Here is a 57671-nt window from a genome sequence, read left to right as displayed (position 1 = left end):
AGCTACCACCCCACACGTTGCAGCACTGATTTTACATTCTGAGCAGTGCCCCCTACAGCACTGCCTTCAAATCTATGTATTCCCCCAGCAAAGGGAATTGCACCTTTTTTTAAATCAGTGCTGCAACCAGCCAAACCTAGCGGAGGAGCAAAGTGATTCTAAAGAGAGTCTTTAAAACCGTCTTCTCCCATTAAGTGTATACCGATGAAAAGAAGATGGTTTTAACAACGACCGCAAGAACACTTTGCACCGAAGCTACCACCCCCACACGTTGCAGCACTTGATTTTGAATTTGAGCAGTGCACTTACAACACTGCCTTCAACTTTATGGCTTCCCCCAGTAAAGGGGATTGCACCTGTTTTAAAATCAGTGCTGCAACCAGCCAAACCTAGCGAAGGAGCAAAGTGATTCTGAAGAGAGTCTTTAAAACCGTCTTCTCCCATTATGTCTATACCGATGAAAAGAAGCCGGTTTTAACAACGACCGCAAGAACACTTTGCACCGAAGCTACCACCTCCACACGTTGCAGCACTGATATCACTCTCAGAGCAATGCACTTGACTCCCATCCTGTCAAGTACTTTATTTTGATACCCAATTCTAGTTTATTACTATTATCCCACTGCGATTAACTTGAATTATACTTTTGGTAATTCAGGATTCTTGGTGAAGGGATGGTAGGTCAAATGAAATTGGATTTGCGTACAAAGCTTAGCCAAGAGGTGCTCATTGGCGACGGTGCTATGGGGACATATTTATATCACTTAGGTTTTCCAGTAGGGATTTCGTTTGAGGAATTCAATTTGATACAGCCTGATGTAATTCGAGAAGTGCATCAGCAATATATACAAGCAGGTGCGAATTTGCTTGAGACCAATACTTTTTCAGCAAATTATTTTAAACTTTCTAAGTTTGGTTTAGAAGATAAGGTAAATGAAATCAATCGTGCAGCCGTGAGACTCGCAAGACAGGCAGCAGTAAACGCCAATCAGGATATTTATATTGCAGGTGCAGTTGGTTCGATTCGAGGGGGCAAACGGATTGATTTAACCGCTAAAGAGTTAGGGCTCTATTATGAGCAACAAATGAGTGCATTATTGTCAGAGCAAGTCGATGCCTTATTATTAGAAACATTTTATGATCTCGATGAAATTCGGATTGCTTTAAAAAAGGCACGCCTCCTAACTGATATTCCAGTCATATGTCAGTTTGCGGTTGATCAGGTAGGGCGTACTCTTGATGGCTATAGTATCGATGAGGCTTACGAAATATTAACGCAAGAAGGCGCAGACGTATTAGGTTTTAACTGCCATTCTGGTCCAAAAGGCATTATGTCTGTTTTGGAGCGTTTGCAGGAACCACCTCAAGTCCCTTATTCTATTTATCCAAATGCAGGCTTGGCGGAGTATATCGACGGTGAATACGTATATGGAGCAACACCACAATATTTTGGTCATACTGCGCTTGAATTTGTAGAGCATGGTGTGCGTTTAATTGGGGGTTGCTGTGGGACTACGCCAGAGCATATTGCCCAAATAGCTCAAAAGCTTGATGGATATGAGCCTATCCCTTTATCCCAAATTCAAGAGAAATTTAAGCTGCAAAAAGAAAAGGAAAAAGAAAGACAAAAAGAAGATGAACTAGCCGAAGCTGTAGCAACGAGTTTTGAGATTAAAAATGAAGCTTCATCAGACTGTGCTTGTGGCAGTCATGCACCAGATCATGGACATCATGATCATCGTACATTAGTGGATTTAGTAAAGGAGCGACACACGATCATTGTCGAGTTAGATCCGCCACGTGACCTCAATATAGGTAAGTTTATGGCTGGAGCAAGCGCATTAAAAGCTGCAGGCGTTGATGCTATTACATTAGCGGACAATTCTTTGGCGGTGACTCGTATGAGTAATATGGCGTTAGGTCATTTGGTTCAAGCTCAGACTGGAATAAGACCCATTGTGCATATTGCTTGTCGTGATCGCAATTTAATTGGAACTCAATCTCATATGATGGGGTTTAATGCACTTGGTATTCATCATGTGCTTGCGGTGACTGGTGATCCCGCACGGTTTGGTGATCTTCCTGGGGCTAGCTCAGTGTACGATATGACCTCTTTTGAAATGATTCGGATGATTAAGCAGCTAAATGAGGGTGTTGGATTTTCAGGTAATCCTCTCAAACAAAATGCTAAATTTGTAGTAGGTACAGCTTTTAATCCCAATGTCAAGCATTTGGATAAGGCGGTACAGCGTTTAGAGAAGAAAATTGCTGCTGGCGCTGATTACGTAATGACACAACCTGTTTATGATGTAAAGCTAATCGAACAAATTAAAATTGCAACAGATCATTTGAATATTCCTGTGTTTATAGGTATTATGCCGCTAGCAAGTGGCAAAAATGCTGAATATCTGCATAATGAGGTTCCAGGCATCCAACTATCAGATCAAATTCGTCATCGTATGAGTGGTTTACAAGGAGAGGTTGGGCGACAAGTTGGGATCGATATTGCAAAGGAATTATTAGATGTAGCTATACAGCATTTTAAAGGAATATATTTAATCACACCGTTTATGTTCTATGAAATGAACGTAGTGCTTACAAAATATATTGACGAAAAAGTGCGAAGATCAGTAACAGACAAGAGACTAAAAGTGTAAATTGGGTCACAGGTACATGCTGAAGCTTAAAATTGAGGGTGAAAAAAGGGGACAATACTTGTCTCCTTTTCGATAATCAATTACAATAGGGTAACGGATGTGATGCATTTTGACTCACAGTATGACTGGATTTGGTGGAGCTACCAAAAGATATGGTGGGTTCATCATTCAATTTGAAATAAAGTCTGTCAATCATAGGTATGGAGAAGTTGTAATCCGAATGCCTAGAGAATGGACGTGTTATGAGGACGGACTTCGTCGTCTAGTACTAAGTCATGTCAAGCGTGGTCGAATCGATGTCTTTATTAATAAAGAACATGAAGGCCATTCGTCCCCACTTAGACTTAATACACCTGTTTTAGAAGCGTATATTAAAGCTGCTTCTGAAATTGGTATGAAGTATGGCACTGATGCCACTATGACTACTGCAGATTTGCTGTCATTGCCTGATGTTATGACTGTAGACTCTAGTGCACAAGGTATGGAATTATCCGAAGCATTGGAACACACCTTGCAGGAAGGGCTTAGTGAGGCAATACAGGGTCTTGTTGCCATGCGTGAGCAGGAGGGGACTCATCTTGCTCAAGATATTGCTAATCATCTTACTAGACTCGAAGAAATACACGCTGAACTCATTACATTAGCGCCAGAGGTCGTGAAGGATTACCGCAGTCGGCTAGAAGGTCGTCTGTCAGAATTAATGGAAGGTGCTCTTGATGAGCAAAGGTTTGCAATGGAGGTTGCAATTTTTGCTGATCGATCTAATGTAGATGAAGAGCTAATTCGACTCAAAAGTCATTTTGAGCAATGCCGCGGGCTGCTCCAATCCTGTGAACCTGTTGGACGCAAGCTTGATTTTCTGATTCAGGAAATGAATCGGGAGACCAATACGATAGGATCAAAAGCGAATCATCTAGCTCTGGTCAATCGTGTCGTCGAAATGAAAGCGGAACTTGAGAAAATCCGCGAGCAGGCGGCGAATATTGAGTAATATGCTATTTAGGATTCGGTAAAATTAGGGGGAGCAACCTGAACATGGCAATTAAACTTATAAACATTGGCTTTGGAAATATTGTATCTGCGAATCGCATTATTTCTATTGTGAGCCCAGAATCAGCACCAATTAAACGAATTATTCAGGAAGCGAGAGATCGTCATATGCTCATTGATGCGACATATGGCAGACGTACGCGTGCGGTTATTATTACAGATAGTGATCATGTGATTTTATCTGCAGTGCAGCCTGAGACGGTAGCGCACCGTTTATCAGCTAAAGATGATGACAACGATGAATAAAATGGAGAGTATCATGTCAAAAGGGTTATTAATTGTATTATCAGGTCCATCAGGTGTAGGTAAAGGAACAGTGTGCAGCAAATTAAGGGAACGTTTGCCTGAGCTCGTATATTCTGTTTCCGCTACTACGCGTGGCCCTCGGTTCGGTGAGGAGCATGGGGTTAATTATTTCTTTAAAACAAGAGAGCAATTTCTTGATATGATCGAAAACGATCAGCTTTTAGAATACGCTGAATATGTCAATAATTTTTATGGTACCCCGCGTGATTTTGTTGAGCAAACAATTAATGCAGGCAAAGATATCATTCTAGAAATTGAAGTTCAGGGTGCGCTAAAAGTGAAGGAAAAATTCCCACAAGGAATTTTTGTGTTTTTGTTGCCTCCTTCGCTTGATGAGCTTAAAGATCGTATCGAAGGTCGTGGCACAGAAAATAAAGCAACCATTGATCATCGAATGATGGTTGCTGCTGATGAGATTAGCTTAATTGAACATTATGATTATGCTGTTGTTAATGATGAAATTGATTTGGCTTGTGAGCGAATTCAATCCATTATTGTTGCAGAACATTGTAAGGTTAGAAAAAGTCAATAAAAAGATCAAAAATAACATTACATATTAGTCTCATTAATAATAGGACCATATATGTTCATCGTTATTAAGAATGCAAAGAAGAGGTGTATCATATGTTGTATCCATCAATCGACAAGATGCTTGGTAAGGTAGGAAGTAAATATTCTTTGGTTGTTGCTGCTTCACGCAGAGCTAGACAATTGAAGGAAGGCGAAAAAAGCGATCTTCAAAATCCGAAGTCAAATAAGCAAGTTGGCTGTGCTTTAGAAGAAATTTATGGGGACTACGTTAAAATCAAAAGAGATGATCATGGCGATCTATTGATTAACGAAGAAGAATAGTAAAATAATTGATAGCTCACAACAACCTCTTTTGTGATTGAACATTGGGGGTTGTTATTTTTTTAATCCATCTATCCTGCTGTAGAAAGCGAGGGATTATTATGTTAAGTGGTAAAAAGATATTGTTAGGCGTTACTGGTGGAATTGCCGCCTTCAAAGCCGCAGCGCTTTGTAGTCAGCTTGTTAAAAAAGGTGTTGAGGTTCAGGTCATTATGACGAAGTCGGCAACTGAATTTATTACACCGCTGACAATGCAAGCATTATCTAAAAATCCAGTTTATAGTGATACATTTGATGAAAAAAATCCGAGAACGATAGCACATATAAATTTAGCGGATTGGGCTGATTTAGTGCTTATTGCCCCTGCTACTGCAAATATTATTGGTAAAATGACAGCAGGGCTTGCGGATGATATGTTATCTACCACACTGCTTGCGACAGAGGCACCGATTATGCTCGCACCTGCAATGAATGTACATATGTATGCTCACCCTGCAGTGATGCGAAACATGTCAGAGCTAGTAGCTCGTGGCGTGATGATGATTGAACCCGGTGAGGGCTTGTTAGCCTGTGGTTATACTGGCAAGGGGAGATTAGAAGAGCCAGAAACGATTGTACAAGTGGTGGAGCGATATTTTAGCAATGAACAAAAGCAACACCAACTACTTGATGGCAAAAGGATTGTTATTACAGCTGGAGGAACTATTGAAAGATTGGATCCTGTTCGCTTTATTTCCAATGATTCATCTGGCAAAATGGGTTTTGCTTTAGCGAGAGTAGCGCGCCAGTTAGGCGCAGAGGTGACGTTAGTTGTAGCCAATACACAAGTAGCCCCACCTTCAGGCATAAAGGTCATTTCAGTAGAATCTGCACAGGAGATGTATGAGGCAGTGCTTGGATTATGGTCAACGACAGACATAGTGATTAAGGCCGCAGCGGTTGCAGATTATCGACCTAAAGTCATTAATCCTACCAAAATAAAAAAACAAGGGCAAACGATGACGCTTGAGCTTGTTAAAAATATTGATATTTTAGAAACGTTAGGTTCACAAAAGACATCACAATTTTTAATTGGTTTTGCAGCAGAAACTAATGATCTAGAACATTATGCTATGGATAAGCTCAGACGCAAAAATTGTGATTTAATAATTGCAAATGACGTTAGCGTGTCAGGGGCTGGGTTTGGTACGGACACCAACATTGTTCATATTTATGATGCACAAGGGTTAGTTACAGCCTTGCCATTGTTGTCTAAGGATGAGGTTGCAATGCAAATTTTAGAGCTTACTGCGCAGCGTTTAGATGGAGCTAATCAATGAGTGCGACAAGTTTAACAACATATACAACTTATAATGTAGTCAAGGTGATCGTGGATGTTCCTAGCCGAGCAACGAATAGACCCTTTGACTATTTAGTTCCAGCAGAGATGTTGGCATGGATACAGGTTGGGAGCCGAGTGGCAATACCCTTTGGACCGCGTACGGTTCAAGGGTTTGTCATTTCTATACATGAGCAGACAGAATTAAATTATGCCAAAATGAAATATGTTCAAGAGCTACTAGATGTAATGCCTCCATTGTCTACCGATCTTGTTGAGCTCGCCGTTTGGATGAGTCGTTATTATGCCTGTTCGATTATTTCTGCACTAAATGTTATGATTCCAGCAAGTCTAAAAGGGAAAGCTGAAAAATACATTCAACTTAACCCAGATTATGAGGATGATGAAAGTGACAATGGTTTATTTGCGACAATAGAGCTTTTTACAGACAACGAAAAAAGACTACTACAAGATATAAAGCAACAAGGCTCTGTTGTCATGTCACAGTTATTTTCACGATATCCAGATGAAGCGGTATTTATTAAGTCCATGCTTGAAAAAGGTGTTTTGTCACAAACCCAAGTCATTAAGGATAAAATACGTATTAAAAAGGTGAAGACAGTTGTAGCTACTGTGTCGGGGGAAGATGCCGAGCAAGCTTTACAATCTTTTAATGCTAAAGCACAACGACAAAAGGAAGTGCTTCAGTTTTTGCTAGAGACTGGAGTCACGTTACCGATGCAAGAAGTATTAACAACATTAAAGGTAACTACGGCAACTGTGAAAAAACTGGCAGAAAAAGGTTTTGTTGAGATTGAAGAGAAGGAAGTCTTTCGTGATCCATACAAGGGGAGACATTTTAAGCATACGGTACCACCAGAGCGTACTTCGGAGCAACAGGTTGTGTATGAGGCATTAACAGGTGCACTTGACTCGACCTCACATGCTGTTTATTTGTTACATGGGGTAACTGGAAGTGGCAAAACAGAAGTGTACCTACAGACCATTCAGCGTTGCATTGAGCTTGGACGTGAAGCGATTGTGCTTGTACCCGAAATTTCATTAACCCCTCAAATGGTAGAGCGCTTTAAAGGACGTTTTGGTAATTTAGTGGCGGTATTACACAGTCGATTATCTAATGGAGAACGTTATGATGAATGGCGCAAAATTCGGGAGGGGCGTGTCAAAGTAGCAGTAGGTGCGCGGTCCGCGGTGTTTGCTCCATTTTCTAATTTAGGACTCATTGTTATGGATGAGGAGCATGAAACTTCATACAAACAAGAAGAGACACCGAAGTACCATGCTAGAGATGTAGCTGTACGAAGAGCAATGCAGCATCAAGCTGTTGTTATTTTAGGGTCTGCGACTCCTTCACTTGAAAGCTATTTTGCCGCTCGATCTAGATCCAATCCTGACTTTTCTCCTTATTTGCTAGAAATGCAGCAACGTGCATCTGGCAGTTCTTTACCGAGTGTGCAAATTATTGATATGCGTAATGAATTAAAGGATGGTAATCGCTCGATGTTCAGTCGTAGTTTACATCAAGGTATTGCTGCCAGATTAGAACGTGGAGAACAGACTGTATTGTTTCTGAATCGGCGTGGACATTCTACTTTTGTAATGTGTCGTAGCTGTGGTTATGTCGCAGGTTGTCCTGAATGTGATATTTCATTAACCTACCATCAAAAAGCAAATAATGTACGTTGTCATTATTGTGGTCATGCGGAACCTGCACCAGCCATTTGTCCAGAGTGTGGCAGTGAGCATATAAGATACTTTGGTACAGGAACACAACGTGTAGAAGAGGAATTAGGTAAGCTGTTTCCGGGGATTAGTATTATTCGCATGGATGTGGACACAACCTCTGAAAAGGGGTCACATGAGAAGTTACTTACTGCTTTTCGAGAAAAAAAGGCACAGGTGTTATTAGGCACTCAAATGGTGGCAAAAGGGCTCGATTTTCCAGATGTGACATTAGTGGGTGTAATTGCGGCAGATACTGCTCTTCATTTTCCTGACTTTCGTTCCGCAGAGAAAACATTTCAGCTATTAACACAGGTTGCAGGAAGGGCGGGACGACATCAATTGCCAGGCGAGGTTATTATACAAACCTATGTGCCTGAGCATTATTCGGTCATCCATGCAAGTCGTCATGATTATTTATCATTTGTACGAGAAGAACTTACACATCGTAGAGCGCTGTATTATCCGCCATATAGTCGTCTTGTTTTAATTACGTTGTCACATGAGCAGTTGCCTATATTATTGCGTAAGTCTGAAAATTTAGTACTAGAGCTTAAAGGTCAAGCGCAAAAATTAGGCTGGTACGGTAGTATGGATAAATTCAGCTCAGAGGCGTTGGAAATTCTTGGTCCTGTTGCTTCGCCTGTACCACGTATAAAAAACCGTTATCGGTTTCAGTGTGTGGTTAAATTTAGAGGTGATTTGAATGTGACTGAACTGATTGAATTGACGGTTGCAAAGCTATTAGAGGAATCAAAGGATAATTTATTTCAAATTAGTATAGATGTAGATCCACAAATGCTTATGTAGTGAGTTGGAAATAAAATGATGATAGTTAAAGGATAAAGGATAAAGGATGGTGTACCGTATGGCATTACGTATTATTGTTATAGAACCAGATGAGGTATTGCATCAGGTCGCAAAAGAGGTTAAAAAAATAACACCCAATATTGGGAAACTGCTCACAGATATGGCTGAGACGATGTATGATGCAGAGGGTGTTGGACTGGCTGCGCCACAAATCGGCATTTTAAAACGAGTGATAGTCATTGATGTTGGGGATGAGCATGGGTTAATTGAGCTTATTAATCCTGAAATTGTAGCTAGTGAAGGCGAACAGTTTGGACCAGAGGGTTGCCTGAGTATTCCTAACTACAGAGGGGATGTTAGGCGCGCCCAAACCGTTACTGTTAAAGGACTAGACCGTAACGGAAAGGAAGTTACGTATACGGGAAGCGATTTGTTAGCGAGAGCGTTCCAACATGAAATTGACCATTTAAATGGAGTATTATATACAGATCTTGCTGAAAGAGTATATGAAATAACGGCTGAAGGTGAAGAGAAAAAGTAAGGAAAGAGGTGGGTTAATATGAATATTGTGTTTATGGGTACGCCTGCCTTTGCAGTGCCATCCTTAGAATTGCTGCTTGAAAACGGGTATAACGTGGTGGGTGTCGTCACACAGCCCGACCGTCCAAAGGGACGTAAAAAGGTCTTGATGCCAACGCCTGTAAAGGAAGCTGCATTGCGTCATGGCCTACCAGTCATGCAACCAGAAAAGCTTCGTCAAGCAGAAGCAGTAGCGGAGCTGGCAGCGTGGAAGCCGGATTTGATTGTTACGGCGGCCTTTGGACAAATTTTGCCTAAAGCTGTGCTTGATCTTCCTGTTTATGGCTGCTTAAATGTGCACGGTTCTTTATTGCCTAAATATCGTGGTGGCGCTCCAATTCAGCGTTCTATTATTAATGGAGAGTCTGAAACAGGCGTTACGTTAATGTATATGGCAGAAGGATTAGATACAGGTGATATGATCGCTACCGCTAGCATTCCAATTACAGATGAAGATAACTCAGGCACGATTTTTGAAAAACTAAGCCATGTTGGAGCTAAGCTACTCATTGAACAACTTCCAGATGTTATTGCTGGTAAAGCATCACGCACCCCGCAAAATGATGAGGAGTCCACATATGCCAAAAATTTATCCAGAGAAGATGAAAAAATAAATTGGGCATCTAGCTCAACAAGTATTTTTAACCAGATTAGAGGGCTTTCTCCATTCTCGGGTGGTTTTACGATGTGGAATAATGAAGTGTTTAAGGTATGGGAAGTCCAAAATCCTAAGCATGTCGCTAGCTCTAATACTGACTTGAGTTATGAACCTGGAACTGTAATCGGGCTTACAAAAGAGGGCATTGAGGTTAGCACTGGCGATGGTTCGGTTTTTTTAACAAAAGTACAGCCAGCCGGTAAAAAAGCAATGGATGCGACCCAATTTATGCTTGGTGGTGTCATGAAGAAAGGGACGGTATTGTTATGAGTAAGGCAACCCGTCTAAGATTTCCTTTAACTGCTCGTGGCGTTGCGCTTCAGGTGCTTACTAGCGTAGAGCAGGAAGGGGCGTATAGCAACCTGCAACTAAATGAAGCATTACAACGTGCTGAATTATCGGGTGCAGATAGTGGTCTAGCCACGGAGTTAGTATACGGCACAATTTCACGAAGAAATACGATTGACTATTTTTTGAATCAATATGTGCAAAAGGGAGTTGGCAAGCTTGAGACTTGGGTGCGGAATTTACTCAGACTTAGCTTCTACCAAATCTATTATTTAGATCGTATCCCCGACCATGCCGCTGTAAGTGAAGCGGTAAAAATCGCTAAAAGATTAGGACACCAAGGAATTTCAGGGATGGTAAACGGTGTATTACGTAACATTTTGCGTAATGCAGATAAGCTGGTTGTGCCGGCCAATCTCCCTACAGTGTCGCAAATTGCATTAGAGCATTCTCATCCAGAATGGCTAGTTGAAAAGTGGGTGAATTGGCTAGGAGATGAAAAGACCGCAGACATTTGTCAGGCCAACAATGTTCCCCCTGCAAATAGTGTCAGAGTGAATACGACAGTTATTACAAGGGACAAGCTCATTGCGGAAATGAAGGATGCTGGATTAGATGTTATACCTTCAAAGCTTGCACAAGATGGGATTGTAGTACGTAGTGGCGGAAATATGGCGTTAACCTCATGGTATAAGAATGGATTGTTATCCGTTCAGGATGAAAGCTCCATGCTAGTAGCCGAGGCACTAGACGTTAAACCAAATATGAAGGTGTTAGATTGTTGTGCTGCTCCAGGAGGTAAAACCTGCCATATTGCAGAGAGGCTTGAGGGAACGGGACAAGTGATAGCCAATGACGTCCATCCACATAAAGCAAAATTAATAGAGGATCAGGCGAAACGGCTTGGTTTAAAGCAAGTAAAGTGCCAGATTAGTGATGCGATGGAATTAAATAATCAATTTGCTAAGGAATCCTTTGATCGTATCCTCCTAGATGCTCCGTGCTCTGGCTTAGGTGTCATCCGTCGTAAGCCAGATTTAAAATGGGTAAAAACAGAGGAGGATATTGCCAATATTGCTCAGTTGCAAGGAGAGCTACTCCATGCCGTTTCTGAGTTGTTAAAGCCTGGTGGCATATTGGTATATAGTACCTGCACAATGGAGCCAAGTGAAAATAATGAGGTTGTGAGTACATTTTTAAGTCAGAATCTCAATTTCTCATTAGAAATGGAGCCATTTTTGTCACAGCTTCCAGTCGTGCATCAGGAATATCAAAATCCAGCTAAACAAGGATTTCAAATATTTCCAGATGATTATCATTCAGATGGATTTTATATTTCACGATTACGCAAAAAGGCTTAAAAATGTATATAAAATACAAGCCTAGAGGGCAATCGCTAACGAAATGATTAGGCTTTATGATTTCATTTTCATTAGCGATTGCCCTTTAGAATGTGCAGTAAAACTTGAACTCTATGAAAACATGAAGTAATATCAATACTGCAATAAAGTTTTAGTGCTATTATGTTTTATGGTAAAATGGAAAGAATGAATGTGATAGCACATACGATATATTATAGAACAGGTGTGTGAAGATGAAACCTTTTATATACGACTACACGATGGAAGAGTTACAAGAATGGGCAGTAAGCCAAGGGGAGCCAGCATTTCGTGGCGGTCAAATCTTTGATTGGCTCTATGTAAAGCGGGTAGATTCCTTTGAGCAAATGAGTAACCTTTCCAAAGCATTACGGCAAAAGCTTGATGATAGCTTTTCTTTTGTGCTTTTAAAAGAAATTGCTAAATATGAGTCTTCAGATGGAACAGTGAAGTTTTTATTTGGACTTCATGATGATCATGGGATTGAGACGGTTGTAATGAAGCACAACTATGGCAACAGTATTTGTGTAACAACACAAGTTGGTTGTCGTGTTGGCTGTACTTTTTGTGCTTCCACCCTTGGTGGCCTCAAGCGTAATCTTACCGCAGGTGAGATTGTCGCGCAGGTTGTACAGGCTCAGCGGATTTTAGATGAGCGTGGCGAAAGAGTAAGTAGCATCGTCATTATGGGTACAGGTGAACCGTTTGAAAATTATGATGCAACGATGAACTTTTTGCGGATTATGATTCATGAAAAGGGCTTAAATATTGGACAACGTCATATTACCGTTTCAACAAGTGGGATTGTTCCAAGCATTTATAAATTTGCAGATGAGGGAACTCAAATTAATTTAGCGATTTCAATCCATGCTCCAAATGATGCTTTGCGTTCGAAGCTAATGCCAGTTAACCGTCGTTATCCTTTTAACGATGTGATTGAATCTTTAAATTACTATATTGCTAAAACAGGAAGAAGAATTACATTTGAGTATGCATTAATTAATGGTGTAAATGATAGACCTGAGCATGCAAAGGAACTCGCTGAGGTGATTAAAGGAATGAGCATGTCCAGTCACGTAAACCTCATTCCTGTTAACCATGTTCCAGAACGCAAATATGTTAGAACTTCGAGAAATGATATTTTTAATTTCCAACGTGTGTTGACGGATGCTGGTATTAATGTAACGATCCGTCGTGAGCAAGGGCATGACATTGCAGCAGCCTGTGGTCAATTGCGGGCGAAGCATATGGAGTCTGGTACGAGGTGATAATAGTTGATTAGAACAGTTCATGTAAGTGATGTAGGCTTAGTGCGTTCTGTGAATGAGGATACGGCGTGGACCCAGCAATTAGGGCATGGGCTTACGCTTGGTATTGTTGCCGATGGTATGGGCGGTCATCAAGCTGGTGATGTCGCAAGTAAGCTTGCTGTAGAGACGATCGTTACTGATTTAAGTGAAATAAGTAATGATGTATCATTACAAGAATGCGAGATTGCACTTAAGGAAGCTATTATTCATGCCAATGAAGTTGTTTACCGTAGAGCACAGCAGCATGAAGAATATCGTAATATGGGGACAACCGTCGTAGCTGCACTTTTAAAAGGTCAGGCTGGGATTATTGGTCATATTGGGGATAGTAGAGCATATTTATATCGTCAAGAGAAATTAGAGCAATTAACAGAAGATCACTCACTTGTTAATGTGTTATTAAAAAATAAACAAATTAGCGCCGCAGAAGCAAGTGTACATCCACGTCGTAACGTATTAACTAGAGCACTTGGAACTGATGAAGAAGTGATGGTTGATATGGATCATATCACTTTAGAGCTAGGAGATACCCTTGTCATTTGTAGTGATGGTCTTAGCAACTTCGTTACAACAGCGCAAATGATAGATACACTTGGCAATACATTGCTTTCGCTACAAAGCCGAGCAGATACCTTGCTTCAGCTAGCTTTGGAAGCAGGTGGCGAAGACAATATTACGGTTGTCTTAATTGAGCTTGGTGGAGATACCGAAGATACCGGGTCAAGTACAAAGGAGTTGAAAGCATGATTGGACATGAATTAGGCGGTCGTTATCATATTCTTGAACAAGTTGGTGGCGGTGGAATGGCGCTTGTATACAAAGCACATGACATTCTTCTAAACCGTAATGTAGCCATTAAGGTGCTTAGACAACAATTTGTAAATGATGAGGAATTTATTAGACGTTTCCGTAGGGAAGCACAATCCGCAGCCTCCTTGTCACATTCTAACATCGTTAGTGTATATGATGTAGGACAAGAAGATGAGATCCATTATATCGTAATGGAGTATATTGAGGGACAAAATCTTAATGAGATTATTAAGGAAAGAGCACCGATGCAGGTGGAAGAAGCGGTACGTATCGCTTCACAAATTGCAGATGCATTAGACCATGCACATCATAATGACATTATTCATCGTGATATTAAACCTCATAATATTTTAATTGGAAGAAACGGTCGTGTGAAGGTAACGGATTTTGGGATTGCACGTGCAGTCACCTCATCCACAATTACGCAGACAGGTTCAGTCGTTGGTTCAGTGCATTATTTCTCACCTGAGCATGCAAAGGGCGTTGCTACGGGAGAAAAGTCAGATCTCTACTCACTTGGAATTGTATTATACCAAATGCTAACAGGACGACTTCCATTTTTAGGGGAAAGTCCAATTAGTGTTGCCTTAAAACATTTACAAGAGCAATTTGAAGAACCACGTGTGGTTAATCCATTAATCCCACAAAGTGTTGAAAATATCATTTTAAAATCGATGCGTAAAAACCCTGGTGAACGTTACAATTCTGCTCGTGAAATGTTGCGTGATTTGGAAACCTGCTTGTTGCCTGAGCGGCGGATTGAACCTAAATTGTTTTTTGAACATGAAAGTGATGAGGACAGCACTAGAGTTGTGCCAGCAATCAAATCACAAAGCTCAGTATATACTGGACCACCATCAAAGTTGTCACGAGATGTACCAAATGGTGAAGAGGTTGAAAGTAAAAAGGATAAAAAGGCTAATAAAAACAAAGCAATTTTATGGGTCAGCTTAACAGCCATTTTATTAGTGGCTATCATTTCTGTGGCTTGGTACGTCAATAAAGTATTAACTGTTGCTGAAGTTCCTATTCCTAACGTAGTCAACCTAGAAGAAAAGGCTGCGATCTTAAAGCTGTCTGAAAGTGGACTTAAGGTAGGAGAAATTGTTAGGGAATATAAAGATGGTTTTGATGAGGGCATCGTGTATGAGCAAGGTAAGCCAGAGGGCACGCTAGTGAAGGAAGGCTCTACCATTGATTTGTGGGTGAGTACTGTCAAGCCTACCTCTAAAATGACGTCAGTGGTTGGTGAAACCTATGATGATGCTGTGTCTAAGCTTGTTAGTCTTGGAATTGATAAAGCAAACATTAGTAAAACAGATCAACCAAGTGATGACGTAGAGGAAGGCAAAGTGATTGAGCAGACGCCTTCGGCAGATAGTGAATTTGATCCCCAATCAGTTAAGGTTGTTCTTATTGTTAGTAAGGGCAAAGAAAATGTTAATATGATTAATCTGATCGGGATGACGCAGGAAAAGGCAGAAGCAGAACTTAAGGAATTGAACCTAAAACTGTCTAAGGATGGAATTAAATATGAACCCAGCTTTGATAAAAAAGAAGGGCAGGTCATAGATCAATGGCCATTCAAAGCGGGAGACCCTGTTACGCCAGGCTCAGAAGTTATCTTGACCGTCAGTTCTGGTTATCCACCTTCAGCATTTGAATATAAGTTTAGCTTCCCTGTAGCTCCTGCTACAGAGGGGAAAAAGAGTAAAATTAAAATTACGTTTGACGATGCCCGTGGTGAAAAGCAGGATTGGGGAACAAAAACAATTTCTAGCATAGAGACTTTATCAGTCGATATGATTTTAGCGCCAAATAAAAATGGGGTTGTCACTGTAACACGTGATGGACAATACTTGGATTCTTATCCTGTATCGTACATTGATGCTAAACAAGGGACTGTACCTATTCCACAAATACCTGGGACAGAGGTACCACCTGATAGTGGTGGCGACTCGCCAAGCAACAATGAAGAGCCGCCGGCAAATACAAATGGTTGACAAACTATGAAATTTGAAAGTGAGGCTGAATTATGCCTGAGGGCCTGATTGTTAAGGCGCTGAGTGGATATTATTATGTGAAGCCTGACGCTGCGGCAGAGGACGATACAGTCCAATGCCGTGGGCGAGGCATCTTAAAGAAGCAAGGTGTGACTCCGTTGGTGGGAGATCATGTTATCTTTACGCATACTGAGAATGGAGAAGGCATTTTAGAGCAAATACAGCCTAGAACTACGGCCTTAATCCGTCCGCCTGTTGCTAACGCAGAGCTAGCAGTTTTGTTGTTTTCAGTTAAAGAACCTGATTTAAATTTACAACTCTTGGATAAATTTTTGGTTCATATTGAACATGCAGGATTGAAGGTGCTCATTTGTTTAACAAAAGAGGATTTGCTTCAGGAAGAAAATGATGAGAAGGACGCACTCACCACTCAAGTAGAGCAGATGTATAAGGAGATTGGTTACGATGTCATTGTGACCAGCTCTGTATCTGGACTCGGAACAGAGGATATTAAATCAAAATTACAAAATAAAATTAGTGTTTTTTCAGGTCAATCTGGGGTCGGGAAGTCCTCCTTGCTAAATGCTATGGTTCCTGAGTTAGCACTAGAAACTGGAATAATAAGTATGAAGCTAGGACGTGGTAAGCATACCACTCGTCATGTTGAATTAATTTCACTTGGCAATGGAGGATATGTTGCGGACACGCCTGGATTTAGTCAGCTTGACTTTTTGGAGTTAGGTGTAGAAGAGTTGTCGAGCTGCTTCCCTGAATTTGTTGCTTACGAAGAGCAATGTAAATTTAGAGGCTGTAGCCACCTTCATGAGCCTGGCTGTAAAGTGAGACAAGCTTTAGAAGAAAATAAAATTATGCAAAGTCGTTATGAGCATTATGTTCAATTCCATGAGGAAATGAAAGAAAAAAAACGGAGGTATTAACTTCATGAATAACATTTATATTGCACCCTCAATTTTATCTGCTGATTTTTCGAAACTAGGTATGGAAGTAAGTGATGTACAGCAAGGTGGGGCGGATTGGTTACATATTGACGTGATGGACGGGCATTTTGTGCCTAATTTAACGTTTGGTCCATTAGTTGTGGATGCAATTGCACCTCATACAAATATCCCGCTTGATGTACACTTAATGATCGAAAATCCAGATATGTACATTCCGTTTTTTGCAAAGGCTGGCGCACATGTCATTACTGTTCATGCCGAAGCTTGCCCACATTTACATCGCACGATTCATCACATTAAAGAGCTTAATGTCAAGGCAGGTGTGGCGATTAATCCAGCTACGCCAGTTTCGGCAATTAGTGAGATTTTAGATCAGGTTGATTTAGTGCTAGTGATGACTGTAAACCCAGGCTTTGGAGGCCAATCCTTTATTCCTGCAACATTACGCAAAATTGAGCAGTTACAGCAATATAAAGCAGAGCATCCTGAGCATCAGTTCCACATCGAGGTAGACGGTGGTATTACTGCTCAGACGGCACCTTTAGTGGTTAAGGCAGGTGCTGATGTATTAGTAGCAGGAAGCGCCGTATTTGGCCGTGAGGACCGTCAGCAAGCGATGGCTGAAATTCGCAATAGTGTGACAAGCTTATAATTTAGAATAAACAAATAACTAAATTCTAATGTCATAGGTGTTACATCCTACGCATACAATGGGTTACATGAGAGGTTCTCATGTAGCCTTTTTTTTATAATTTACTTTTGTTGTACAAATACACAAGGTGAAGTTTAGCAACATATGATGAAAGTGAAGGCATGAGAATGACAGGGAGGGTATATCATGAAATTTTACACATTCAAGCTGCCTAAGTTTCTTGGAGGTTTTGTCAGAGCAGTCCTTAATACGTTTCATAAAAATTAAACAGTGGGATACTGGGCATAATCTGGACACCAAAAAAGCACCTCAAATTATTCAAGGTGCTTTTTGTCTATATGCTTATTTCATTACACGCGAGTCACTTTACCGGATTTCAAAGCCCGAGTGCTGACGTATACGCGTTTTGGTTTACCGTCTACCAAGATCCGGACTTTTTGTACATTGACACCCCAAGAACGACGATTACGGTTGTTAGCATGGGAGACATGGTTACCAGTACCTGGAGTTTTTCCAGTCACATAACATTTGCGAGACATTCATTACACCTCCTGTTCAATACACCTATCTTGAAAATAACAGTTAACTAAGTTAAATGTGCCCAGTTATTGTTCAAAACAATACTATAATATAATATCATAGTAAAAAATCTGTCGTCAACCAATGATTTTACTTTATTTCTATCTCTGTCACCTTCTTTTATTTATTTCTTATTACTCTTATAGTACAATATGGTGTAGTCCATAATAATTTCATAAGGAGGAATGTGAGGCGTGACGGTACAAATGAATACGGAACATGGAAGTATCCATATTTCGGAGGACGTCATTGCAAGGATCGCCGGATCGGCCGCCATGGAGTGTTATGGACTGGTAGGAATGGCAAGCCGAAGTCAAGTGAAGGATGGAATTGCCGAAATACTCGGGCGTGATAATTTAACCCGAGGTGTGGAAGTGAACCTCGATAATACTGGGTTACTTATATCTCTTTATATTATAGTAAGTTATGGTACGAAAATACTTGAGGTTGCACACAACATACAAAAAAAAGTGAAATATGAATTTCATGAAATTACCGGACTTAATGTTGAAAAAATCAATGTTATTGTTCAAGGTGTACGTGTATCAAGCTAGGAAGGGGAATCCTCATTGAGTAAGCGTTCTCTAAATGGAGCAGATTTTAATGAAATGGTATTAGCTGGTGCAGCAAGACTAGCCCAGCAAGCAGAGCATGTAAATGCTTTAAATGTTTTCCCAGTCCCTGATGGGGATACTGGAACAAATATGAATTTAACGATGACTGCAGGCGTAACCGAATTGAAAAGTAACGGAACAGGTGGTGTAGGTAGCTTAGCTTCTACATTATCCAAAGGGTTGCTAATGGGAGCTAGAGGAAACTCAGGCGTTATTTTGTCTCAACTATTTCGGGGATTCAGTAGATATGCTGCCTCTTATGAAGAGCTGAATACAGTTCAGTTTGCTGCTGCCCTTCAAAGTGGAGTCGACACAGCTTATAAAGCCGTTGTCAAACCTGTGGAAGGTACAATTTTGACCGTTGCTAAAGAGGCAGCTAAACATGCAGTTTATTTGGCAAGAAGAACAACTGATATTGAGGAATTAATGTTGGCTGTGCTGTCAAAGGCAAAAGAAGCATTGGCAAATACACCAGAGCTATTACCTGTATTAAAGCAAGTTGGAGTAGTTGACTCAGGTGGACAAGGTCTTGTTTATATTTATGAGGGTTTTGCAGAAGTACTCACCAATGGTTCGGTTGTGTCAACTCCTCGTGCTACAGTTGTAGAACCTAAACAACCCGTTGTTCAGGTTACTAAGCCGAAGGTAGAAGTACCAATATCTGCCCAAGCTAAGCTCGATACACAGGATATTGAGTTTTTATATGACATGGAATTTTTTATTAATCGTGGCTTAGGATCACCTGTAGAAAAAAACTTTAACGAAGAAGCATTCCGCCAAGCATTAGCAGTAAATGGAGATTCTATTATTGTTATTGCAGATGATGAAATTGTGAAGGTGCATGTTCATTCAAAGCAACCAGGTGAAGTATTAAACTTGGCGCTTCGTTATGGTGAAATTACGCAAATTCATATTTTAAATATGCGTGAACAGCATCGCGATTTATTAACAGCAGGGATGGATGGTGCGCCAATGCCTGAATTATTTGCTGATATTCCTGCACAAGTGGCACAAGTATCGGAATCAGCAGAGCTACCCGCACATGAATTGGCTCCTTACGGGTTAATTGCAGTTTCTTCTGGACAAGGAATCGCTAATATTTTTGAAAGTCTTGGTGTAGATGTTGTTTTGTCAGGTGGACAAACGATGAATCCAAGTACAGAGGATTTTGTAAAGGCGATTCATTCGATATCTGCAGAACACATTTTTATTTTACCTAATAATTCCAATATTATTCTTGCTGCACAGCAAGCTAGAGATTTGCTTGAGGGAGAACGTCATGTTACGGTCATTCCAAGTAAAAGCATTCCACAGGGCATGGCGGCAGCATTTGCTTATCAAGAGGATGAAAGTGTGCAAAACAATACTGAGGTGATGCTTGAGGCTGTTGGTCGTGTTAAAACAGGACAAGTTACCACCGCAGTTCGTGATACAGTATTTGATGATTTACAAATCAAAGAAGGTCATTATATCGGCATTGCAGATTCAAAAATTGTATCCACTGATGCTGAGTTATTAACTACAAGCCAAGCCTTGTTAGCTTCAATGCTCCAAGGTGGCGATGAAATTTTAACAATTTTAAGTGGCCAAGATGCGCAAAATAACATCACAGAATCATTGATAAATTGGGTGAGTGAAAATTATCCAGATGTTGAAGTGGAGATCCATGAAGGTGGACAACCGATTTACTTTTATTTATTTTCTGTTGAATCCTAAACTCCCCCTTACTTAGGGATTGATGAACACAAAGAGGAGGTGCTGTATGATGATGCCAATCATAATGGCAGATAGCACTGCTGACATTCCAGAAGCACTTGTAAAGGAATATGGAATTCATATTGTGCCCATGAGTTTAGTGTTTGGTGAGGAGTCTTATGTAGAAGGAATTGATATTACGGTTTCTCAGTTTTATGCAAAACTAGCAGAATCGAAAGTACTCCCTTCCACTTCACAAACCTCCCCCTCACAATATGTGGAGGTATACCGCAAGTTATTAAGTGAAAATAATAATGCGCCAATTATATCTATTCATCTCTCATCAGGGATGAGTGGGACCTATCAAGCTGCACGCCTAGCTCATAGCATGCTGGAAGAAGAGCTTGGACATGAGGTTGATATCACTGTCATTGATTCATTGTGTGCAACCTATGGCTTTGGACTTCAAGTAGTTCATGCAGCACGTCTTGCGAAGCAAGGCTTACCTGTAGCGCAGATTGAAGAGGAAGTAATAAAGCTTGGCAAGCAACGTCGTCTGTACTTTCTTGTGGACACATTAGAGTATTTACAGAAGGGTGGACGAATTGGCAAGGCGGCGGCAGTATTAGGTACGTTGCTTAATATAAAGCCAATCCTTTCAGTGGATCAGGAAGGTGTCATTTACGCTGTAGACAAAGCAAGAGGTTCAAAGCGTGCAACTGCACGTGCTATTGAGTTGTTTATTAAAGATTTTGGTGATCAGCGTGATATTAATATCGCAGTATGTGATGCTGTGAATCCAGAAGGTGCACAGCAATTTCTTGAAGCAATGGCACAGCACTTTACACTTCATGAGGTCGTCCGCACAAATATTGGGGCCGTAGTTGGTTCACATGTTGGTGCAGGTACTCTAGCTGTATTTGTGTGGCCAGCATAAAGTGAGGGATTGATATGGACATCATGACAATTCCGGTACGACAAGTTCGTGGCGTGAGCGCTCTGAAAGAGTCAGAGCTTCACGCCTTTGGCATTTCTACAGTTAGTGATTTACTAGAGTATTTTCCATTCCGTTATGAGGATTATCGTCTGCGCTCGTTAAGCGAAGTGAAGCATGGTGATAAAATAACCGTTCAGGCCAAAGTTAGTGGTATTCCGGTGCTTCAGCGTTATGGAGGAAAATCTAGATTAACCTGTAAAATGATCACTGAAGAATGGATGCTGACGGCGACATGGTTTAACCGGCATTTTCTGAAAGATGAACTAACTGTTGGACGAGAAGTAATTTTAACTGGTAAATGGGATCAAAGACGAAGTCAATTGACCGTTTCTGAATCAGAGTTCGTGGATAAAGGGAGTAATCGAAGTGGGACCGTACAACCTGTATATTCAATTAGTGGCAAGCTGACACAAAACTGGATAAGGAAAACCATCAAGCAAGCTTTAATGCAATACGGAGAACTAATTCCAGAAATATTGCCGCCAGCACTTTTAACTAAAAATAATTTAATGGCTAGACGTAAAGCAATCCAAGAAATTCATGTCCCCACAGACGTTATGCTTGGACAAGCTGCAAGACATCGCTTAGTGTATGAAGAGTTGTTTATGTTTCAGTTAAAGCTACAGGCATATCGGGCCATGAATCATGAACGCAAGGATGGTGTCTTACATCAGGTAGACAACGCAACGATTCGAGAATTTGTAAGAAGCTTACCTTTTGAACTCACAGATGCTCAAAAGAAGGTTGAGTTGGAAATATTACATGATATGCGTTCCACTTTTTGCATGAATCGATTATTGCAAGGAGATGTTGGTTCGGGTAAGACCGTAATTGCTGCTATTGCTTTATTTGCTGCTGTTAAATCAGGACATCAAGGTGCATTTATGGTTCCAACTGAAATTCTAGCTGAACAACATGTGAGATCGTTAACAAAGCTATTTGAGCCATTTGGTATTTCCGTCGCCTTATTGACAGGTGGAGTAACAGGGAAACGCCGTAAGGAAGTATTAGCTTCCCTACAGATGGGTTTAACAGATATTGTAGTAGGTACACATGCCTTAATTCAAGAAGAGGTTTTCTTTCGTTCTCTTAGCTTAGTTGTTACGGATGAACAACACCGATTTGGTGTAAACCAACGGAGTATTTTGCGCCGTAAAGGCTTTAATCCAGATGTATTAACGATGACGGCAACCCCAATCCCACGTACACTTGCAATTACTGCTTTTGGGGATATGGATGTGTCAACCTTATCAGAACGTCCAAAAGGGAGAATACCTATTTCTACCTATTGGGTGAAGCACGATTTAATGGAGCGAGTACTTGGATTTATTTCCCGGGAAGTGAAGCAAGGTAGACAAGCTTATGTTATCACTCCGCTAATTGAGGAATCTGAAAAGCTAGATGTGCAAAATGCAATTGATATCTATGTCTCTATGAGTCAAGCTTTCCCAGACTTTAAAGTAGGACTACTGCATGGAAGAATGACCTCGTCTGAAAAAGATGAGGTGATGCTTCAGTTTTATAATAATGAGGTGCATATTTTAGTTTCTACTACAGTGGTTGAAGTTGGGGTAGATGTACCTAATGCTACCTTAATGGTCATCATGGATGCGGATCGTTTTGGCTTGTCACAGCTTCATCAGCTTCGTGGTCGGGTGGGACGTGGTGAACATGCCTCGTTTTGTGTACTCATTGCGGATCCGAAGTCCGAAATTGGCCGTGAGCGTATGACTGTCATGACAGAAACCGATGATGGGTTTGAGGTGGCTCGAAGGGATCTTGAGCTACGCGGTCCAGGTGATTTTTTTGGGACTAAGCAAAGTGGGATGCCTGATTTTAAACTTGCAGATATGGTTAGCGATTTTGAAGTCTTAGAACACGCAAGAGATGATGCGGCGCAGTTAGTGCGGGATGAGGCGTTTTGGACCTCACCGACCTATTCACCACTTCATCAATATTTACAACGACAGCAGATTTTGGATGGCGAGTTATTGGATTAATGCATTTTGTTTTTGATGAATATGTTATGGAATTATGGAACAGCTTCATTTTGTTGTCACGATGGACAGACCTCATATCATATAGATAAACAAGGGCTTAAATTGTGAGTGGAGGTGTACTTTAGTTTTGGGAAATTATCATCAATACGGAATTAGTCCGCAACTTGTTGAAAGAGTAAAGACCAAAATGAAAAACCCTGCTGTAAAGGAAAGAATTAAAAAGCTTGTTGACGGTTTATCAAAAAGTGATTTGCAGGATCGGGCCAAAGTAAGAAGGTTAGTTAAATCAGCTACATCGATTTTGAATGAGCGGCTAGGTAGTGCGCAGGAAGAACAAATTGTCCAATTTGTTATCGATCAAAAAATTGACCCTAAAAATACATTTCATCTGATTAAATTGTGGGGAATGTTTCGTTAACTGGACAATAACAAATAATTGCCGTAGCAATCTTTACTGTGCTTACGACGTTCTTTAGGCTGAGCCCTTAGGAACGTCGTAATTTTTATCAAAAAGGAGTTTTAACAATGATCGTACTTAAATCTAAGGAAGAAATAGAACAAATGAAATTAGCGAGCCAAATTGTAGCAGATTGCCATCGAGAGATCGCTAAAATGATCAAACCGGGCGTAACTACACTTGAAATTAATGATATGGTAACAGAACATATTACGAAACTTGGTGGCAAGCAATTTACAAAAGGTTATCATGGTTTTCCAGCAGAAACCTGTGCATCAGTTAACGATGTGGTAGCACATGGCTTTCCATCGCCCACACCGTTACGAAGTGGAGATATTGTTAAAATGGACTTAGTTGTCGAGGCAAACGGATGGTTTGGTGACTCAGCGTGGTGTTATGCTGTAGGCGAAATTAGCACTGAAGCGGCTCGTTTGATGCAAGTAACTAAGGAATGCTTATATCTTGGAATTGAACAAGCTGTGCCAGGTAATCGACTAGGTGATATTACGTCCGTCATTCAAAGACACGCTGAGTCACATGGATATGCGGTTGTGCGTGATTTGTTGGCTCACGGGATTGGTAGAAGTCTACATGAAGAGCCTAATTTTGAACATGTAGGCAGGGCTGGCAAGGGATTGCTTTTGAAGGAAGGGATGGTTTTAACGATTGAGCCGATGATTAATGAAGGTACATATCGAATTAAAATCGACAAGGATGGATGGACAGCGAGAACGGCAGATGGTAAATTATCTGCACAATACGAACATACAGTAGCAATTACTGCGGATGGCCCCTTAGTTCTAACGGCACAATCTTAATTGGGAAGAGAACTTCCATTTCTTTTTTGATATAATAGATGAAATAAGTGTGAAGAGGATGGAGGATTGGGGATGATTTTGCACAAGGGTGAAGTTTTATTTCATCAGGGAGATGAATCAAAATACTTATATCATGTAAACAGTGGCTTGTTTAAAGTAACAAGACTACATGAGAATGGAAATATCGTTTTGTTTAACATTTTATATCCAGGAGAAACAGTCCCACATCATTCTCTAATCTCGCCTAAAGAAATACATGGTACTGCGATTGCACTCGTGACAAGCGAGGTTGAAGTTATTAAGGCGGCAGATTGGTATCGTGAGCTTGAGGAGGACCCTCGTAGGCCTCTGGAGGTTGCAAGGCTGCTTCAGGAGAAGGTACGGTTTATGCAGGAGCGTCTAGATCATCTTACTGTAGGTTCCCCTGCTGAGCGCCTAGAGCTGTTATCCAAATGGTTAGCTCGCCATGTAAACGGGATACCATTAACCGATTATATGACACAGGAAGAGATTGGTCAGCTTATTGGAGTTAGACGTGAAACGGTAAACAGATTGCTGCGCTCCCATCCGCTATAATCCAAATTTTACTTTAGTGGTGTATCATGATTTGAATTATGGTATAATAATATATAAAGAAATGAAACCAATAAAGAAAGGATCAGGATACCATGTGTCCCCGAAGGACGAATCCCCAAAGGACGATTTGGAAACGTTGTGATCTCTCTTATACTTAGCTTCTCTCGTAGGTATGTCGGTATAGGCCAACAAAACTACGAAAGAAGAGTGTAATTATGCGAAGGACGAAGTCCTTTGGAACCTTCTTAGTATTTTGTTGGCGAAGGGTCAACAAAACTACGATAAGAGGGATTCCAAATGAGGAAACTAGTAAAGTCGCAATTTGACAGTTCGCAATTTGTCATGATGTTGTTCGGATGTTTTTTATTAGCTTTTACGTATTACCATATTAATTTTCAGAATGGCTTATCAGAAGGCAGCTTTGTAGGTATTGCATTATTAGGCAAATATTTATTTGACCTGCCACCTGCATTAACAATGTTAGTGCTTGATATTCCGATTTTTATTTTGGCTGTTTTTCTGAAGGGCAGAAAGTTTATCGTCAACTCCTTGTTGGCATCCCTGTTATTCACAATGTTTTATGAGTTGTGTGAAAGATTTTCTCCTTTTACGTTAAACCTCCAGCATAATCTACCTTTAGTTGCGCTACTATCAGGACTTTTATCTGGTATTGGTGTAGGTGTTGTGCTTAGATCGGGTTCTGCCACTGGTGGCGATGAGATTATGGCACTGATTATTAGTCAGTGGTCTGGAATTAAAATTGGAAGTGTGTTTATGCTGATGGATGCACTTGTGCTAACAATATCATTAATTTATCTTCCATTTGCGCAAACCATGTATACGATTATGGCAGTTATTATTTCAGGTCAAGTGATTACGTGGGTTGTAAATTTTGGAGCAACAAAGCAAAGACATATTCCTTATCATATGAAAAAGAAAACGGCTCGGGCTTAATTCGCCTGAATCGTTTTCTTTTTTTACGTGTATATTTGTAGCTGGAAAAAATGTGACTAAGCGTTTTTTGATTTAGAAGCTTATTTAAACCTGTCTCTCCTCAAACAACGTTAAGTACTCCCCATAGCCTTCCTTCTCCATATCCGCTTTTGGCACAAACCTTAATGCAGCAGAATTAATACAATAACGAAGCCCTGTTGGACCTGGTCCATCATCAAACACATGCCCTAGGTGGGAATCACCTTCTTTACTACGGACTTCAGTTCTAATCATAAAATGACTTGAGTCCATTTTTTCTTTAATATGATATTGACGTATTGGGCGAGTGAAGCTTGGCCAACCACAGCCAGCATCATATTTATCTAGCGAACAAAACAAGGGCTCGCCAGAAACGATATCCACATATATACCATCTTCAGTATGATCCCAGAATTCACCTGTAAATGGACGTTCTGTCGCATTGTTTTGTGTGACCTCATATTGAATTGGGGTTAGTCTTTGCCGTAATTGTTCCTCATCTTGAACCCCTGTCCAATGATGTTCAATGAAATCCTCGCGACCAGACCCTTTACGATAACGCTTATAGTGGGAAGGATTTTTATGATGATAATTTTGATGATACTCTTCCGCTGGATAAAACTCACTTGCCGGAATAATTTCGGTTACTATCGGCGCATCAAACTTACCGCTTTGAGCTAATTCTAATTTTGATAACTCTGCTTGCTTACGTTGCTCCTCATTGTGGTAAAATATCGCAGTTCGATATGATGATCCTCTGTCATGAAATTGTCCACCTTCATCAGTAGGATCGATTTGCTGCCAAAATAATTCAAGCAGCTTTGTATATGGAAAAATGGCAGGGTCAAATTTAATTTGAACTGCCTCGTAATGCCCTGTTGTATTTGAGCATACTTCCTCATAGGTAGGGTTTTTGGTATGACCCCCTGTATAGCCTGACACAATACCATGAATACCTGGAAGCTCCTCAAAAGGTGATACCATACACCAAAAGCATCCTCCAGCAAAGGTAGCTAATGCAGGTTGTGTTAAAGGTTGACTCATTACAATTCCCCTCCTTTTTTGTTCAATTATTATATCAAATTTAAAGTAAAAGCCCAACTTAATTAAGAGCTTGACAATTATGAGGTTGGAGGCTACGGTGCAGAGAGTGGCTTCAACCGCTGTTAAGTCCCCATTTCTTTTTTAACATGTATGAAATAGATAGAAATGGGGCCTTAAAGGCGGTCGCTGTCGCTTTTCCACCATCTCTCTGCCCCTTCGCTAAGTTTGCTTATTGTCAAGCTATTAATAAGGTTGAATCTTTATTTCAGTAGGTAAGCTTATTGTGTTGTTATTTTGTTTTTTTTATGATACAGCCACAAAATTAAACTAATGATGACCATATATATAAGCATAATGCTAATTGCTGCGATGGGGGAGCTTAACAGCTTGTCTCCAACATAGGAATAGACGATGATGCCAGGTAATTTACCAATGATGGTGGCAGCAATATAAGCGGTAAATGGAATAGCTGTGGCACCAGCATAAATATTAATCGCATTTTGCGGGATGATTGGGAGTAGCTTGCAGATTAAAATGGACTTAAAGGGTTGCTCATGAATCCATGTCGTAATCCCTTTAAATAGCTTGGTCGTTGCTAACCATTTTTTAGCTGTGGTTCGAAATATATAAGCTGCACCAAAATAAAATAATATGCCTGCCACAGTTGATCCAATCAGCGTGATCAGCATTCCTAGTTGAACCCCAGCAGCATAGCTAATTGCCGCTATAATGATTTTATACGGAAGGATCGGTAATACAGCAAACACAATGGATATAATAAATAGCTGATAAATTGGTGGATCATTTGTAACCCATAATGTTAGCTCCTCGCGATAAATAAGTGCAGTAATCAAAAGAGCGGTATAGATTGCAATGGAAGCCCAAATTTTCATAATTCCTCCTGCTTCATATGGCTTTAGTAAGTTTAAGTCTTGCTAAGGGCTACTCTTATTGCATTTTTCTGAATGAAATAGGACAATCTAACGAGGTTAATTTAAATCATAATAGTATTGTTATTGCTCATGAATAAGGCTTTGTCGAAACTGTTTTGGAGACATCCCAAAGCGTTTGCGAAATACTTTATGAAAGTAATTATAGCTTGGGAAGCCAGAGCTTTCTGCAACGTGTTCAAGAGAAGATGGGCTAAACATAATACGCTCACGTGCCATATTTAACCGAATTTCTAACGTATATTGAATGATGCTTGTTCCAAATGCTTCTTTAAAAAGATGAACAGCGTGACTCACACTGATTCCCACATGTGCTGCGGCTTCTTCTAGTTTAAAAGGAGTTGTTGCATTTTCCTCGATATAGTTTTTAATGCGACTAGCAATATATGTTTTGTAGTTTGGGATTGGATATTCGGTATAGTGTCGATCAATATCCATACATAAAATTTTAAAATAATATTCAATGATTTGTGGATTATTATTTGGAATTCTTCGTAGCTCCGTCATAATTTGTCGGAAAGCCCCAATAATGCCCTCCGAGAGAGGAACCTTAATTTTATGTGGACGTTCACGTTCTTGCCACCACTGCTCGAGCCAAGCACCACCTGCAAAAATATGATAATCACCACTATACACTGCTTCAGTCTCACGTCCTTGCTGTTCATTTGAGATTTTCAGCTCATAGGGATCATTTGGTGCAAATAATAATAAATCACCTGGCTCTAGCAATTCGAGCTTATGATTGAGACGACTTCGGCATTTCCCTAATGATTGCAATCGAATTAAATAGTGGCCAAGTCCATTTATATTTATTGTATGAAAGGGTTTATGATGGATAGAATACCCTGCCGTTAAAATTTGCAAATCAGTAGCTCCCATAAATATATGCCCTCCTAAGCAGTTTCAAAAATAGTTATCAGATTGTTCATGTTTTAATCATATTATTCATTTTACTATAGCAAGAAATCAAATACTATGTAATTGAGCGGCTCAATCTATTTACTAACATAAGGTTGGAGTGATAAACATGACAAAGGTAGGAATACAGCTTTTTACTTTACGCGATGAATTAGACAAGGATTTTGAAGGTACATTAAGAAAAGTAGCAGAGCTTGGATACCAAGGTGTAGAGTTTGCTGGATTTTATGGTCGAACTAGTGAGCAAGTAGCCGCCATTTTAAAAGAAACGGGCCTTGTGGCAATCGGGTCACACACGCCTATTCAATTATTACGCGATGAATTGGACGAGGTTATTGAATTTAATATTGCAATCGGTAGTAAGTATATTATTTTGCCATATATCGCAGAAGAGGATCGACATCGTTGGTCTGAAATTGCAGAGGATATGAAAAAGATTGCACAACGCTGTGAACAAAGGGGACTCGTATTTCTTTATCATAATCATGACTTTGAATTGTTACAGCATATTGAAGAACAACCCGTGTTAGATTGGTTATATGAACAGATTCCTGCTAGAGAGCTTAAAGTGGAATTAGATACATGTTGGGTGCACCATGCGGGATATGATCCTTTAGCTTATATTGATCGCTATAATTCCAGAATTTTGTTATGGCATCTTAAGGATATGATTAAAAATGAAGATGGCTCGCCGCAAACCGTCGAGTTAGGTCAAGGTGAAGTAGACAATAAAGCAATTGCAGATGCAATGCTGAAGGTCAAAGTAGAGTGGGCAATTGTAGAACAAGACTATTGTGCCAATGATCCGATAGAAAGTGTTAAAACAAGTATGGAATGGGTAAAAAACTACGCAAAGCAAGGGGGCAACTTAGATGTCTAGAAAGTTAAAGGTAGCTGTAATTGGTTGTGGAGGAATTGCAAACGGCAAGCATTTGCCAAGCTTGAGTGTACAGCCAGAGGTTGAGTTGGTAGCATTTTGTGACATTGTTGTAGAACGTGCAGAGGAAGCAGCAGCAAAATTTGGAGCTGACGGTGCAAAGGTATATAGCGATTTTCAAGAGCTTTTACGTGATTCACATATTGATGTTGTTCATGTGTGTACACCTAACGATTCCCACGCGGAAATTACAGTAGCTTCCTTAGAATCAGGTAAACATGTTATGTGCGAAAAACCGATGGCAAAAACAAGTGAACAGGCACGTGAGATGTTAGATGCCGCAAAACGTACAGGTAAAAAATTAAGTATCGCTTATCAAAACCGTTTCCGCAGTGATAGCCTATACTTGAAGGAAGTATGTGAAAGCGGCGAGTTAGGTGACATCTATTTTGGGAAAGCGCTTGCAACACGTCGCCGTGCAGTACCCACATGGGGTGTATTTTTAGATGAAGAAAAGCAAGGTGGGGGACCCCTTATTGATATTGGAACACATGCACTAGATTTAACATTGTGGTTAATGGACAATTACGAGCCTGAAAGTGTAACCGGTTCTGTATTCCATAAGCTTGGAGAAAAAGAAAATGCAGCAAATGCGTTTGGTCCATGGGATCCTGAGCAATTTAAGGTAGAGGATTCTGCGTTTGGCTACATTAAGATGAAAAATGGCGCAACAATTATGCTAGAGTCCAGTTGGGCGCTAAACATTGTTGATTTTGGTGAAGCTAAAACGTTGCTTTGTGGAACTGAAGGTGGCGCAGATATGACACATGGTTTGCGTTTAAACGGAGAAAAGCGTAGTCGCTTATATGAAACAAAGGTGGATTTAGGTACAGGTAGTGTTGCCTTTTTTGAGGGAAAAGAAGAAACCGAAGCAACACGCGAAGCTAGCGCTTGGGTAAAAGCCATTTTAAATGATGAAGAGCCTTTGGTAAAGCCAGAGCAGGCATTAGTTGTCACTGAGATTTTAGAAGCGATTTATGAATCCGCTAAAACGGGGAAAACCGTATATTTTGATTAAGTAAGGAGGGGTAACAATGAAATTAGGTATATTTTTAGTGTTATTTGGTGGCCATCCATTCGAGAAAGCGCTTGATTTAGCAGCAGAGGCAGGCTTAAAGGCAGTTGAGATTGGAACGGGCGGATATTCTGGTGGTAGTCATGTTGATTTGGATGAGCTGTTAGCAAATGAAACTGCTCGGAAGCAATTCAAGCATGCAGTAGAATCTAGAGGAATGATGATTAGCGCTTTAAGCTGCCATGGCAATCCATTACATCCACAAAAAGAGATCGCGGCAAAATTCCATGATGTTTATGTAAAAACAGTTCAGCTTGCTCAAAAACTAGAAGTGCCTGTAGTGAACACCTTTTCTGGCTGTCCTGGTGATCATGAAGGTGCTAAATATCCGAATTGGCCTGTGGCTCCGTGGCCTAATGATTATCAAGAAATCCTTACATGGCAATGGGATAACAAAATTATTCCTTATTGGACGGAGTGGGGAAAATACGCGGCAGATCATGGTGTCAAAATTGGATTAGAGCTTCATGGTGGCTTTTCGGTTCATTCACCAGGCACTTTGCTTCGACTTCGTGAGGCAGCAGGTGAAGTGATTGGAGCCAATTTAGATCCAAGTCATATGTGGTGGCAAGGGATTGATCCGGTTCAAGCTGTATCTATTCTCGGAAGAGAAGGGGCAATTCACCATTTCCATGCAAAGGACACTTCCATTGATCCAATTAATGTGAACAAGCATGGAATTACAGATATGCAATCCTATACAAGAATGCTAGATCGTGCATGGCAGTTCAGAACTGTAGGTTATGGACATGATATGAAAACATGGAGTGATATCATTAGTACGCTACGTCTAGTTGGTTATGATTATGTAGTGAGCATTGAGCATGAGGATGGGTTAATGTCTGTAGAAGAAGGATTTACAAAAGCAGTACGTAATCTACAAGGTATTTTAATTGAGGAAGCGCCAAGCGAAGCATGGTGGGTATAAGACAGTTTAAGTAGGCATAGCATAAGCTAAGCTACAAGTAAATATATTATACTAAGCGATCATCTCTAGGGTGATCGTTTTTCTATCCCTTTACATATTTCGCTTTCTTGTAAGCTTTTCTTGTAAGCGATTTAAAGACTTCATGACATAATTACTTCACGCTTTTAAGAGTATATTGTATAATGAGACATTATTCAGTGTATTTTTACTAATAAATATGTTATTATTATATATACTAACTTATTGTAAGCAATGTTTGTAAAAGGGGTGAATATATATGGAAGAATTACATCAACCTGCAATGTGTCCCCGTTTTGAATCAGCATTTACGATGCTAGGGAAAAGATGGAACGGATTAATTATTCAGTCGTTAATGGTTGGACCACAACGTTTCAAGGATATTTCTAATCGAATTCCGCTTATGAGCGATAAGATGCTGTCAGAACGTATGAAGGATTTAGAAAATAGCGGTATTTTAGTTCGTAAGGTATATCCAGAAACACCAGTACGTATAGAATATGAATTAACTGAAAAAGGTCATGCGTTACGCCCTGTGATGGAGCAAGTACAGCAGTGGGCAGAAGAATGGGTATAATGGCGATCATGCCGTAGCTGGTGACAGTGCGGCATGACTATTAAAGAAGGAAGGTGTCATTGTGGCTGAAGTCATCGTGATTGGAGCAGGGCCTGCTGGGGCAAGCGCAGCTTTGTTTTTAGCTAAAGCAGGTAAAGAAACATTAGTATTAGACAGTAATTCTAGCATGACTAAAAGGGCTTGGCTAGAAAATCATTATGGCGTTAAAGAGCTAACAGGGCCTCAATTACTGGAAATTGGACGTGAACAGGCAGAAAAGTTTGGCGCTAAATTTATCGAAGAGAAAGTAACCGTTGTGGATACTAATGGAGGACAAACGGTTTATGTCAAAACTGAATCTGGTCGTAATTACAGAGCAGAGCATGTTATTTTTGCAACGGGGGCATTAACTGATCTTGCAAGCGCTACCGGACTTGAGCTTGTTGATGGTAGAGAGCCAAGAATTAAGAAAGTAATTGACACAGATCGTTATGGCCGTACAAGCAAGCCAAGACTTTGGGCAGCAGGTACAGTAGCTGGAACTAGTGTCCATACGATTATTACATCTGGGGATGGCGCGAAGGTAGCCATTGAAATTATAAGTGAGCTTAATGGTGAGCGTTACGTGGATCACGATGTATTAAAATAAGCTATTTTTCATTTTATATAATAATTCCATAAATTACAGGGCTTTTCTGGCGTGAAAGTTGTCCAGAAGGGCCTTTTTTCATTATAATATAAGGTATACTATAAAGGGTGTGTAGAAATCACAGCATGGGGGATTGCAGCAATGAACAAAAATGTAAGTTGGCTACTAAAGATAACAGCTGTAGTAATACTTTTAGCTCTTGGTACGTTTGTAGCTACTAGATTTTTGCCGCAGTCTGCCATTTCTACAGAGCAACCTATAGAACAACAACAAGCTGTAGACCATGAAGATGATATTACATTAACGATCGATGGCAACAATTTTATTCCCGATGTCACTCGTAGCATACATTTTGAATATATGAAGGATTTAACACTGCGTGATGCATTGCGAAGCAGCAACTTGATTATTTTGAATGAAAATGGATCAGCCATACAATCTGTGGGTAATGTTGCATTAGATACTAGTTTAGCATGGGGTGTGAAGCTGAATCAAAAGGAGCTTAAAGCAAACCATTGGGGCACTAAACTTAAAATGGGAGATCATATTTCAGTTTATGTAACGTCAACTCGTCTTTATCCAGAAAATACAATGGAAGGTTCATTAGTATTATCAGTGCAGGGTGGAATACATAAGCCCGAATTGAGAAGATATTTTCTTACCAAGTTTAAGGAAGGGATTACTGTACGTGATTTACTTGTATCAAGTGGAATCGTGCAGCTAACACCTAATTATAAGCAAATTTTGGCTGTTAACGGTTATCATTGCGATGCGACAGAGCAATGGGTGCTCAAAGTAAATAAGAAAGTGTTGATTGAAGCTGGCTTAGATATGAGATTAAGTGCAAATGATATTGTTGATATTGAGTTAGTTAGATATTAGGGTCAAACGCCCTACTTAAAAATAAAAAGGCCCCCATTCAACCCTAAAGGGAGGAAATTGGGGGTCTTACCATGTGTTAAGGTAAAGAATAGATAAGGGCAACGATGATCTACTCCTTCTTAAATAGACATATAAAATATATATTAAATTCTACAGATTTCATTTGGGCATAGCTCACAATGACAAATATCTTGAAGCATAACAAGGTCTTTGATCACGATCATGCCGTTTTCATATTCAAGTGCATCCTTTTTACGTAGGTCACTTAACATACGATTCACACTTTCACGTGTAGCACCAATCATATTGGATAAATCAGTATGCGTAATTTTTTTGTTGATTAAAATGGTGTCGTCATGTTTCTCACCGTACGTGTTACTGAGACGAATTAATGTCGAGCATAGTGCACCAGGTTTTCCATACATCATTAGATCACGAAATTTTGTTTGAGTTAAGCGATGGTGAATTCCCATCCATTTCATAAAATCAATGGCAAATTCACAATGCTGGCAAATTAAAATTTCTAAATCCTTTTGTTCAATGATCCCAACCTCACACTCTTCAATCACCTCAGCGGTTAAGCTATATTTGGTGCTGAAAAAAGGATCGGCTTGACCCACCATATCTCCACGACCATACATATATAAGATAAGTTCTTTTCCTTCGTCTGTTGATTTCGTTAGTTTAACCCGCCCACGCTTAATATAGAAAAGCTTATCAGCAAAATCACCTTCCCAAAACAAGTGAGTGCCTTCAGGATATATTTTATCTTTCATCGTTACGAGAAGTCGATTGAAGCTTTGTTCTGAGAAGCAGCTCGTATTTCCTTTATTAAGAGCAGCATTCATCGTTTCACTCATCGTTGATTTCCCCTTTGTACTCCAAATTTTTCTGAAAATTTAAATTAATTATATAACGATTATTGCATTTTGAGGGAAGAGGAAAGGCGAAAAAAGTGTCCAAATTTCAACATTGTGACTATTTTCACTTAATTTATAGCGTTAATATGCTTCCTGTTATATATAAAAGCGCTTTATTTGGGTTTTATACTATAAATGTAAACTAAGGATGAAAATAAAAGCAGGGGAATGAAACTTTTTTCATTTTGTTTAAAGTATGTGAAAAAATTCACTATACAAATCAAATTTTATATGTTATGCTTGGTTCATCAAGAAAAGTAAGACAAAATTAAAGGGAGCAGGGTAAGTGAAAAAATTCACTTTAAATAATTTTTGGTAAATTAGATGCCCCTTTACCTAACTTTAGGAGGATGAGAGAGATGGCCGTTAAAAATGACGTAACTACAAAAGTTCAGCCAACTGCAGGTGATTACATCCAGACTTTAATTGACAAAGGAAACAAAGCTTCCCAAGCATTTATGGAATTAGACCAAGCAAAAATTGACGACATCGTTCAAGCGATGGCAATTGCTGGAATGGACCGCCACATGTACTTAGCAAAAATGGCAGTGGAAGAAACTGGCCGTGGTGTTTATGAAGATAAAATTATTAAAAATATGTTTGCCACTGAATATATATATCACAGTATTAAAAAAGATAAAACAGTAGGGGTTATTGAAGATAACGTATATGAAAGCTTCCAAAAAATAGCTGAACCAGTAGGGATCATTATGGGGATCACACCTGTAACTAACCCAACTTCAACTACAATTTTTAAAGCACTTATCGCAATTAAAACACGTAACCCAATTATTTTTGGTTTTCACCCATCTGCTCAAAAATGTAGTAGAGAAGCAGCAAAAATTTTGTTAGAAGCAGCGGTTGAGCATGGTGCTCCTGCAGATTGTATCCAATGGATCGAAGATCCTTCCATGGATCGTACAAATGCATTGATGAATCATCCTGATGTAGCTTGTATCCTAGCAACTGGTGGATCTGCAATGGTTAAAGCGGCTTATAGCTGTGGTAAACCAGCACTTGGTGTAGGACCTGGTAACGTTCCTTGCTTCATTGAAAAAAGTGCTAATCTAGATCAAGCAGTGAATGATTTAATCTTATCCAAAACATTTGATAATGGTATGATTTGTGCTTCTGAGCAAGCCGTTATTATTGAAGAACCTATCTTTGATCAAGTTAAGAAAAAAATGATAGCAAATGGATGTTATTTTGTCAATAAAGAAGAAGCCGCAAAATTAACTTCTGGTGCAATCATTGCTGATAAATGTGCAGTAAATCCATCCATTGTTGGTCAATCTGCTGTGAAGATTGCTGAAATGTGTGGAATTCAAGTTCCAGCTGGAACAAAAATCCTTGTTGCTGAAATTGAAGGCGTAGGTAGGAAGTTCCCGTTGTCTGCTGAAAAATTAAGTCCAGTGCTTGCTTGCTATAAAGTTAAAAATGCAGAACAAGGTATCGAACGTGCTAACGAAATCGTACATTTTGGTGGAATGGGTCACTCTTCTGTTATTCATTCTCATAATGAAGAAGTAATTAAAGAATTTTCAGATCGTATGCCAACTTGTCGGATCTTAGTGAACCAACCATCTTCTCAAGGTGGTATCGGAGACATTTACAATACGAACTTACCTTCATTGACATTAGGTTGTGGATCTTATGGACGTAACTCAACTTCTTCTAACGTAACTGCAATTAATTTAATTAACGTGAAAAGGGTGAATCGTCGTACCGTGAATATGCAATGGTTCAAAGTACCTGATAAAATTTATTTTGAAAAAGATTCCACTCAATATTTGGCTAAAATGCCTGACATTACTCGTGTGTTAATTGTAACTGACCCAATGATGGTTAAACTAGGATATGTAGAAAGAGTTGAGCACTATTTGCGTCAACGTCCAGTTCCAGTAGCTATTGAAGTGTTCTCAGAAGTAGAACCAGATCCATCTACAACAACTGTAGAACGTGGTGCAGAATTGATGACTAAATTCCAACCAGACTGCATCATCGCACTAGGTGGTGGATCACCAATGGATGCTGCAAAAGGAATGTGGTTGTTCTACGAATACCCAGATACAGATTTCAAAAACCTAAAACAAAAATTCATGGATATTCGTAAACGGATCTACAAGTACCCACGTCTAGGACAAAAAGCTAAATTTGTAGCAATTCCAACGACATCTGGTACTGGTTCTGAAGTAACATCGTTTACAGTTATTACAGATAAAATTAATGGCAATACTAAATATCCGTTGGCTGATTATGAATTGACTCCAGACGTAGCGATTATCGACCCAGTGTTCGTTTACAGCTTGCCTAAGACTGCAGTTGCAGATACAGGTATGGACGTATTAACACATGGTATTGAAGCTTACGTGTCTGTTATGGCAAATGACTTTACTGACGGACTTGCAATCAAAGCAATTCAACTTGTATTCGAATGGCTTGAAAAATCAGCATTAACGGGTGATCCGCTAGCACGCGAAAAAATGCATAATGCTTCTACATTAGCAGGTATGGCGTTTGCTAACGCATTTTTAGGAATCAACCACAGCTTGGCGCATAAATGGGGTGGGGAATACCACACTGCACATGGACGTACCAATGCGATTCTTTTACCACACGTTATTCGTTACAATGCTAAAAAACCTACTAAGTTTGCGGCATGGCCTAAATATACAAACTTTGTTGCAGATGTACGTTACGCTGAAATTGCACGTATCCTTGGATTGCCAGCTCGTACAACTGAAGAAGGCGTGAAGAGCTTAATTAAAGCAATTCGTGATTTGAACGAAAAATTAGGTATTCCACAAACTTTCCAAGAGCTTGGTTTTGATGCTAAAGACTTTGAATCTAAAGTAGATTATTTGGCAGATCGTGCTTTTGAAGACCAATGTACAACTGCAAATCCTAAGCTTCCATTAGTAACTGAACTAGCAGATGTATACCGTGATGCATTCTATGGAAGATTTGAAGAATAAGTGAACAAGTAAGAAGAAAAAAGTGACAAATATCACTCGAAAAGTGATATTTGTCACACTGGTTTTATGCTAAATGTTATATGATAAGGACATAAATGATTCCTGAATTTGGCCTTATCAGTGTCCGATTTGTGAAAAGTATCACAAATTTTAAGGAATCACGAGACGCGGAAAAAATATATCCTTCAAACCGCGTACTCCAAACTATAAAATGGAGGGAATAAAGATGTCGGTGATCGAGAGAGAATTAAATGATGTTCAGTCTGGTTGGAGAGGTTTTAAACAAGGAAAATGGGTAAAAGAGGTTAACGTTCGTAACTTCTTGGATACGAACCTTTCTCCTTACACAGGGGATGAGTCCTTCTTAGCAGGTCCAACTGCAAACACAAAAGCATTATGGGATATCGTGTCTGACCTTAACAAAAAAGAACGTGATGCTGGTGGGGTTCTTGATGTAGATGTGAACACACCTTCTACTATTATTTCTCATGGACCAGGATACCTAGATAAAGATAAAGAACAAGTTGTTGGGGTTCAAACTGATGCTCCGTTCAAACGTTCTATTCAACCTTTTGGTGGAATTAAAATGATGATCGATGCTTGTAAAGCTTATGGCTTTGAATTGCCACAAGAAGTAATCGATACATTTACTCATATTCGTAAAACGCATAACCAAGGTGTATTTGATGCATATACATCTGAAATCAGAGCAGCTCGTAGAGCTGGTATTATTACAGGTCTTCCAGATGCTTATGGTCGTGGTCGTATTATTGGTGACTATCGTCGTGTAGCATTGTATGGTGTAGACTTCTTGATCAAACAAAAACAAAATGATTTGAAAGAACTTGAAGTAGACGCAATGAGCGATGATGTGATTCGTCTTCGTGAAGAATTGTCTGAACAAATTCGTGCTTTAGGCGAATTAAAACAATTAGGACAATTACATGGTTTTGATATTTCTAAACCAGCAAACACCGCTAAAGAAGCTTTCCAATGGGTATACTTCGGTTATCTTGCAGCTATTAAAGAACAAAATGGTGCAGCGATGTCCCTTGGACGTGTATCTTCTTTCTTAGATGCTTATATCGAACGTGATCTTGCAGAAGGAACATTAACTGAAGAAGCAGCACAAGAGTTAGTAGACCATTTCGTAATGAAATTGCGTATCGTTAAATTCTTGCGTACTCCTGATTATAACGATTTGTTCAGTGGTGACCCAACTTGGGTAACTGAATCCATTGGTGGTATGACCGTTCATGGTACAACTCGTGTAACTAAAAACAGCTTCCGTTTCTTGCACACATTAAACAACTTGGGACCAGCACCAGAACCTAACTTGACTGTTTTATGGTCTGAGCAATTACCAGAAGCTTTCAAAAAATTCTGTGCTAAAGTTTCTATCGAAACTAGTTCCATTCAATATGAAAATGACGACTTAATGCGTCCAATCTATGGTGATGATTACGGTATTGCTTGCTGTGTATCCGCTATGGAAATCGGTAAACAAATGCAATTCTTTGGCGCTCGTGCTAACCTTGCAAAAGCTTTGCTTTATGCAATCAATGGTGGTAAAGATGAGAAATCAGGCGTTCAAGTAGGTCCTGAATATCCAGCAATCACTTCTGAATATTTGGATTATGATGAAGTAATGAAACGCTTCAAACCGATGATGGAATGGTTAGCTAAGTTATATTTGAACACTTTGAACATTATCCACTACATGCATGACAAATATTCATACGAACGTATTGAAATGGCATTGCATGACCGCGACATCTTGCGTACTATGGCTTGTGGTATTGCTGGATTGTCAGTAGCAGCTGACTCTTTAAGTGCAATTAAGCATGCTAAAGTTAAAGTGATTCGTAACGAAGCTGGTATCGCAGTTGATTTTGAAACTGAAGGCGAATATCCTGCATATGGTAACAACGATGATCGTGTTGACCAAATTGCTGTTGAGCTAGTTGAATCCTTCATGACAATGATCCGTAAGCACAAAACGTATCGTAATGCTTTACCAACACAATCTGTCTTGACAATTACCTCTAATGTTGTATATGGTAAGAAAACAGGAACTACTCCTGATGGACGTAAAGCTGGCGAACCATTTGCACCAGGTGCTAACCCTATGCATGGTCGTGATAAGAAGGGTGCTCTTGCTTCATTAAGCTCTGTAGCTAAACTTCCTTATGAACACAGCTTAGATGGTATCTCCAATACGTTCTCTATCGTGCCTAAAGCACTTGGTAAAGAGGAAGAGTCCCGTAAATCTAACCTTGTATCTATGTTAGATGGATACTTCGGTAGCAATGGACACCATTTGAACGTTAACGTATTTGCTCGTGAGCAATTACTTGATGCAATGGAACATCCAGAAAACTATCCTCAATTGACGATTCGTGTTTCTGGTTATGCTGTAAACTTCATTAAATTAACTCGTGAGCAACAATTGGATGTAGTTAACCGTACATTCCATGGTCAAATGTAAGCTCCTTTGTTAAAATATTAATTATAAAAAAGTCAGCAGAACGGAGTGGCGGAAGATGCTAAAAGGTCGCATACATTCATTGGAAACATTCGGAACGGTGGATGGCCCAGGTATTCGTTTCGTACTCTTTATGCAAGGTTGCTTGTTAAAATGTCAATATTGCCATAATGCAGATACCATAAGCCTGACGGACGGTAAAGAGATGCCTTTAGAAGAGGTATTGTCAGAAATTGAACCTTATCTAAATTATTACCGTTCCTCAGGTGGAGGACTCACTGTCTCAGGTGGTGAAGCAACATTGCAAGCTCCATTTGTGACTGAGTTGTTTCGTGAAGTGAAGAAACGTTGGAATCTGCATACAACGCTTGATACTAATGGATATAACGATGGGGACAAAATTCGTGATCTACTTGATGTAACTGATCTTGTCTTGCTTGATCTCAAGCATATTGACAACGAAAAGCACATTAAGTTAACAGGCAGACCTAATGATCGTATGTTAAAGATGGCACGTTGGTTGTCTCATCATGAACGTAATATGTGGATTCGCCACGTACTTGTTCCTGGTATCAATGATGATGAGCAGGACCTATTTAATTTAGGTAAGTTCATCGGTAGCTTGCAAGGTGTAGAGAAGTTTGAGATTCTTCCATATCATCAAATGGGCGTTTTTAAGTGGAAAGAGCTTGGTTGGGATTATGAGCTTGAAGGTGTACCTTCACCTACAGCAGAGGAAGTTGAGCGTGCTTATCGCATTATTGAAGAAGGACGAAAACAAGGCGCACTCATTAAACAATAAAACTTTTAGGAAAAACGGCTAAGTCTAACGGATAAGTTAGAGCTTAGTCGTTTTTTTATTGTTCTGACACTCAATATCTTTTTATCAGAAATTTATGTTATGATGTTAAAATACATATTTCTATGTTTTAAAAAATACAGAAACTTTCTTAACGTTTAAGCGTTTAATAGTTTGTGTATATATATTATGGCTCTATTCAAAAAATTAACATAGGCAGCAGAGGAGTTAAAGGATGAATTTAAAAAGGTTATTTTTAGTAGGTTTGTTTGCGGTTTCACAAATGGGTTTGGCAATTCCTGCAAGTGCGGATCAAAATAATAGTAGTGATGCAGGAGGCGCGAACGCAACTGTCATTGAGGAGAAAACGGGACAGTCTCAGTCTCAGACAGAAGTAAAGGATGCTACAGAAGCAAAAGACGCTATAGAAGTACAAGATGCAACAGCTGATAAAGAAGCAGGTTCAACGAGTAATAACCAAGAAACAAGCTCAAACAATGTAAGTGATACCACGCAATCAAGTAGCTATAATGAACTCGTTTTAATTATGAATAGCAAAAAAATATTTAACAATGGTTCATTAAGCTTGGCGGGACATCCTATGGAAGTGAAAAAGGGAGTTTCCTTTGTTGCTATTCGAGGTTTTGCCACTGCGGCAGGAATGACAGTATCAACAGATTCTTCAACAAATGAAGTTGTTTTAACTCGTGGAAATGACGAGCTTCGTTTTAAGGCTGGAAGCACTAAAGTTAAAGTAAATGGTGCTGTGAACTCAATGAAGGGTCCTGCTTATTCTATTAAAAATAATTTTATGGTTCCTTTAGTAGCAGTTGCGGACCATCTTAATATTCCTTTTACGGTGGATAACACTAAAAAAACAGTAACATTACAAATTGCTACAGGTCCAATTGCTTCATTCCGTATAGGAAATAATGAAGTTTATGCTGGACAAACCTATGTGCAATATTTGCCTCAATCTTACTCTCCTAAAGGATTAGCAATTGTAAAAGAGGAATGGCAAAACAAACAAGACGTATTTAATACGCCTGGATATTATACGGTAAGCTATCGGGTACAGGATGCAAGTGGGGAGTGGAGTAACACGTTTAGTATGACCATTCATGTTGTGAAGCCTCACACACCACCTGTAGCTAATTTTAAGACAGATAAAGATACCTATAAGATGGGCGAGCCCATTAAGTATACAGATTTAAGTACTGATGAAGAAAATGCAATTACTGAAACCAAGTGGGAAAATAAAGAATTAGCATTTTTTACACCTGGGGATGTGGTTGTACGATTAAAGGTAGTCAATAAATATGGACTTTTTTCTACTGTTGAAAAAACGATAAAAATTACAGATGAACAAATGTATACCCTTGATGAATTTAACAAGCTATTTGTACCTGTTGGTGATAAATTTGAAATTAACGGGAAGCAAGTGCTTGAGTGGGAGAAGCTAAACTATACGTATACTTCCCAGCCAACAACACTGATTCGTAGTAATAGTCCTGAGACTGTTTACTCTGAAGGGATTTTATATCGTGAATCCGCTATGGGAGATACAAGGTTTTTAGTGCATCACGTCAATATGACGAAAAAAAATATGAAAATTTATTTGATTGCTACAAATAAAAATAGTAAGCCGGCTCATCTCATACAAACCGGTTTAGGGTTTGCGGGACCAAGTATTTACGCGGGCGCGGCAGGCAAACAATCTATACAACGCTATTTTGAATCACTGCGTTACGGCAATCAATATAAAGACATTTACTTGCCAGCAGGTCAAAGTAAAATTATTATGTCAGAGCTAAGCGCTAAAGATTTAAAAAATGAAGAGGTAATTTCCTTAATTGCTGATTTAACGAGTGACCATACAATTCAATATACGCTAGTGATGGTTGCACCGGATAGAAATCCGATCAAGGCATTACCTAATCTTAAATTTTTACCTCAAGATGTTCATAAGCGTGGTACATTTGAACAAGCAACAAGAGATATTCAGTATAGTGAGCTAGTTGGGAAGACGCCAGTTCGCTTAATGCTTGGAGATAACTCAAGTGATCCATATCTCATTGGTAGTGATGGTCCAACTGGTGAATATAAAATGAATTCTGGTAATTTTGGGGTTGTGTACCGCATCCGTTTACCACGTGTGGCTCCTAACACATTGATCACGTTTAATCCAAGAGGAGGATTTTACTCTGGAGTCATCACGATCAATGGTAATATCGTTTCCATTCCAAACGTGGGTGGGAGCAAAGGTACAAACGAAAATAGCGTATTGCACCGTACAGGGGATAGAGAACAAAATCTAGAGTTTACGTTTACTGCTGCACCTGGAAGTAATTTACCAGTCGGTATTTTGTTTCAGCCGTTACCACCCCAAAAATAAACATGTTTGTTATGGCGACAGCTCTTCTGTGGAAGTAGCTGTCGTTTTTTAACATCAATCAGGTAACATTGACGCGTCCGTTAATTTGGGGCATTATATAAGTGGAGTATAAATGGGATTATTGATGGAATTATAGACGGGATAAAACAAAAGTTGATTTTTTTGACGGGGGTGATTGGATGTTATCAACCGAAGAAATTATTAAGGTTATGTCCTCCCGCGGATTAAGAATTACAGACCAGCGCAAAAGTCTGGCTAAATTATTCGCAGAGAGTGAAAGCTATTTAACACCTAAAGATGTGTATGATTATATGTGTCAGTTTTATTCGGGGCTTAGCTTCGATACCGTATATCGTAATTTAAGAGTAATGGAAGAGTTGGGTGTGTTAGAGCAAATTATGTTTGAGGATGGTTTGAAATTTAAGGCGAGTTGTAGTGAAGGCCACCACCATCATCATATGATTTGTCTACAATGTGAAAAAACATATCCAATTCATTTTTGTCCAATGCCGCTGACAGATGCACCAGAAGAGTTTCAGGTGGTTAAGCATAAGTTTGAAGTGTTTGGTTATTGTAGCAAATGTAAACCACAGTCCCAGTTACAAGGTGAAGGTAACTTGCACCAGCATGATTGCTCGCACCACCATGGAGAGATTAAATAATGTCGATTTCACGTAAAATTGTACAAGCGCCAATTCATGTGTATCGGAAAGTTATTTCTCCTTTAAAGCCACCAGTGTGTCGATTTTATCCTACCTGTTCTGCTTATGCGCTAGAGGCAATCGAGGTACATGGTGCATTAAAAGGGTCTATGCTTGCGGCGAAGCGTATCGTAAAATGCCATCCTTTTCATCCTGGAGGGGTTGATCTTGTGCCTCCTAAAAAGACATCACATTCCTCTCAGATTGGTTGAGGGTGGGTGGACTAAACTAAGTTAAATATTTTGGCAAAGGTAAGATAAGCTAAGTTAGGCTAATTAACTTGACAGCATGTTCCTATATTTCCTATAATGGAATCAATTTTATAAGCAGATTATAACCGATGAATGGATGAGTACAAAGTGTAATTCAGCAGCAGAGAGCCGGGGAAGCTGAGATCCGGACTGAAATTGCTTTGGAATATGGTCCAGGAGGGACTGCGTGTGAGCTAGCTAAATAACTTCACAACATACATCAAAGTACAGATTATAAAGTATGGAGTATGTTTTGAAAGGGATTTAAAGCTTAGCTAGTAAGCATGTAGCGTGTTCTAGCGTTAATAGAAGGTCTTAAATGACTAGCAAAGCTTGTCTCTGTGAAGAGTCAGGAAATTTGGGTGGTACCGCGTGAGTAATCTCTCGTCCCATTAGGGATGGGAGTTTTTTGTGTTTTTCAGCTTTTTTGTTTTTATGCTTTTTAGTTTTAGTTTTAGTTTTCAGTTTTTGAGTTTTCGTAATTTTGGTGTCATGCTACATAACATTTTAAGGAGGATATAACATGAGTGATAAAAAAACGTTTTACATTACAACTCCAATTTACTACCCAAGTGCAAAGCTGCATATTGGTCATGCCTATACGACTGTGGCAGGAGACGCTATGGCGCGCTACAAGCGGTTGAGAGGATACGATGTGCGTTATTTGACAGGTACTGATGAGCATGGTCAAAAAATCGAACGCAAGGCGTTAGAGAGCAATACGACACCACAAGCGTTTGTGGATGAAATTGTAGTTGGAATTAAAGAATTGTGGAAAAAGCTTGAAATTTCATATGATGATTTTATTCGTACTACAGAACCACGCCATAAAAAAAGAGTTGAGGAAATTTTTGACCGTCTATTAAAAAAAGGTGACATTTATAAAGGCGAATATGAAGGCTGGTATTCCATTCAGGATGAAACGTATTATACAGAATCTCAGCTTGCTGACGTAGTTCGCGACGAAAATGGCAAAATTGTTAGTGCTAAAAGTCCTGAAAGTGGTCACGCACTTGAGCTCGTAAAAGAAGAATGTTATTTCTTTAGAATGAGTAATTATGTAGATCGTTTGCTCAAATATTATGAGGATAATCCGACATTTATTCAACCAGAGTCCCGTAAAAATGAAATGATTAACAACTTTATTAAGCCAGGACTAGAGGATTTAGCGGTGTCCCGTACTACATTTGAGTGGGGCGTTCAGGTGAAGGGTGATCCTAAGCATGTCGTTTATGTATGGATCGATGCTTTAACGAACTATATCACTGCACTTGGTTATGGCTCTGACAATGAAGAGTTATTTAATCGATATTGGCCTGCGGATGTTCATCTTGTGGGTAAGGAAATTGTGCGTTTCCATACGATTTATTGGCCGATTATGCTGATGGCGTTAGAGCTTCCACTGCCTAAAAAAGTATTTGGACATGGCTGGCTTTTAACAAAGGAAGGGAAAATGTCTAAATCAAAAGGAAACGTAGTAGATCCTAACGTATTAATCGATCGTTATGGTTTAGATGCTGCCCGCTATTACTTCCTACGTGAGGTTCCTTTTGGCTCTGATGGCGCATTTACACCAGAAAGCTTTGTGGAGCGTATTAATTCCGACCTAGCAAATGATCTAGGAAACTTATTAAATCGTACCATTGCGATGGTGAACAAGTATTTTGACGGTGTAGTCCCTAGCTATGCAGGACAAGTGACTGCATTTGATGGCGATTTACAAGCAACCATTACCCAAACGATTGATAAAGTCGAAGAGGTGATGGAAAACCTTGAGTTTTCAGTTGCTTTAACCGCAATTAGTGCGTTGATTAGTCGTACAAATAAATATATTGATGAGACAAAACCTTGGGTGCTTGCGAAGGAAGAAGCAAGTCGTAACGAATTAGCTTCGGTTATGTATCATCTTGTTGAGACATTAAGAATCGTATCTATTTTATTACAGCCATATTTGACACAAACACCAGCAAAAATTTGGAATCAATTAGGCTTAGCTTCAGGTGAATTAACAACATGGGATAGCACAAGAGAATTTGGCTCCACACCAGCAGGAACTAAATTAGGAACCGCAGAGCCAATCTTCCCTCGTTTAGACGTGGAGCAGGAAGTAACTTATATCGTTAGTCAAATGAGTGGAGGTACACCAGTAGTGGAGGCTAATGATAAAGCGTCTGCACCAACTGAGACGGCGATTGAAGCCCCAGAGTTGAAAGAAGAAATCGGCATTGATGATTTCGCAAAGGTTGAGCTGCGGGTTGCACAGGTTATTGCATGTGAGCCTGTTCCAAAAGCAGATAAGCTATTGAAGCTTCAGCTTGATTTAGGTTTCGAGCAACGGCAAGTTGTCTCTGGTATTGCGAAGTTTTATAAGCCAGAGGAGCTAGTTGGGCGCAAAGTCATCTGTGTAACGAATTTGAAGCCTGTGAAGCTACGTGGCGAGTTATCTAGAGGTATGATTTTAGCAGCATCAGAGGGCGATCAGCTTACATTAGCAACCGTGCCAGATAGTATGCCAAATGGTGCAGTGGTGAAATAAAATTCTGACTTTTAGGGGAAGGCGCTCGGGTAGAGGGTTGCTACACTTGCTGTTAAAACTGGATTCTTTCCATTGAGTTGAAATGAGGTTAGAATCCAGTTTTAAAGGCAACCATTGCATTGTTCCGCAATCCCTCTACCCTCGCTTGGTATCTCAAAGTAGTTTAGCCCACCTTAAAGTCGTCATTTAAAAGTGGGGACATAAAAAGGATCACTCTGCATGAACTGGAGATTGACTTCAGTCATGTGGAGTGATCCTTAATTTTTACAATTGAACATGAAACCAAAATATAATTGCTTGGTTGCTCTTAAATTATTTCTCCATGTAAGCGGAAAAGAAGCGAAGGTGCAGAGGGATTGTGGAATGAGCCTTTAAAGTCCGATTGTAACCTAACCTACAAATATTCAGACAATCGGACTTTAACAGTGAATGAAACAACCCTCTGCACCGTAGCCTCTTTCTTTAGCTACAGCAATAATTTAATGTAATCAATCAATTATAAAAACAATAAAACAGTTAAAGCAAGCAATATACAATAGTACGAAAATACTTTTAGATTGCCACGCGCCATAATGTTCATAAACCACTTCAATGAGAAGTAAGTTGCGATGAGTGAGCAAATAAATGCGGCCGCATAAGGCAACATAAGTTGATTAATTTGCGGATCTTTGGCTAGATCACCTATAGTGAGGACCATACCGCCTAAGCTTACAGGAATGTATAAAAAGAATGAAAATTTAAGTGCTGTTTCTTGCTTCCAGCCAAGCAACATCGCTGCGACAATCGTTGATCCAGAGCGGCTAATGCCGGGGATTAATGCAATGGCTTGAGTAAAGCCAACAATTAAAGTATCTCGTAATGATAAATCCTTATCACCCTTTTTACCCCGTAAATTACGAATGATCCAAAGGGCTAATGCTGTAAGAAGCAATGCGACGCCAATCGTAGTCATTCCTTTGAAAATTTCTCCAATTTTATCCTTGAATAATGTACCAAGTATGCCCGCCGGAATTGTGGCAATGATGAGATATATACCCATTTTAAAATGGGGGAGGTCACGTGCCTCTTGCTTAGCTATGTATCTAAAAAACGATACAATCAACTCCATTAAATCTTTACGATAAATCCAGACGATAGAAATCAATGAAGCGGTATTTACTAATACCTCAAAGCTTAGACCTTCAATATGCATGCCAAAAATCTTTTCCATTATAATTAGGTGAGCGCTTGAAGACACGGGAATAGGTTCTGTTAAACCTTGTATTAACCCTAGAAATGCGTATTTTAATAACTCCAGGATGTCCAATTTGTTTCTCTCCTCTCATTTTTGATTCTTGAACTGGACTTATCTATGTTAAGCTGTAAAACTAGCATTTGTCAAAAATACAAATTAATTTTACTAGCCAATGTACTTAGTTTATACCATGGTATAGCGATAATCCTGTTATTTTCCTTACATAAAGTTTAATGAACTTACATTTTTGTCACTAAAATAGATTGACATAAGTAAAACATTAATTCTATAATTCTAAATGTAATAATTACGATTAAAAGGAGATTAATGATGTTGTTTAAACATAAAAAACTATCATTTGTAATACTGATGTCATTTATTTTAGTTTTAGCGGGTTGTGGAACGAAGGCAAATGAAAATATCGATCCGAATAAAGTGAATGTTGTAACTAGCTTTTATCCTATTTATTTTTTTGCAAATGAAATTGGCGGAGAAGATGCTCATGTTATGAACTTATTGCCTACTGGAGTTGAACCGCATGATTGGACACCACGTAGTCAGGATATTTTAAATACCTCGAAAGCTCAGTTGTTTTTATACAATGGTGCAGGACTCGAATCATGGGTTCCTAATTTCCTTAAAGGGATAGACTCTAAATCCACGGTAAAAACAATTGAGTTAAGCAAGGGGATTTCACTTATTTATACGAATGAAGATGATGGACATAATCATGGGGGCAATAACAGCCATCAAGACAGCCATGACGCAAATCATGATCATGAAAAGGAACATAGTGAAAATCATGCTGAACAAGGACATGAGCATGCAGAAGAACATGGGGCTGAAAATGACCATGGTCATGGAGATGAGCATAGTGACCCTCATACTTGGATTAGTCCTAAATCAGCAATTACAATTGCAGAAAATATTAAAAATGCCTATATTGAAGTAGATGCTAAGCATCAAGCTAATTATGAGAAACGTTTTGAGCAGGTAAAAGAGAAGCTAACACAATTAGACCAAAAGTATAGAGAGGCTTTATCTAAAACAAGTAAGAAGGAAATTGTTGTCTCTCATCAAGCCTTTGGATACTTAGCACGTGATTATGGCTTTACGCAACATGCTATTATGGGATTATCCCCAGAGTCAGAACCAAAAGCACAAGATATTGTAGCTTTATCGAAGCTAGTGAAAGAAAAGCAAATTAAGTATATCTTTTTTGAAGAATTGGTATCTGATAAGCTGGCAAAAATGTTAGCGGCTGAATCAGGCGTGCAGACTTTAGTTTTAAATCCAGTTGAAGGCTTAACGACTGAACAGGAGAAGGCAGGAGAAAATTATTATACTTTGATGGAAAAAAACTTGGAAAACCTGTTATTAGCGCTAAATTAAGAAATATATATACGTAAGCTATAGTAGTTTAGTGAGTTACAGAAAGTTATAGATGGAAGGGTAACGATGATGAAAATAAAAGACATGGCTTCAGAGGTGTATTGTGAAGATCATGATCATGTCATTGAATTGCAAAATATATATTTCTCTTATCAGGATCAAAAGGTAATTTCTGATTTTAGCTTTGCAGTTAAAAAGAGAGATTTTGTAGGCGTGATTGGTTCTAATGGTGCCGGTAAAACCACTTTGTTAAAAATGATGGTGGGGTTGCTTCGTCCAACGGAAGGGAATATTAAGCTGTTTGGTCAGCCGATTCAAAAGTTTCGGGACTGGGAACGGATAGGCTATGTACCGCAGAAAAACAACTTTAATCCTTTATTCCCAGCTACCGTTCGGGAAGTAGTGTTATCAGGGTTATACAATAACAAGAAATTGTTTAGAAGAATTAATTCGGTGGAACAGAAGAAATGCCAAGATGCGATGGAGGTAATGTCGATTACAGACATTGCGAATAAGCGCATTGGTCAATTATCAGGGGGACAGCAACAACGAGTTTTTTTGGCAAGAGCGTTAATTAATCACCCTGAATTGCTCATTTTAGATGAGCCAACAGTAGGGATTGATGCAGAGACACAACATGATTTCTTTGAACTCATTTTTCACATGCATAAGCATCACAATATGACCTTTTTAATGGTTTCACATGATATTGATATGGTGGAGGATTATTTAGGTCAAGAGCCTGTAGACAAGTGTGGAGCGATTCGCTTCCATGTTAGACATTCACATGAACAAGATTGTTTAATGCCTGATTTACAGCATTCAATTGAGTAAAGTTGGGATAGCCATCTGAAATAGCTGTTTATAGAGAGTGGTTGGATCAAGGATTGAGGGAGATGTAGGGAGTGGAAATTTTAACAGCGGAATTTTTTCAACGCGCGCTAGCAGGTGGGATATTAATTGGATTGACGGCTCCTTTGATTGGTATTTTCCTTGTATTAAGAAGATTATCGATGATTGGTGATACTCTCGCTCACGTAACGATTGCAGGTGTGGGCTTAGGTTTACTAATTGGAATGTATCCAATCGCAGCAGGTTTAATATTTGCTATTATTGCTTCATTTGCAATTGAGAAGCTAAGGAAGGCTTATAAAGGTTATGCGGAATTATCTATTGCTGTCATTATGTCAGGTGGTGTTGCATTAGCCTCTTTGTTTTTTACGTTAAATAACGGAATCAATACCGATATAAATAGTTATCTATTTGGTAGTATCTACACACTTGAAAATACAGACCTGTATGTAGTTGGCGTTGTTACTTTGTTAGTGGTCGCTGTCATATCTATATTTTTCAAGGAATTATTTCTATTATCCTTTGAGGAGGATGCGGCGGCGGTAAGTGGACTCCCTGTAAAATTTTTAAATATGCTTATTACAGTGATGACTGCTTTTGTTATTAGTACCGCAATTAAATTTGTAGGGGCGTTGTTAGTTTCTGCATTGCTAACCATTCCTGCAGCATGTAGCTTACTTATTGCTAGAAGCTTCAGAAGCTCGGTTATTTTTTCAGTTATCATTTCAGAAATTGCAGTAGTAGCAGGTTTACTTGTAGCGGGAATTTTAAATTTAGCTCCAGGTGCAACGATTGTATTATTACTCATTTGTATGCTTATACTGACTTTAGTAGGAAAACGTAGTTTGCGTATTTAAAGAAAATCAGCTAAAAATAGTGTTAGAGTTGTTAAATTGAATAGGATAGTGAAGCCTACAGAACCAGATGTAGGCTCTTTCTTTGTTTGTATCGGACGTTTGTGCACATCTGCACTTGCCAACGGACGAGTTAAACATGTATCATTAAAATAGATTGTGTAAAGCTAACTGAAGCTAGCCTTACAGCAAAAGGTATTGTTAACTCATGGAAAAGAGGTTGTCGAAGTATGCCAACGCCTAGTATGGAGGATTATTTGGAGCGTATCTATAAGCTCATTGATGAGAAAGGATACGCGAGAGTCTCCGATATTGCGGAGGGCTTGGAAGTTCATCCTTCATCCGTTACGAAGATGATTCAGAAATTGGACAAGGATGAATATTTGATTTATGAGAAATATCGAGGGTTGGTGTTAACAAACAAGGGGAAGAAGATTGGTAAGCGACTTGTGGATCGACATCAGCTACTTGAAGAGTTTTTAGAGATGATTGGTGTAAATGAACAAAATATTTATAAAGATGTAGAAGGCATTGAGCACCATCTGAGCTGGGATTCTATTACTCGTATTTCTACACTTGTTGAATACTTTAAGCGTGATCAGACAAGAGTTCAAGATCTTGAGCGTGTACACGAAGAGATTTTGGCTGAATCATAAAGGTAAAGCATCTGCTACTTTTTGGGCAGGTGCTTTTTTTCTATTTACTGATGAAAGCTTTATTTTTGAGGGGATTCTATATTTTTGTTAGCAAAAGCGCAACTCTTGGTGGGTGACAAGCGTTTACTATATATAGCATAACTTTAGGAACGGAGGAAAAAGATGAGAGTAAAAAAATGGTTGGTGCCCTTGCTAGCCTTTATTATGGTGTGGCAAGTTGCAGCAACAGCGCAAGCAAGCTCAAATAAAGTGATTCAAATCTTTTTGGATGGCAAATTGTTAGTAAGTGATACAGCTCCTTATATTAAGCCAGCAGAGAAAATAACGATGGTGCCTGCACGTGTCATCTCTGAGGGAATTGGTGCAACAATTACCCCTACGAACAAAAATATTACGATACAAAAGGATAGTAATACGATTGTGTTAACACCTGGGGCTAAAACGGCATTGGTGAATGGAAAAGAAGTTGCTTTGGATGTAACAGTTGAATTTGTAAATGGCCGTACGATGCTTCCGCTTCGTTTTGTAAGTGAAGAGTTGGGTCTTGAAGTGGCATGGAATGGAAATGATAAAATAATTACGCTCACCTCTAATGTAGGAGGAAATAATGGACAAAACAATAGTGGAAATGGAAGTCAAGCCAAACCTCCAGCTACTGTGTCAGGAGTTAAGCCGGTAAGTGAAGTAGGTGTGCGAGGCGTATGGATTTCCACAGTCTTTAATATTGATTGGCCTAGCCAAGCTGCTAGCGGAAATGAAGAGAAGCAAAAAAATGAATATATCGCATTACTAGACAAGCTAGCTCAAAGTGGTATAAATACAGTGTTTGTTCAAGTTAGACCTTCGGCAGACAGCATTTATCCTTCATCCATCGTACCTTGGTCAAATGTGTTAACAGGTACATCTGGGAAAGCACCTGGTTATGATCCGTTACAATTTATTATTGATGAGACTCATAAGCGTGGGATGGAGTTTCATGCTTGGTTTAACCCTTTTAGAGCAAGCACAGGAAGTGATACTAGTAAGTTAGCTAGTAATCATGTTGTAAACACACATCCAGAGTGGATTGTAAAATATAGTGGCAAGTCTTATATTAATCCAGGTATTCCTGAAGCAAGACAACATATTATAGATGCAGTGATGGAAGTCGTTAATAACTATAATATTGATGGTGTGCATATGGACGATTACTTTTATCCGTCAGGGGAAACAAAAAGTAATACGTTTGGGGATGATAACACCTATGCCATGTATAATGATAAAAATATAAGAAATAAGGGAGATTGGCGTAGAGATAACATCAGTACGTTTGTGCAGCAGCTTGGACAAAAAATTCATGCTGTAAAACCTTCGGTTTCTTATGGTGTGAGCCCATTTGGTGTATGGCGCAACAAGGCAAGCGACCCACTTGGCTCTGATACAAAAGCAGGCATGTCGGCTTACGATAGCACGTATGCAGATGTACGTGCATGGATTAAAAATGAGTGGATTGATTATGTGATCCCTCAAGTTTATTGGAGCTTATCACGTAGTGAGGTTCGTTATGATGTAATCACGAATTGGTGGGCAGATCAAGTGAAGGGAACCAATGTGAAGCTGTATATTGGTCATGCCGCCTATAAGCTGGGTACACCTGAGATTGGTTGGAACACAGCTCAAGAAATTATTAATGAGTTGTATTATAATGAACGATTGACTGAGGTTAAAGGTAGTGTATTTTTTAGTGCAAAAGATTTAATGAGAAATACGCTAGGACTTCTTCCGTTGTTACAATCTTATTATGAAAGTAAATAAATAAGAAAAGCGAATAGGTACAGCCCCCATTCTCATACATAAGAGTAAAGACTTCTATGTGTAGATGGGGGCTGTTTAATTTATGCTCATCAATGGCGTGTTTGAAGGTGGAGGCGTTAAAGGCATTTCTTTAGCTGGTGCAGTGCATTCTGCTGAAAAGTTTGGATTTGAATTCCACCGTGTCGCAGGTACATCCTCTGGTTCGATTGTTGCGGCTTTAATCGCTGCAGGATATACCGCTGAAGAAATGAAGGAAATTATATTAATGACGTCATTCACTACCTTTTTGAAGAGATCACCAATTTTTAATACATCTGTGATTGGTCCTGCTCTACGTGTATTAATAAAGTCAGGTTTATATTCAGGGGAAGCGTTGGAGGAATGGATTCGGCAAACGTTAAAAGCGAAAGGGATTCGTACATTTGGAGATTTAGAGAAGGGAAAGCTGCGAATTATTGCTTCAGATATTACAAATGGAAGAATTTTGGTGCTTCCCGATGATTTAAAGCGATTTGGCATGAATACGGAAACATTTGAAGTGGCTAGAGCCGTAAGAATGAGTTGTAGCATTCCTTATTTTTTTGATCCTGTACGTTTGCGATTGCCTTTAAAGTATACGAAAGGGAAATCTTTTTCATCCCAGTTTTTATACGTCGTTGATGGTGGTTTGCTTAGCAATTTTCCATTATGGTTGTTTGATCAAGATGGGGATATCAAAGGTTCAGGGAAAATGATACCTACAGTTGGCTTTCAAATGGTCGGTAAAAATAGTAACCAACCTCATATTATTAAAGGTCCATTTAGTATGCTACAAGCGATTGTGGAAACGATGTTGTCTGCTCATGATGAACGTTATATTGAGCAATATAATCGTTATCGTACAATTAAAATTCCTACGTTAGGAGTGAGCACAACTCAATTTGATATTGATCAAGAAGAAAGCTTGCTATTGTATGAGTCCGGAATTATCGCAGGTGAAAACTTCTTTGAAGAATGGAATACGAAGTTTTATGAGGAGCAATTTATGAAGTTTCAGAAGGAAAGAAGAAAATAAAAAATGATGCTGAGAGGTTGCACTCCAGCATCATTTTTATTTTAACATCACGTCATGATTTTTGTGTTAATGATATTTAGGATGGTCTCCATCCTTACCTTTTTGTCCTTCAATTACCTGAAAAGGATAGTGTTTGCGTCTGTCTCCAGAAGGCCGGGATTGATTTGCAACTTTAGCCATGGTACGAGCAGAAGGCTTCACTTTAGGCGTCTTGCGCTGTTTAAATTTATTAGGAGGAAATTTATACAGTAGCCACACTCCACCAATTACGATAAGGGGAGGTAGCAAACGCATCCAATTGATCCCGTTTTTATCAATAAAAGTGCTAAGTAAACCTATAGCTGCAAGGCTAATTGCAGTCCAAAATATGATACGCCCTTTTCTCATGCTTGTCTCATCCTTTCACAGGGTCCAAAGAAGAATGCTCTAATGAAGAGCTTGCACGTTGTCCAACTAATCCTTTCTCAATCATTTCATCTACTTCTCTCATCCGATTAAAAGAGGCAATGGACACTTCAACCTGCTCATCGTTAGGCTCTTTTGTTGTAAGAAGCTGTAACCATAGACCTGGGTAGCCAAGAAATCGAAGTACAGGAATGTCACGAACTGAATTCGTAAATCTAAGTAATTCAAAGGAAACTCCAATGACTACAGGTAATAATAATAAACGAATGTACATGCGTTCCCATACATTATCCCATGTAAATAAGGAATAAATGATGACACCAACAATGACCGTTAAAATAATAAAGCTACTACCGCAACGATAATGAAGGCGGCTATATTTTTGTACATTTGCAGGTGTTAACTCCTCACCCGCTTCATAAGCACTAATTACCTTGTGCTCAGCACCATGGTATTGAAATAGGCGCTTGACGACAGGTGTTTGGGAAATTGCCCATAAATAGATTAGCAATAAAAAGATTTTTATAATGCCTTCAACTAAGGTATGCAAAACGTAACCTTGAAATGCGTGCTGAAATAAATATTGCTCCAGTACAGCGGGCACTAATGTAAAAATAATTTTACCCATTATAAAGGAAAGAATACCAACAATCGCAACACCAACGATCATGGTCAAAGAAAGCTTAGAATCCTCTTTTTCCTTTTGTTTAGCAAATTCCTCAGGTGTCGTCTCATCCTCAGCCATTGCCTCAGCAGAGTAGTTTAAATGCTTTGAACCTTTGGCGCTGGAATCAATGATACTTACTATGCCACGTATTAATGGGATTTTACGAAGCTTTTGTACCCATGGCTTATCATTTTTTGGAACTTCTAAAAATGTAATTTCTCCGCTTTTACGACGAACGGCAGTTACATTAACATGTTTGCCACCAAACATAACGCCTTCCATCACTGCTTGGCCACCATAAATATTAGGCCTTATTTCTTGAGGCAAAACACTTCACCTTCCCTAATAAAAGATTACTTCCACTTATGAGTCTATTGTAACGAACTTTAGAGTCAAATTCTAGTTTGGTTAGTCTTTTTTGAATTGGTCATACTAATTTCATATTAAGCCAAAGTTTGGTGAACGTCAGTGAAAGGATGAGAGACATGAATGAAAATATAGAACAAAGTCAACAAAATCAAGACTCTACAACAGATACGAAGGAGAAGAAGGAAGAGAAGGGTAAAAAAAATGATACTAAAAATCAGGAAAAAAATAACACAAATCTCTTTTTGTTTTCATTAAATATAGGTTTTTTTGCAGGGCTAATCTGGGGGGCTGTTAAAGGTTTTTTTTACTACATGAGCTTTACAACGTTAGTACCGGGTTATTTGGTCGAATCTTTTTTTAAGCACTCCTTTTTACTATCCACACCAGGTCATTTCACAGGCTGGGGATTTTTTACGCTGTTTTCGATTGTGGCTACAATGATTTATGTCTTTTTGTTTCGTAAATTAAAAGGACCTTTACCAGGCATGTTATATGGCGTGTTATGGTGGTGTATTATTTTTCTGCTTGCAGGCCCAATGACGGGGATGACGCCTCCTTTTAAACAACTATCGATCAATACGATGGTAGTAGAATTTTGCTTGTATTTGATGTGGGGGTTATTTATTGGTTATACAGCAGCAGTTGAATTTACGGATGAACGGAAAAGGGAGCCTAAAAAGCCCTCCTTACAATAAAGGAGCAGTCTGAAATTGAGGACAAAAAGCTTCTCCCTAGACAAAAAGCTTCTCAAGTGACTTGCTTGTATGTTAAAATTACTTTTGGCTAATTCTCGGAAAATTGAGATAAGAATGATAAAGTTAAGGAGCGTACAATGATGGCGAACACTCGTGTTGTCCAGCTTCGCAAATTGCTTGAAAAGCAAGGGCTAGAAGCTGTTTTGATCACTGGAGAGGTGAACCGCCGATATTTGACGGGATTTACGGGAAGCTCAGGTTATGTCTTAATTACAGGTCATAAAGCATATTTGATTACTGACTTCCGTTATATGGTACAGGCTGCTCATCAGGCATCAGGCTTTGAAATTGTTGAGCATGCTGCCAATGTGATTGATACGGTTAAACAGTTACTAAATGATAACAAAATTGACAAACTTGCATTTGAACAAGATCATGTAGTTTATGCAACCTTCCGTAGCTATGAAGAAGAGCTTGCCCCAGTCAAGCTACAACCTGTCTCTGGTTTAGTAGAAGAGTTACGTATGTTTAAGGATGAGCAGGAGCTTGCTTTGATGAAACAAGCGGCAGACCTTGCGGATCAGACCTTTATGCATAT

The 57671-nt window shown here is 39.4% G+C and carries 53 protein-coding genes and 1 other annotated feature (1 of these 54 cut by a window edge); of the genes, 45 read left to right on the top strand and 8 right to left on the bottom strand.

Annotation, left to right across the window (positions count from 1 at the left end; translation table 11 throughout):
• Positions 1 to 686 precede the first annotated feature (686 nt).
• From ABE099_RS09360 to spoVM, 16 genes are all read left to right on the top strand, one after another.
• The gene (locus ABE099_RS09360) at positions 687 to 2657 is read left to right on the top strand and encodes a bifunctional homocysteine S-methyltransferase/methylenetetrahydrofolate reductase (RefSeq protein WP_430029609.1); all 1971 of its coding nucleotides are present in this window, start codon (positions 687 to 689) and stop codon (positions 2655 to 2657) included.
• 109 nt (positions 2658 to 2766) lie between these two features.
• Positions 2767 to 3648, top strand: a complete 882-nt coding sequence (locus tag ABE099_RS09355; RefSeq protein WP_430029607.1) for a YicC/YloC family endoribonuclease — start codon at positions 2767 to 2769, stop codon at positions 3646 to 3648.
• 44 nt (positions 3649 to 3692) lie between these two features.
• On the top strand, positions 3693 to 3953 hold the full coding sequence (gene remA, locus ABE099_RS09350) for an extracellular matrix/biofilm regulator RemA (RefSeq protein WP_044479181.1): 261 nt from the start codon (positions 3693 to 3695) through the stop codon (positions 3951 to 3953).
• Positions 3954 to 3966: 13 nt separating this feature from the next.
• Entirely contained in the window at positions 3967 to 4545 is a 579-nt protein-coding gene (gene gmk / locus ABE099_RS09345) for a guanylate kinase (RefSeq protein ID WP_430029605.1), read from the top strand.
• 92 nt (positions 4546 to 4637) lie between these two features.
• Positions 4638 to 4865 carry a DNA-directed RNA polymerase subunit omega gene (rpoZ, locus tag ABE099_RS09340; RefSeq protein ID WP_430029603.1) on the top strand — a complete coding sequence of 76 codons (228 nt, stop codon included), beginning with the start codon at positions 4638 to 4640 and terminating at the stop codon, positions 4863 to 4865.
• Between the two features lie 101 nt (positions 4866 to 4966).
• Positions 4967 to 6184 (top strand): bifunctional phosphopantothenoylcysteine decarboxylase/phosphopantothenate--cysteine ligase CoaBC, encoded by a 1218-nt coding sequence (gene coaBC / locus ABE099_RS09335; RefSeq protein WP_430029600.1) that lies wholly within the window; start codon positions 4967 to 4969, stop codon positions 6182 to 6184.
• On the top strand, positions 6181 to 8736 hold the full coding sequence (gene priA, locus ABE099_RS09330) for a primosomal protein N' (protein WP_430029598.1): 2556 nt from the start codon (positions 6181 to 6183) through the stop codon (positions 8734 to 8736). Before coaBC ends, priA begins: the two co-directional genes overlap by 4 nt.
• A 58-nt stretch (positions 8737 to 8794) precedes the next feature.
• Positions 8795 to 9277: a peptide deformylase gene (gene def, locus ABE099_RS09325; RefSeq protein WP_430029596.1), complete on the top strand. Its 483-nt coding sequence runs from the start codon at positions 8795 to 8797 to the stop codon at positions 9275 to 9277.
• 18 nt (positions 9278 to 9295) lie between these two features.
• Positions 9296 to 10243: a methionyl-tRNA formyltransferase gene (gene fmt / locus ABE099_RS09320; protein WP_430029594.1), complete on the top strand. Its 948-nt coding sequence runs from the start codon at positions 9296 to 9298 to the stop codon at positions 10241 to 10243.
• On the top strand, positions 10240 to 11622 hold the full coding sequence (gene rsmB, locus ABE099_RS09315; RefSeq protein WP_430029592.1) for a 16S rRNA (cytosine(967)-C(5))-methyltransferase RsmB: 1383 nt from the start codon (positions 10240 to 10242) through the stop codon (positions 11620 to 11622). The genes fmt and rsmB overlap by 4 nt, the downstream gene beginning before the upstream one ends.
• Before the next feature lie 233 nt (positions 11623 to 11855).
• Positions 11856 to 12908 carry a 23S rRNA (adenine(2503)-C(2))-methyltransferase RlmN gene (rlmN, locus tag ABE099_RS09310; protein WP_430029590.1) on the top strand — a complete coding sequence of 351 codons (1053 nt, stop codon included), beginning with the start codon at positions 11856 to 11858 and terminating at the stop codon, positions 12906 to 12908.
• 6 nt (positions 12909 to 12914) lie between these two features.
• Positions 12915 to 13697, top strand: coding sequence for a Stp1/IreP family PP2C-type Ser/Thr phosphatase (locus ABE099_RS09305; protein ID WP_430029588.1), 783 nt, complete (start codon positions 12915 to 12917; stop codon positions 13695 to 13697).
• The gene (gene pknB, locus ABE099_RS09300) at positions 13694 to 15763 is read left to right on the top strand and encodes a Stk1 family PASTA domain-containing Ser/Thr kinase (RefSeq protein WP_430029586.1); all 2070 of its coding nucleotides are present in this window, start codon (positions 13694 to 13696) and stop codon (positions 15761 to 15763) included. Before ABE099_RS09305 ends, pknB begins: the two co-directional genes overlap by 4 nt.
• 32 nt (positions 15764 to 15795) lie before the next feature.
• Complete coding sequence (rsgA, locus tag ABE099_RS09295) at positions 15796 to 16701, top strand: ribosome small subunit-dependent GTPase A (RefSeq protein ID WP_430029584.1); 906 nt, start codon at positions 15796 to 15798, stop codon at positions 16699 to 16701.
• Between the two features lie 4 nt (positions 16702 to 16705).
• Positions 16706 to 17374 carry a ribulose-phosphate 3-epimerase gene (rpe, locus tag ABE099_RS09290; protein ID WP_430029582.1) on the top strand — a complete coding sequence of 223 codons (669 nt, stop codon included), beginning with the start codon at positions 16706 to 16708 and terminating at the stop codon, positions 17372 to 17374.
• 186 nt (positions 17375 to 17560) lie between these two features.
• Positions 17561 to 17641, top strand: a complete 81-nt coding sequence (gene spoVM / locus ABE099_RS09285; protein ID WP_210088197.1) for a stage V sporulation protein SpoVM — start codon at positions 17561 to 17563, stop codon at positions 17639 to 17641.
• An 83-nt stretch (positions 17642 to 17724) separates the two neighbouring features.
• Here spoVM and rpmB read toward each other — a convergent pair whose 3' ends face one another.
• Positions 17725 to 17913 carry a 50S ribosomal protein L28 gene (rpmB, locus tag ABE099_RS09280; RefSeq protein ID WP_210088166.1) on the bottom strand — a complete coding sequence of 63 codons (189 nt, stop codon included), beginning with the start codon at positions 17911 to 17913 and terminating at the stop codon, positions 17725 to 17727.
• Between the two features lie 234 nt (positions 17914 to 18147).
• Between rpmB and ABE099_RS09275 the strand changes: the two genes are divergently transcribed.
• From ABE099_RS09275 to ABE099_RS09240, 8 genes are all read left to right on the top strand, one after another.
• On the top strand, positions 18148 to 18507 hold the full coding sequence (locus ABE099_RS09275; protein WP_430029580.1) for an Asp23/Gls24 family envelope stress response protein: 360 nt from the start codon (positions 18148 to 18150) through the stop codon (positions 18505 to 18507).
• Positions 18508 to 18522: 15 nt separating this feature from the next.
• Positions 18523 to 20283, top strand: a complete 1761-nt coding sequence (locus ABE099_RS09270) for a DAK2 domain-containing protein (RefSeq protein WP_430029578.1) — start codon at positions 18523 to 18525, stop codon at positions 20281 to 20283.
• A gap of 46 nt (positions 20284 to 20329) precedes the next feature.
• On the top strand, positions 20330 to 21199 hold the full coding sequence (locus ABE099_RS09265; RefSeq protein WP_430029576.1) for a DegV family protein: 870 nt from the start codon (positions 20330 to 20332) through the stop codon (positions 21197 to 21199).
• Between the two features lie 14 nt (positions 21200 to 21213).
• Complete coding sequence (gene recG, locus ABE099_RS09260; RefSeq protein WP_430029574.1) at positions 21214 to 23259, top strand: ATP-dependent DNA helicase RecG; 2046 nt, start codon at positions 21214 to 21216, stop codon at positions 23257 to 23259.
• Positions 23260 to 23386: 127 nt separating this feature from the next.
• Positions 23387 to 23677, top strand: a complete 291-nt coding sequence (locus ABE099_RS09255; protein WP_430029572.1) for a stage VI sporulation protein F — start codon at positions 23387 to 23389, stop codon at positions 23675 to 23677.
• A gap of 107 nt (positions 23678 to 23784) precedes the next feature.
• A complete protein-coding gene (gene map, locus ABE099_RS09250; RefSeq protein WP_430029570.1) occupies positions 23785 to 24534 on the top strand; it encodes a type I methionyl aminopeptidase in 750 nt (249 codons plus the stop codon).
• A 72-nt stretch (positions 24535 to 24606) separates the two neighbouring features.
• Positions 24607 to 25110, top strand: coding sequence for a Crp/Fnr family transcriptional regulator (locus ABE099_RS09245; RefSeq protein ID WP_430029568.1), 504 nt, complete (start codon positions 24607 to 24609; stop codon positions 25108 to 25110).
• 297 nt (positions 25111 to 25407) lie between these two features.
• Positions 25408 to 26064, top strand: coding sequence for a YitT family protein (locus ABE099_RS09240; RefSeq protein WP_430029565.1), 657 nt, complete (start codon positions 25408 to 25410; stop codon positions 26062 to 26064).
• An 84-nt stretch (positions 26065 to 26148) separates the two neighbouring features.
• Here ABE099_RS09240 and msrB read toward each other — a convergent pair whose 3' ends face one another.
• From msrB to ABE099_RS09225, 3 genes are all read right to left on the bottom strand, one after another.
• Complete coding sequence (gene msrB / locus ABE099_RS09235) at positions 26149 to 27126, bottom strand: peptide-methionine (R)-S-oxide reductase MsrB (RefSeq protein WP_430029563.1); 978 nt, start codon at positions 27124 to 27126, stop codon at positions 26149 to 26151.
• Between the two features lie 278 nt (positions 27127 to 27404).
• On the bottom strand, positions 27405 to 28019 hold the full coding sequence (locus ABE099_RS09230) for a TVP38/TMEM64 family protein (protein WP_430029561.1): 615 nt from the start codon (positions 28017 to 28019) through the stop codon (positions 27405 to 27407).
• A gap of 120 nt (positions 28020 to 28139) precedes the next feature.
• Positions 28140 to 28955: an AraC family transcriptional regulator gene (locus ABE099_RS09225; protein ID WP_430029559.1), complete on the bottom strand. Its 816-nt coding sequence runs from the start codon at positions 28953 to 28955 to the stop codon at positions 28140 to 28142.
• Between the two features lie 148 nt (positions 28956 to 29103).
• Here ABE099_RS09225 and ABE099_RS09220 point away from each other — a divergent pair, with 148 nt between their 5' ends.
• From ABE099_RS09220 to ABE099_RS09195, 6 genes are all read left to right on the top strand, one after another.
• Positions 29104 to 29874 carry a sugar phosphate isomerase/epimerase family protein gene (locus ABE099_RS09220; protein ID WP_430029557.1) on the top strand — a complete coding sequence of 257 codons (771 nt, stop codon included), beginning with the start codon at positions 29104 to 29106 and terminating at the stop codon, positions 29872 to 29874.
• Positions 29867 to 30949, top strand: coding sequence for a Gfo/Idh/MocA family protein (locus ABE099_RS09215; RefSeq protein ID WP_430029555.1), 1083 nt, complete (start codon positions 29867 to 29869; stop codon positions 30947 to 30949). Before ABE099_RS09220 ends, ABE099_RS09215 begins: the two co-directional genes overlap by 8 nt.
• 16 nt (positions 30950 to 30965) lie before the next feature.
• Complete coding sequence (locus ABE099_RS09210) at positions 30966 to 31934, top strand: sugar phosphate isomerase/epimerase family protein (RefSeq protein WP_430029553.1); 969 nt, start codon at positions 30966 to 30968, stop codon at positions 31932 to 31934.
• A gap of 277 nt (positions 31935 to 32211) precedes the next feature.
• Positions 32212 to 32529, top strand: coding sequence for a winged helix-turn-helix transcriptional regulator (locus tag ABE099_RS09205; protein ID WP_430029551.1), 318 nt, complete (start codon positions 32212 to 32214; stop codon positions 32527 to 32529).
• A gap of 61 nt (positions 32530 to 32590) precedes the next feature.
• Positions 32591 to 33157 carry an FAD-dependent oxidoreductase gene (locus ABE099_RS09200; RefSeq protein ID WP_430029549.1) on the top strand — a complete coding sequence of 189 codons (567 nt, stop codon included), beginning with the start codon at positions 32591 to 32593 and terminating at the stop codon, positions 33155 to 33157.
• Between the two features lie 141 nt (positions 33158 to 33298).
• On the top strand, positions 33299 to 34039 hold the full coding sequence (locus ABE099_RS09195; RefSeq protein WP_430029547.1) for a hypothetical protein: 741 nt from the start codon (positions 33299 to 33301) through the stop codon (positions 34037 to 34039).
• Between the two features lie 143 nt (positions 34040 to 34182).
• Here ABE099_RS09195 and ABE099_RS09190 read toward each other — a convergent pair whose 3' ends face one another.
• Entirely contained in the window at positions 34183 to 34899 is a 717-nt protein-coding gene (locus ABE099_RS09190; RefSeq protein WP_210090196.1) for a Crp/Fnr family transcriptional regulator, read from the bottom strand.
• A gap of 419 nt (positions 34900 to 35318) precedes the next feature.
• Here ABE099_RS09190 and adhE point away from each other — a divergent pair, with 419 nt between their 5' ends.
• The 7 genes from adhE (at position 35319) to metG (ending at position 47101) form a co-directional block, all read left to right on the top strand.
• A complete protein-coding gene (gene adhE / locus ABE099_RS09185) occupies positions 35319 to 37934 on the top strand; it encodes a bifunctional acetaldehyde-CoA/alcohol dehydrogenase (RefSeq protein ID WP_430029545.1) in 2616 nt (871 codons plus the stop codon).
• A gap of 226 nt (positions 37935 to 38160) precedes the next feature.
• Positions 38161 to 40422, top strand: coding sequence for a formate C-acetyltransferase (pflB, locus tag ABE099_RS09180; protein WP_430029543.1), 2262 nt, complete (start codon positions 38161 to 38163; stop codon positions 40420 to 40422).
• 55 nt (positions 40423 to 40477) lie between these two features.
• Positions 40478 to 41221 (top strand): pyruvate formate-lyase-activating protein, encoded by a 744-nt coding sequence (pflA, locus tag ABE099_RS09175; RefSeq protein WP_430029541.1) that lies wholly within the window; start codon positions 40478 to 40480, stop codon positions 41219 to 41221.
• Between the two features lie 232 nt (positions 41222 to 41453).
• A complete protein-coding gene (locus ABE099_RS09170; protein ID WP_430029539.1) occupies positions 41454 to 43613 on the top strand; it encodes a copper amine oxidase N-terminal domain-containing protein in 2160 nt (719 codons plus the stop codon).
• A gap of 179 nt (positions 43614 to 43792) precedes the next feature.
• Positions 43793 to 44275, top strand: a complete 483-nt coding sequence (locus tag ABE099_RS09165; RefSeq protein ID WP_430029537.1) for a Fur family transcriptional regulator — start codon at positions 43793 to 43795, stop codon at positions 44273 to 44275.
• Positions 44275 to 44526 (top strand): membrane protein insertion efficiency factor YidD, encoded by a 252-nt coding sequence (gene yidD / locus ABE099_RS09160; RefSeq protein ID WP_430029534.1) that lies wholly within the window; start codon positions 44275 to 44277, stop codon positions 44524 to 44526. The genes ABE099_RS09165 and yidD overlap by 1 nt, the downstream gene beginning before the upstream one ends.
• A 119-nt stretch (positions 44527 to 44645) precedes the next feature.
• Positions 44646 to 44960 (top strand) — a binding site (T-box leader).
• A gap of 128 nt (positions 44961 to 45088) precedes the next feature.
• A complete protein-coding gene (metG, locus tag ABE099_RS09155) occupies positions 45089 to 47101 on the top strand; it encodes a methionine--tRNA ligase (RefSeq protein WP_430029532.1) in 2013 nt (670 codons plus the stop codon).
• A gap of 496 nt (positions 47102 to 47597) precedes the next feature.
• On the opposite strand, the gene ABE099_RS09150 is transcribed toward metG, so the two are convergent.
• Positions 47598 to 48407, bottom strand: coding sequence for an undecaprenyl-diphosphate phosphatase (locus tag ABE099_RS09150; RefSeq protein WP_430029530.1), 810 nt, complete (start codon positions 48405 to 48407; stop codon positions 47598 to 47600).
• A 258-nt stretch (positions 48408 to 48665) separates the two neighbouring features.
• Here ABE099_RS09150 and ABE099_RS09145 point away from each other — a divergent pair, with 258 nt between their 5' ends.
• The 6 genes from ABE099_RS09145 (at position 48666) to ABE099_RS09120 (ending at position 54937) form a co-directional block, all read left to right on the top strand.
• A complete protein-coding gene (locus ABE099_RS09145; RefSeq protein WP_430029528.1) occupies positions 48666 to 49727 on the top strand; it encodes a metal ABC transporter solute-binding protein, Zn/Mn family in 1062 nt (353 codons plus the stop codon).
• Positions 49728 to 49811: 84 nt separating this feature from the next.
• Positions 49812 to 50561, top strand: coding sequence for a metal ABC transporter ATP-binding protein (locus ABE099_RS09140; protein ID WP_430030557.1), 750 nt, complete (start codon positions 49812 to 49814; stop codon positions 50559 to 50561).
• A gap of 71 nt (positions 50562 to 50632) precedes the next feature.
• A complete protein-coding gene (locus ABE099_RS09135) occupies positions 50633 to 51436 on the top strand; it encodes a metal ABC transporter permease (protein ID WP_430029525.1) in 804 nt (267 codons plus the stop codon).
• 227 nt (positions 51437 to 51663) lie between these two features.
• On the top strand, positions 51664 to 52089 hold the full coding sequence (mntR, locus tag ABE099_RS09130; RefSeq protein WP_210090208.1) for a transcriptional regulator MntR: 426 nt from the start codon (positions 51664 to 51666) through the stop codon (positions 52087 to 52089).
• A gap of 162 nt (positions 52090 to 52251) precedes the next feature.
• The gene (locus ABE099_RS09125; protein WP_430029523.1) at positions 52252 to 53883 is read left to right on the top strand and encodes a family 10 glycosylhydrolase; all 1632 of its coding nucleotides are present in this window, start codon (positions 52252 to 52254) and stop codon (positions 53881 to 53883) included.
• Between the two features lie 82 nt (positions 53884 to 53965).
• A complete protein-coding gene (locus tag ABE099_RS09120) occupies positions 53966 to 54937 on the top strand; it encodes a patatin-like phospholipase family protein (RefSeq protein WP_430029520.1) in 972 nt (323 codons plus the stop codon).
• Between the two features lie 66 nt (positions 54938 to 55003).
• Here ABE099_RS09120 and ABE099_RS09115 read toward each other — a convergent pair whose 3' ends face one another.
• Complete coding sequence (locus ABE099_RS09115; RefSeq protein WP_210090211.1) at positions 55004 to 55324, bottom strand: hypothetical protein; 321 nt, start codon at positions 55322 to 55324, stop codon at positions 55004 to 55006.
• A 7-nt stretch (positions 55325 to 55331) separates the two neighbouring features.
• Positions 55332 to 56336, bottom strand: coding sequence for a DUF1385 domain-containing protein (locus tag ABE099_RS09110; protein ID WP_430029518.1), 1005 nt, complete (start codon positions 56334 to 56336; stop codon positions 55332 to 55334).
• A 158-nt stretch (positions 56337 to 56494) separates the two neighbouring features.
• Here ABE099_RS09110 and ABE099_RS09105 point away from each other — a divergent pair, with 158 nt between their 5' ends.
• Together ABE099_RS09105 and ABE099_RS09100 are read left to right on the top strand one after the other, a co-directional pair.
• On the top strand, positions 56495 to 57073 hold the full coding sequence (locus ABE099_RS09105) for a YqhR family membrane protein (protein ID WP_430029516.1): 579 nt from the start codon (positions 56495 to 56497) through the stop codon (positions 57071 to 57073).
• Positions 57074 to 57213: 140 nt separating this feature from the next.
• Positions 57214 to 57671, top strand: the start of a protein-coding gene (locus ABE099_RS09100; protein ID WP_430029514.1) for a M24 family metallopeptidase. It continues 619 nt past the right edge of the window; the window shows 458 of its 1077 coding nt (coding positions 1–458); the start codon lies at positions 57214 to 57216; its stop codon lies off the right edge, out of view.

Origin of the sequence: Paenibacillus turicensis (genome assembly GCF_050461185.1) — a bacterium.
GTDB lineage: Bacteria > Bacillota > Bacilli > Paenibacillales > Paenibacillaceae > Fontibacillus > Fontibacillus turicensis_A.
Note: the sequence above shows the minus strand (reverse complement) of the source record. Positions and strands in the feature narration are given on the sequence as shown.

What these genes read in the sequence shown, in the direction of transcription:
- ABE099_RS09360 (WP_430029609.1), top strand. Translation starts at nt 687, where the DNA reads ATGAAATTGGATTTGCGTACAAAGCTTAGCCAAGAGGTGCTCATTGGC.
- remA (WP_044479181.1), top strand. Translation starts at nt 3,693, where the DNA reads ATGGCAATTAAACTTATAAACATTGGCTTTGGAAATATTGTATCTGCG.
- gmk (WP_430029605.1), top strand. Translation starts at nt 3,967, where the DNA reads ATGTCAAAAGGGTTATTAATTGTATTATCAGGTCCATCAGGTGTAGGT.
- rpoZ (WP_430029603.1), top strand. Translation starts at nt 4,638, where the DNA reads ATGTTGTATCCATCAATCGACAAGATGCTTGGTAAGGTAGGAAGTAAA.
- coaBC (WP_430029600.1), top strand. Translation starts at nt 4,967, where the DNA reads ATGTTAAGTGGTAAAAAGATATTGTTAGGCGTTACTGGTGGAATTGCC.
- priA (WP_430029598.1), top strand. Translation starts at nt 6,181, where the DNA reads ATGAGTGCGACAAGTTTAACAACATATACAACTTATAATGTAGTCAAG.
- def (WP_430029596.1), top strand. Translation starts at nt 8,795, where the DNA reads ATGGCATTACGTATTATTGTTATAGAACCAGATGAGGTATTGCATCAG.
- fmt (WP_430029594.1), top strand. Translation starts at nt 9,296, where the DNA reads ATGAATATTGTGTTTATGGGTACGCCTGCCTTTGCAGTGCCATCCTTA.
- rsmB (WP_430029592.1), top strand. Translation starts at nt 10,240, where the DNA reads ATGAGTAAGGCAACCCGTCTAAGATTTCCTTTAACTGCTCGTGGCGTT.
- rlmN (WP_430029590.1), top strand. Translation starts at nt 11,856, where the DNA reads ATGAAACCTTTTATATACGACTACACGATGGAAGAGTTACAAGAATGG.
- pknB (WP_430029586.1), top strand. Translation starts at nt 13,694, where the DNA reads ATGATTGGACATGAATTAGGCGGTCGTTATCATATTCTTGAACAAGTT.
- rsgA (WP_430029584.1), top strand. Translation starts at nt 15,796, where the DNA reads ATGCCTGAGGGCCTGATTGTTAAGGCGCTGAGTGGATATTATTATGTG.
- rpe (WP_430029582.1), top strand. Translation starts at nt 16,706, where the DNA reads ATGAATAACATTTATATTGCACCCTCAATTTTATCTGCTGATTTTTCG.
- spoVM (WP_210088197.1), top strand. Translation starts at nt 17,561, where the DNA reads ATGAAATTTTACACATTCAAGCTGCCTAAGTTTCTTGGAGGTTTTGTC.
- rpmB (WP_210088166.1), bottom strand. Translation starts at nt 17,913, where the DNA reads ATGTCTCGCAAATGTTATGTGACTGGAAAAACTCCAGGTACTGGTAAC.
- ABE099_RS09265 (WP_430029576.1), top strand. Translation starts at nt 20,330, where the DNA reads ATGATGATGCCAATCATAATGGCAGATAGCACTGCTGACATTCCAGAA.
- recG (WP_430029574.1), top strand. Translation starts at nt 21,214, where the DNA reads ATGGACATCATGACAATTCCGGTACGACAAGTTCGTGGCGTGAGCGCT.
- map (WP_430029570.1), top strand. Translation starts at nt 23,785, where the DNA reads ATGATCGTACTTAAATCTAAGGAAGAAATAGAACAAATGAAATTAGCG.
- ABE099_RS09245 (WP_430029568.1), top strand. Translation starts at nt 24,607, where the DNA reads ATGATTTTGCACAAGGGTGAAGTTTTATTTCATCAGGGAGATGAATCA.
- ABE099_RS09240 (WP_430029565.1), top strand. Translation starts at nt 25,408, where the DNA reads ATGAGGAAACTAGTAAAGTCGCAATTTGACAGTTCGCAATTTGTCATG.
- msrB (WP_430029563.1), bottom strand. Translation starts at nt 27,126, where the DNA reads ATGAGTCAACCTTTAACACAACCTGCATTAGCTACCTTTGCTGGAGGA.
- ABE099_RS09230 (WP_430029561.1), bottom strand. Translation starts at nt 28,019, where the DNA reads ATGAAAATTTGGGCTTCCATTGCAATCTATACCGCTCTTTTGATTACT.
- ABE099_RS09225 (WP_430029559.1), bottom strand. Translation starts at nt 28,955, where the DNA reads ATGGGAGCTACTGATTTGCAAATTTTAACGGCAGGGTATTCTATCCAT.
- ABE099_RS09220 (WP_430029557.1), top strand. Translation starts at nt 29,104, where the DNA reads ATGACAAAGGTAGGAATACAGCTTTTTACTTTACGCGATGAATTAGAC.
- ABE099_RS09215 (WP_430029555.1), top strand. Translation starts at nt 29,867, where the DNA reads ATGTCTAGAAAGTTAAAGGTAGCTGTAATTGGTTGTGGAGGAATTGCA.
- ABE099_RS09210 (WP_430029553.1), top strand. Translation starts at nt 30,966, where the DNA reads ATGAAATTAGGTATATTTTTAGTGTTATTTGGTGGCCATCCATTCGAG.
- ABE099_RS09205 (WP_430029551.1), top strand. Translation starts at nt 32,212, where the DNA reads ATGGAAGAATTACATCAACCTGCAATGTGTCCCCGTTTTGAATCAGCA.
- ABE099_RS09195 (WP_430029547.1), top strand. Translation starts at nt 33,299, where the DNA reads ATGAACAAAAATGTAAGTTGGCTACTAAAGATAACAGCTGTAGTAATA.
- ABE099_RS09190 (WP_210090196.1), bottom strand. Translation starts at nt 34,899, where the DNA reads ATGAGTGAAACGATGAATGCTGCTCTTAATAAAGGAAATACGAGCTGC.
- adhE (WP_430029545.1), top strand. Translation starts at nt 35,319, where the DNA reads ATGGCCGTTAAAAATGACGTAACTACAAAAGTTCAGCCAACTGCAGGT.
- pflB (WP_430029543.1), top strand. Translation starts at nt 38,161, where the DNA reads ATGTCGGTGATCGAGAGAGAATTAAATGATGTTCAGTCTGGTTGGAGA.
- pflA (WP_430029541.1), top strand. Translation starts at nt 40,478, where the DNA reads ATGCTAAAAGGTCGCATACATTCATTGGAAACATTCGGAACGGTGGAT.
- ABE099_RS09170 (WP_430029539.1), top strand. Translation starts at nt 41,454, where the DNA reads ATGAATTTAAAAAGGTTATTTTTAGTAGGTTTGTTTGCGGTTTCACAA.
- ABE099_RS09165 (WP_430029537.1), top strand. Translation starts at nt 43,793, where the DNA reads ATGTTATCAACCGAAGAAATTATTAAGGTTATGTCCTCCCGCGGATTA.
- yidD (WP_430029534.1), top strand. Translation starts at nt 44,275, where the DNA reads ATGTCGATTTCACGTAAAATTGTACAAGCGCCAATTCATGTGTATCGG.
- metG (WP_430029532.1), top strand. Translation starts at nt 45,089, where the DNA reads ATGAGTGATAAAAAAACGTTTTACATTACAACTCCAATTTACTACCCA.
- ABE099_RS09145 (WP_430029528.1), top strand. Translation starts at nt 48,666, where the DNA reads ATGTTGTTTAAACATAAAAAACTATCATTTGTAATACTGATGTCATTT.
- ABE099_RS09140 (WP_430030557.1), top strand. Translation starts at nt 49,812, where the DNA reads ATGGCTTCAGAGGTGTATTGTGAAGATCATGATCATGTCATTGAATTG.
- mntR (WP_210090208.1), top strand. Translation starts at nt 51,664, where the DNA reads ATGCCAACGCCTAGTATGGAGGATTATTTGGAGCGTATCTATAAGCTC.
- ABE099_RS09125 (WP_430029523.1), top strand. Translation starts at nt 52,252, where the DNA reads ATGAGAGTAAAAAAATGGTTGGTGCCCTTGCTAGCCTTTATTATGGTG.
- ABE099_RS09120 (WP_430029520.1), top strand. Translation starts at nt 53,966, where the DNA reads ATGCTCATCAATGGCGTGTTTGAAGGTGGAGGCGTTAAAGGCATTTCT.
- ABE099_RS09115 (WP_210090211.1), bottom strand. Translation starts at nt 55,324, where the DNA reads ATGAGAAAAGGGCGTATCATATTTTGGACTGCAATTAGCCTTGCAGCT.
- ABE099_RS09105 (WP_430029516.1), top strand. Translation starts at nt 56,495, where the DNA reads ATGAATGAAAATATAGAACAAAGTCAACAAAATCAAGACTCTACAACA.